The sequence below is a fragment of the Nocardia sp. NPDC050718 genome, assembly GCF_040654235.1.
Lineage (GTDB): Bacteria > Actinomycetota > Actinomycetes > Mycobacteriales > Mycobacteriaceae > Nocardia.
Genome location: NZ_JBFAHQ010000003.1, coordinates 761,191 through 818,861, shown reverse-complemented (window position 1 = coordinate 818,861; position 57,671 = coordinate 761,191). Strand labels below are relative to the sequence as shown.

At 68.1% G+C, this 57,671-nt stretch carries 51 protein-coding genes (2 of these 51 only partly in view); 27 read left to right on the top strand and 24 right to left on the bottom strand.

Annotation, left to right across the window (positions count from 1 at the left end; all coding sequences use genetic code 11):
* Positions 1–8,429, bottom strand: the start of a protein-coding gene (locus AB0H54_RS18125) for a hypothetical protein (protein WP_357346482.1). 14,659 nt of this gene lie to the left of the window's left edge; only the first 8,429 of its 23,088 coding nucleotides appear in the window; the start codon lies at positions 8,427–8,429; its stop codon lies beyond the left edge, outside the window.
* 386 nt (positions 8,430–8,815) lie between these two features.
* Between AB0H54_RS18125 and AB0H54_RS18120 the strand changes: the two genes are divergently transcribed.
* The 5 genes from AB0H54_RS18120 to AB0H54_RS18100 all read left to right on the top strand — a co-directional run bounded on the left by AB0H54_RS18120 (position 8,816) and on the right by AB0H54_RS18100 (position 11,815).
* Positions 8,816–9,199 (top strand): hypothetical protein, encoded by a 384-nt coding sequence (locus AB0H54_RS18120; protein WP_357346481.1) that lies wholly within the window; start codon positions 8,816–8,818, stop codon positions 9,197–9,199.
* A 26-nt stretch (positions 9,200–9,225) separates the two neighbouring features.
* Complete coding sequence (locus AB0H54_RS18115) at positions 9,226–10,365, top strand: hypothetical protein (protein WP_357346480.1); 1,140 nt, start codon at positions 9,226–9,228, stop codon at positions 10,363–10,365.
* Positions 10,362–10,847, top strand: coding sequence for a DUF6301 family protein (locus tag AB0H54_RS18110; RefSeq protein WP_357346479.1), 486 nt, complete (start codon positions 10,362–10,364; stop codon positions 10,845–10,847). Before AB0H54_RS18115 ends, AB0H54_RS18110 begins: the two co-directional genes overlap by 4 nt.
* Positions 10,844–11,287 carry a hypothetical protein gene (locus AB0H54_RS18105; protein ID WP_357346478.1) on the top strand — a complete coding sequence of 148 codons (444 nt, stop codon included), beginning with the start codon at positions 10,844–10,846 and terminating at the stop codon, positions 11,285–11,287. The genes AB0H54_RS18110 and AB0H54_RS18105 overlap by 4 nt, the downstream gene beginning before the upstream one ends.
* Before the next feature lie 114 nt (positions 11,288–11,401).
* Positions 11,402–11,815, top strand: a complete 414-nt coding sequence (locus AB0H54_RS18100) for a hypothetical protein (protein WP_357346477.1) — start codon at positions 11,402–11,404, stop codon at positions 11,813–11,815.
* A 4-nt stretch (positions 11,816–11,819) separates the two neighbouring features.
* Here the strand turns inward: AB0H54_RS18100 and AB0H54_RS18095 are convergent, their stop codons facing one another.
* From AB0H54_RS18095 to AB0H54_RS18085, 3 genes are all read right to left on the bottom strand, one after another.
* On the bottom strand, positions 11,820–12,140 hold the full coding sequence (locus AB0H54_RS18095; protein WP_357346476.1) for a hypothetical protein: 321 nt from the start codon (positions 12,138–12,140) through the stop codon (positions 11,820–11,822).
* A 123-nt stretch (positions 12,141–12,263) separates the two neighbouring features.
* Positions 12,264–13,061: an ESX secretion-associated protein EspG gene (locus tag AB0H54_RS18090; protein ID WP_357346475.1), complete on the bottom strand. Its 798-nt coding sequence runs from the start codon at positions 13,059–13,061 to the stop codon at positions 12,264–12,266.
* Positions 13,058–14,959 carry a hypothetical protein gene (locus AB0H54_RS18085; RefSeq protein WP_357346474.1) on the bottom strand — a complete coding sequence of 634 codons (1,902 nt, stop codon included), beginning with the start codon at positions 14,957–14,959 and terminating at the stop codon, positions 13,058–13,060. The genes AB0H54_RS18090 and AB0H54_RS18085 overlap by 4 nt, the downstream gene beginning before the upstream one ends.
* Positions 14,960–15,216: 257 nt before the next feature.
* Here AB0H54_RS18085 and AB0H54_RS18080 point away from each other — a divergent pair, with 257 nt between their 5' ends.
* Together AB0H54_RS18080 and dtd are read left to right on the top strand one after the other, a co-directional pair.
* Positions 15,217–16,716: a hypothetical protein gene (locus AB0H54_RS18080; RefSeq protein WP_357346473.1), complete on the top strand. Its 1,500-nt coding sequence runs from the start codon at positions 15,217–15,219 to the stop codon at positions 16,714–16,716.
* A gap of 30 nt (positions 16,717–16,746) precedes the next feature.
* A complete protein-coding gene (dtd, locus tag AB0H54_RS18075; RefSeq protein ID WP_357346472.1) occupies positions 16,747–17,190 on the top strand; it encodes a D-aminoacyl-tRNA deacylase in 444 nt (147 codons plus the stop codon).
* A gap of 33 nt (positions 17,191–17,223) precedes the next feature.
* On the opposite strand, the gene map is transcribed toward dtd, so the two are convergent.
* The 10 genes from map to AB0H54_RS18025 form a co-directional block, all read right to left on the bottom strand.
* Positions 17,224–18,021 (bottom strand): type I methionyl aminopeptidase, encoded by a 798-nt coding sequence (gene map, locus AB0H54_RS18070; protein ID WP_355271307.1) that lies wholly within the window; start codon positions 18,019–18,021, stop codon positions 17,224–17,226.
* Positions 18,022–18,046: 25 nt separating this feature from the next.
* Entirely contained in the window at positions 18,047–18,592 is a 546-nt protein-coding gene (locus AB0H54_RS18065; protein WP_355271306.1) for an adenylate kinase, read from the bottom strand.
* Positions 18,589–19,911 carry a preprotein translocase subunit SecY gene (gene secY, locus AB0H54_RS18060; protein ID WP_357346471.1) on the bottom strand — a complete coding sequence of 441 codons (1,323 nt, stop codon included), beginning with the start codon at positions 19,909–19,911 and terminating at the stop codon, positions 18,589–18,591. Before secY ends, AB0H54_RS18065 begins: the two co-directional genes overlap by 4 nt.
* A 155-nt stretch (positions 19,912–20,066) precedes the next feature.
* The gene (gene rplO / locus AB0H54_RS18055; protein ID WP_355271302.1) at positions 20,067–20,510 is read right to left on the bottom strand and encodes a 50S ribosomal protein L15; all 444 of its coding nucleotides are present in this window, start codon (positions 20,508–20,510) and stop codon (positions 20,067–20,069) included.
* Position 20,511: 1 nt separating this feature from the next.
* Positions 20,512–20,691, bottom strand: coding sequence for a 50S ribosomal protein L30 (gene rpmD, locus AB0H54_RS18050; protein ID WP_019045070.1), 180 nt, complete (start codon positions 20,689–20,691; stop codon positions 20,512–20,514).
* 2 nt (positions 20,692–20,693) lie between these two features.
* Positions 20,694–21,344, bottom strand: coding sequence for a 30S ribosomal protein S5 (gene rpsE / locus AB0H54_RS18045; protein WP_110037186.1), 651 nt, complete (start codon positions 21,342–21,344; stop codon positions 20,694–20,696).
* A 31-nt stretch (positions 21,345–21,375) separates the two neighbouring features.
* Entirely contained in the window at positions 21,376–21,783 is a 408-nt protein-coding gene (gene rplR, locus AB0H54_RS18040; protein ID WP_357346470.1) for a 50S ribosomal protein L18, read from the bottom strand.
* 2 nt (positions 21,784–21,785) lie between these two features.
* Complete coding sequence (gene rplF / locus AB0H54_RS18035) at positions 21,786–22,325, bottom strand: 50S ribosomal protein L6 (RefSeq protein WP_019045067.1); 540 nt, start codon at positions 22,323–22,325, stop codon at positions 21,786–21,788.
* 15 nt (positions 22,326–22,340) lie between these two features.
* Positions 22,341–22,739, bottom strand: a complete 399-nt coding sequence (gene rpsH / locus AB0H54_RS18030) for a 30S ribosomal protein S8 (RefSeq protein WP_014981717.1) — start codon at positions 22,737–22,739, stop codon at positions 22,341–22,343.
* 234 nt (positions 22,740–22,973) lie between these two features.
* The gene (locus AB0H54_RS18025; protein ID WP_355271299.1) at positions 22,974–23,702 is read right to left on the bottom strand and encodes a YoaK family protein; all 729 of its coding nucleotides are present in this window, start codon (positions 23,700–23,702) and stop codon (positions 22,974–22,976) included.
* Between the two features lie 337 nt (positions 23,703–24,039).
* Between AB0H54_RS18025 and AB0H54_RS18020 the strand changes: the two genes are divergently transcribed.
* Positions 24,040–25,614: an alpha/beta hydrolase gene (locus tag AB0H54_RS18020; protein ID WP_357346469.1), complete on the top strand. Its 1,575-nt coding sequence runs from the start codon at positions 24,040–24,042 to the stop codon at positions 25,612–25,614.
* Positions 25,615–25,632: 18 nt separating this feature from the next.
* Here the strand turns inward: AB0H54_RS18020 and AB0H54_RS18015 are convergent, their stop codons facing one another.
* Entirely contained in the window at positions 25,633–25,845 is a 213-nt protein-coding gene (locus tag AB0H54_RS18015; protein ID WP_355271295.1) for a hypothetical protein, read from the bottom strand.
* Positions 25,846–25,991: 146 nt separating this feature from the next.
* Entirely contained in the window at positions 25,992–26,300 is a 309-nt protein-coding gene (locus AB0H54_RS18010; protein WP_357346468.1) for a hypothetical protein, read from the bottom strand.
* A 208-nt stretch (positions 26,301–26,508) separates the two neighbouring features.
* On the opposite strand from AB0H54_RS18010, the gene AB0H54_RS18005 reads away from it, so the two are divergent.
* On the top strand, positions 26,509–28,341 hold the full coding sequence (locus AB0H54_RS18005) for an ATP-binding protein (protein WP_357346467.1): 1,833 nt from the start codon (positions 26,509–26,511) through the stop codon (positions 28,339–28,341).
* The gene (locus AB0H54_RS18000; RefSeq protein WP_357346466.1) at positions 28,338–29,876 is read left to right on the top strand and encodes a protein kinase; all 1,539 of its coding nucleotides are present in this window, start codon (positions 28,338–28,340) and stop codon (positions 29,874–29,876) included. The genes AB0H54_RS18005 and AB0H54_RS18000 overlap by 4 nt, the downstream gene beginning before the upstream one ends.
* Here AB0H54_RS18000 and AB0H54_RS17995 read toward each other — a convergent pair whose 3' ends face one another.
* Positions 29,877–30,131, bottom strand: coding sequence for a hypothetical protein (locus tag AB0H54_RS17995; RefSeq protein WP_357346465.1), 255 nt, complete (start codon positions 30,129–30,131; stop codon positions 29,877–29,879).
* A 144-nt stretch (positions 30,132–30,275) separates the two neighbouring features.
* Here AB0H54_RS17995 and AB0H54_RS17990 point away from each other — a divergent pair, with 144 nt between their 5' ends.
* From AB0H54_RS17990 to AB0H54_RS17975, 4 genes are all read left to right on the top strand, one after another.
* Positions 30,276–30,713, top strand: a complete 438-nt coding sequence (locus AB0H54_RS17990) for a hypothetical protein (RefSeq protein ID WP_357346464.1) — start codon at positions 30,276–30,278, stop codon at positions 30,711–30,713.
* Positions 30,714–30,886: 173 nt separating this feature from the next.
* Positions 30,887–31,342, top strand: a complete 456-nt coding sequence (locus AB0H54_RS17985) for a hypothetical protein (protein ID WP_357346463.1) — start codon at positions 30,887–30,889, stop codon at positions 31,340–31,342.
* 199 nt (positions 31,343–31,541) lie between these two features.
* On the top strand, positions 31,542–31,766 hold the full coding sequence (locus AB0H54_RS17980) for a type II toxin-antitoxin system VapB family antitoxin (RefSeq protein ID WP_357346462.1): 225 nt from the start codon (positions 31,542–31,544) through the stop codon (positions 31,764–31,766).
* Positions 31,763–32,164 (top strand): PIN domain nuclease, encoded by a 402-nt coding sequence (locus AB0H54_RS17975; RefSeq protein WP_357346461.1) that lies wholly within the window; start codon positions 31,763–31,765, stop codon positions 32,162–32,164. The genes AB0H54_RS17980 and AB0H54_RS17975 overlap by 4 nt, the downstream gene beginning before the upstream one ends.
* A gap of 97 nt (positions 32,165–32,261) precedes the next feature.
* Here AB0H54_RS17975 and AB0H54_RS17970 read toward each other — a convergent pair whose 3' ends face one another.
* From AB0H54_RS17970 to rplN, 4 genes are read right to left on the bottom strand one after another with little or no spacing between them, the layout of a single operon-like run.
* Positions 32,262–32,447 carry a type Z 30S ribosomal protein S14 gene (locus AB0H54_RS17970; RefSeq protein ID WP_014981705.1) on the bottom strand — a complete coding sequence of 62 codons (186 nt, stop codon included), beginning with the start codon at positions 32,445–32,447 and terminating at the stop codon, positions 32,262–32,264.
* 4 nt (positions 32,448–32,451) lie between these two features.
* Complete coding sequence (rplE, locus tag AB0H54_RS17965; protein WP_019045062.1) at positions 32,452–33,015, bottom strand: 50S ribosomal protein L5; 564 nt, start codon at positions 33,013–33,015, stop codon at positions 32,452–32,454.
* Position 33,016: 1 nt separating this feature from the next.
* On the bottom strand, positions 33,017–33,334 hold the full coding sequence (rplX, locus tag AB0H54_RS17960) for a 50S ribosomal protein L24 (protein ID WP_019045061.1): 318 nt from the start codon (positions 33,332–33,334) through the stop codon (positions 33,017–33,019).
* 2 nt (positions 33,335–33,336) lie between these two features.
* Positions 33,337–33,705, bottom strand: a complete 369-nt coding sequence (gene rplN / locus AB0H54_RS17955) for a 50S ribosomal protein L14 (RefSeq protein WP_043647623.1) — start codon at positions 33,703–33,705, stop codon at positions 33,337–33,339.
* 303 nt (positions 33,706–34,008) lie between these two features.
* On the opposite strand from rplN, the gene AB0H54_RS17950 reads away from it, so the two are divergent.
* From AB0H54_RS17950 to AB0H54_RS17890, 13 genes are all read left to right on the top strand, one after another.
* A complete protein-coding gene (locus tag AB0H54_RS17950; protein WP_355271284.1) occupies positions 34,009–34,455 on the top strand; it encodes a hypothetical protein in 447 nt (148 codons plus the stop codon).
* Between the two features lie 100 nt (positions 34,456–34,555).
* Positions 34,556–36,592, top strand: a complete 2,037-nt coding sequence (locus AB0H54_RS17945; protein WP_357346460.1) for a M13 family metallopeptidase — start codon at positions 34,556–34,558, stop codon at positions 36,590–36,592.
* 107 nt (positions 36,593–36,699) lie between these two features.
* Positions 36,700–37,677, top strand: a complete 978-nt coding sequence (locus tag AB0H54_RS17940; RefSeq protein ID WP_355271281.1) for an ABC transporter substrate-binding protein — start codon at positions 36,700–36,702, stop codon at positions 37,675–37,677.
* Between the two features lie 39 nt (positions 37,678–37,716).
* Positions 37,717–39,066: a SagB family peptide dehydrogenase gene (locus AB0H54_RS17935; RefSeq protein WP_355271279.1), complete on the top strand. Its 1,350-nt coding sequence runs from the start codon at positions 37,717–37,719 to the stop codon at positions 39,064–39,066.
* Between the two features lie 92 nt (positions 39,067–39,158).
* Positions 39,159–39,665, top strand: a complete 507-nt coding sequence (locus tag AB0H54_RS17930) for a YbaB/EbfC family nucleoid-associated protein (protein ID WP_357346459.1) — start codon at positions 39,159–39,161, stop codon at positions 39,663–39,665.
* Positions 39,662–39,979, top strand: a complete 318-nt coding sequence (locus AB0H54_RS17925) for a type VII secretion target (RefSeq protein WP_357346458.1) — start codon at positions 39,662–39,664, stop codon at positions 39,977–39,979. The genes AB0H54_RS17930 and AB0H54_RS17925 overlap by 4 nt, the downstream gene beginning before the upstream one ends.
* A complete protein-coding gene (locus AB0H54_RS17920; protein ID WP_357346457.1) occupies positions 39,980–46,672 on the top strand; it encodes a toxin glutamine deamidase domain-containing protein in 6,693 nt (2,230 codons plus the stop codon). It begins immediately after the preceding gene.
* 11 nt (positions 46,673–46,683) lie between these two features.
* Entirely contained in the window at positions 46,684–47,784 is a 1,101-nt protein-coding gene (locus tag AB0H54_RS17915; RefSeq protein WP_357346456.1) for a hypothetical protein, read from the top strand.
* A 33-nt stretch (positions 47,785–47,817) separates the two neighbouring features.
* On the top strand, positions 47,818–48,396 hold the full coding sequence (locus tag AB0H54_RS17910) for a hypothetical protein (RefSeq protein WP_357346455.1): 579 nt from the start codon (positions 47,818–47,820) through the stop codon (positions 48,394–48,396).
* 262 nt (positions 48,397–48,658) lie between these two features.
* Positions 48,659–49,210, top strand: coding sequence for a DUF3558 domain-containing protein (locus AB0H54_RS17905; RefSeq protein WP_357346454.1), 552 nt, complete (start codon positions 48,659–48,661; stop codon positions 49,208–49,210).
* A gap of 18 nt (positions 49,211–49,228) precedes the next feature.
* Complete coding sequence (locus AB0H54_RS17900) at positions 49,229–49,594, top strand: hypothetical protein (protein ID WP_357346453.1); 366 nt, start codon at positions 49,229–49,231, stop codon at positions 49,592–49,594.
* Positions 49,594–50,952 (top strand): hypothetical protein, encoded by a 1,359-nt coding sequence (locus tag AB0H54_RS17895; protein WP_357346452.1) that lies wholly within the window; start codon positions 49,594–49,596, stop codon positions 50,950–50,952. The genes AB0H54_RS17900 and AB0H54_RS17895 overlap by 1 nt, the downstream gene beginning before the upstream one ends.
* Positions 50,949–51,740 carry an ESX secretion-associated protein EspG gene (locus tag AB0H54_RS17890; protein WP_357346451.1) on the top strand — a complete coding sequence of 264 codons (792 nt, stop codon included), beginning with the start codon at positions 50,949–50,951 and terminating at the stop codon, positions 51,738–51,740. Before AB0H54_RS17895 ends, AB0H54_RS17890 begins: the two co-directional genes overlap by 4 nt.
* 54 nt (positions 51,741–51,794) lie before the next feature.
* On the opposite strand, the gene AB0H54_RS17885 is transcribed toward AB0H54_RS17890, so the two are convergent.
* The 3 genes from AB0H54_RS17885 to AB0H54_RS17875 all read right to left on the bottom strand — a co-directional run.
* A complete protein-coding gene (locus tag AB0H54_RS17885) occupies positions 51,795–52,127 on the bottom strand; it encodes a VOC family protein (RefSeq protein WP_355271262.1) in 333 nt (110 codons plus the stop codon).
* A gap of 115 nt (positions 52,128–52,242) precedes the next feature.
* Positions 52,243–56,766: an amino acid adenylation domain-containing protein gene (locus AB0H54_RS17880; RefSeq protein WP_357346450.1), complete on the bottom strand. Its 4,524-nt coding sequence runs from the start codon at positions 56,764–56,766 to the stop codon at positions 52,243–52,245.
* 28 nt (positions 56,767–56,794) lie between these two features.
* Positions 56,795–57,671, bottom strand: partial view of an amino acid adenylation domain-containing protein gene (locus AB0H54_RS17875; RefSeq protein ID WP_357346449.1) — the 3' end only. It continues 4,187 nt past the right edge of the window; only the last 877 of its 5,064 coding nucleotides appear in the window; the start codon falls outside the window, past its right edge; it ends in the stop codon at positions 56,795–56,797.

Sequence of the window (57,671 nt, the reverse complement as noted above, 5' to 3'; positions counted from 1 at the left end):
GGGATGCCGAGCCGCGTCGCCAGCTGATCGCGCGCGTCACCGATCAGGTAGAAGGTCTCGATGTCGGACATGGTGCGGGCGTAGTCGGCCAGTGCCTCGGTCTGGCCGGCGCGAACCGCGTTGTCCAGGTGCAGCGCGCGGATGGTGGCGTCGATGTTGTCCGGGTGCAGCGCGGCCGGGCCGAGGTTCAGTTGCCGTGCCAGGTCGACGATGTCGCGCACCATCTGGGCACGGTCGCGCGGGGCGGCCGGGGGTTCCGGCGTCGGCTGAACCGGGCGCCACTCGCCGTCCTCGCCGCGCATCATCGTCACCTGGAGTTCGGCGCCGTCCACCGTGCGCCGGATGTGCTGCACCTCCGGGGTGGCCACCGGGTCCAGGAACTGCCTGCCCGCGCCGTCGGCGTGCACCGCACGGAAATCGGGCCGCAGCACCCCGTTGTCGATATCGACCGCGAGCTCGGGGTTGTCGCGCAGCGCGCGAGCCAGCGCCTCTTCCCGGTCGAGCGGGCCGTCGATCACCAGCAGCCAGTCCGGGCCGCCGTCGGCATCGGGGACGCGCGCCACCTGGTCGCCGTAGGACCTGCCGACCGGTTCGGCACCGTCGCCCTGCAGGATCGGCTGCGCGGCGGCGATGAAATCGGCCAGGTTCTGGGCGCGCTGCCGCGCCGAGTCCCGCAGTTCGTTGAGCGTGGGCTCCATCCGATCGCCCGACAGGTCGCTCAGATCACGGCCGAACATCGCTGCCCAGCTGGACAATTCGTCACGCAACTGGTCGCGCCGCAGCGCGTGCTCGAAGAACTCGCGCGCTCGCGCCTCGTCGCGCCCCGGTTCGCGGTCGTCGGAGAAGCTGGCCCATTCGGGCAGCCGGTCCGCGCCGTTGCCGACCCGGTCGTAGTCGCGCAGCGCGGTGACGCCTTCGAACGCGACGATCAGGTCGCGCAGGAACCGGCCGAGCGGGTCCTTGTCGAGGAAGCTGACCTCGCGCGAGAACGGCACGGGGCGTGGGGCACTCGTGTCACCCCAGTGACTCCGCGGCTCGGCGGCGCCCACCTCGTCGTCGTAGTCGTAGTAGTCGTCATCGTCGCGCGGTTCGTCCGACTCGATCTCGCGCAGCCGGTCCGGACGGTTCAGCGTCCGATCGTCGGGTGCCGGCGCCGGGTCGGCGGGGTGGTCCGCGCGCCGGTACGGGCGGGTCTGTTCTTCGTCGGCACGACGGGCCGCGTCGGCCAGGCCCTCGATCGCGCCGATCTCGCGCAGCAGCCGATGGCTCTGCCGGTCGATCGCCCGGCGCAGATCCTGCGGCCCCTCGCCGTCGAGGTCGATGCCGAGCCGCTCGGCCATCTCGGTCAGCGTCTCGCCCTCGGGCGGCGGACCCTGCTGTTCCGGCTTCGTCTCGGGCGGCGGGATGGGCGCGTCCTCCATCGCCCGCGCCTCGTCGGTGTCGACGAGCCCGTTGAATTCCAGATCGTCGATCAGGTCCTGGCGCAGCTGGGGATCCCGCGCGTTGTCGAACAATTCCTTCAAGATGTCGCGGGCCTCGTCGGCGTCCATCCGGTTCGCCCGCAACTCGCTGACGACGTTCTCGCGCACGTCGTTCGGGTTCGCGTCGGTGATCCACGGCCGATACTCCGTACCGTCCGGGAAATACACCGGCTGGTAGTTCCCGGCCGAATCCGCCTGCCTGCCGAGCACCGGCCCGATGAACGGAATGTGCTCGCGGTTGTGATACCAGGTGAGCCCCTCGCGGCCGATCCGCGCCACATTCAGCACGGGATCACCCGGCCCCGGCGCGGGCGCGCCCATCACCGGACCGTCGACGGGCGGCGGCGCGGGCTGCGTCGGTGCCGGCGCCGGATCCGAGATCAGCTGCGCTCCACCGGTCACACCGTCGCGCACCGCGGTCTGCCCGCGATGATCGAAGCCGGACCCCGACGGGTACTTCAGATTCAGCCCCGCGTACCCGGCGTTGAGGTCATCGACCAGCTTGCGCAGGACATTCCGGTTGTCGACCTCGCGAATGTCGGCGTCACTGCGCGCGGGTACATTCCGCGTCGCCTCGTCACCATCGTTGCGCGCGACCACCCACTGCCCGTCGGCCAACTGGATGTGCAGCGCGACGACGTCCCCGTTCGGCCCGAGCTCGATCCGCACCTCGCGCTGCGGAGCCTCGGGTTCGGGGTCGGCGAAATCGGGTTGGCGACGCCGGTTCTCACCATCGTCATCGCCCATGTAGTCGATGGTGTCGTCGGCGCGCGGCGCACCTTGCCACGAGACCAACCGGGGCTTGCGCGGCGTGCCGTCGGGGTTTGTCCGGCCTTCGAGAGCCGCGCGCCGTTCGTGTACGCCGTCCTGCACCCCCGCGTTGTTCACGTGGTCGGTGTTGTAGCCCTCGGCGCTCTCGGTGCCGGCCACCATCCTCGTGCAGTTCGCGCAGCACGCCGCGCCCTTGCCCGTTTCGATGTTCTTCGGAGCGTGCACCAGGGAGGCCATTCCCGCGCGATCCGTGCGCTCACCCTGACTGTCCCGGTAATGCAGCGCGGCGTTCGTCGTGCGCACTTCGGCGTGCCGTAGCGGTTCATCGCCGTGCGGGAAAGCGCCCTCTTCGCGCTTACCCGCGCGGAGATCGTCGATGCTCTGACCCGTGGCTGTGAGATTCTCCTTCAGCCTGTCGTGCAGATCATCCACCGACAGCCCGGAATCCTTGGTGCCGTTCGCCGCTTCGTACACGTTGCCGTTGAGGCGGTCGATAGTGACGGCAATGACCGGACCGACCGGGTCCTTGCGCTGTTCGGCCCCGACGAACTCCGCTTTCGCCGTCTCCTGCCGCGCGTTCAATTCCTCGAGCTGCGACTGGATCGCTTCCAACCGGTTTCGCAGCGCCGACTCCGCTTCCGGCGTCGCCGATCTGAGCTGCCGCTTGATCTCCTTGCGTTCGTTCTGCAGCTCTGTCCTGAGATCCTTGATCTCCTTCAGCGCCGCACGGGCATCGGCGACCTCGGCGAGCTTCTTCTCCTTGAAGTTGTCGACGACTTCCTGGTAGGCGGGCATCCGCTCATGCGCGATTCTGGCCGCGAGATCGTCGACGTACTCGCCGTCGACCTTGACGATGTGCCCATCAGCGTCCCTGACGATGTCGCCGGTAAGCCTGCCGAGCAGATGCGCGTCCGCGCTCGGCCGGTCATCGGAACCACGAATCGCATCGACGTTGGACATCGCGGGGCGCGTCTCACCGACACCATCGTGTGGTGTCGGTGTCGGGGCGTCCGGCACATCTGCCTGGTCCGGCGATTCGGTGGGCGGTGGGTCACCGATGTCGTCATCGTCGCCCATGAAGTCCATCGCGTCGTCGTCCGCGCCCAGGACCAGCGAGTCCGGATCGGTGCCGAACGGCAACGGCACGTCGGCGAGCACATTCACACCATCGCGATGGAGCAGCAGCTCGGTCACCGTGACCGTGCCGTCGGCGGCGGTGTGCACCAGGCGGTACTCCACCTGCAGGGTGCCGTCCGCCATCGCCGAGCGCAGGTCTGCGACGGCGTCGGCGAGCGCCCGGCCCTCCGGGCTGTCGGGGTCGATGCCGCGCGCCGACATCTGCTCGGGCGTCTCGTTGAGGATCCGCGCGAGATTTCGATCCATGTCCAGGGTGCGCCGCAGGTATTCCGGCGAACCCTGTTCTGCCTGGGCGGTCTTCGAGCCGCCGAGGACCGATCCGACGCCCTTGGCCTCCACGACGACGAGCGTCGGCGCCGAGTCCGCATCGGGACGCGGGACGTACGCGGCGATATCGACGACGCCGGCGCCGTCGAAGGCACCTTCGAACGGCGTCAGCAGCACAGCGCGCGGCCTGGCGTCCGGATCGAGCGCGAAGTCGATCCCCGCCACTTCGCCAAGTTTCTTGGACACCTCGACCATCTCGCGACCGAGGTCGTTGTATTCGGTCGCGGTGTCTTCCAGGTCGCCGAGCAGCTCGAGTCGGTCGGTCAGTTCATCCGGGCTCAGCGAGGTATCGGCTTGGATTTCCTGGCGCAGCTGCTGAAGTTTCTCGAAAAGGCGTTTGGGCGCGAGCTCGTTCGTCTTCTCGATCTCGAACTCGGCCATGAGCGTCTTGAGTTCGTCGCGGACGCCATCGCGTTCGGTCTGCAGTTCGAGGCGCCGCTCGGACGCGGCTTCGATCTCAGCGGCCCGGTCCGGGTCCTTGATCTCATAGGGCTCCGAGTCGCCCTTCATCACGTCGTACAGGTAGTCGGCTTTGCTCAGATGGTCATCGACGAAAGCCCCGCCCGGTCCGTGCAGGCCGAACTTGACATCGCGTTTGGTACCCGCCGGGTCGTCGACGTGATGCCAGGACCCATCCGGATCCCGATAACTGTCCAGCCGGTCGCCCGGCCTGCGCAACAACCCGTCGTCGCCGCGCACCATCCCCGGCGGCACCGGCTCGTCGGACCCGCGATCCGGGCTCGCGACATCGTCGTCGTCGCCCATGAAGTCCATATTCGGGGGATACTCCGGCGACACCAGCCGCGGCTCGATGACATTGCCCTCGGCGGCGGCCCGTTCGATGTCGACGTGTCGGATCGGGTCGACGCGGCGAGCGCCCTCGTCGATGATGTGGCCCGCGGTGCTCTCGGTGCCCTGCACCACCCGTGTGCAGTTGGCGCAGCAGGGCGCCTCGGCGCCTCGGCTGGGCACGTAGGGCGAGTTGAGGATGGAGGCGAGGCCGTCGAAGTCGGTCGGCAGCTGGTCGTCCGGATCGCGCTGCTGGTTGAGCAGTTCCCGGTCGTGCAGGGCGGCGTTGGTGCCGCGGATCTCGGCGTGACCGAGGGGGTTGTCCGTGTGCGGGAAGTGCTGCCGGTCGCCGCCGTTGTGGTAGACGTCGGTGGGGTCCTGGTACTGGGAGACGTTGTCGTGCAACGTCGGATGCAAGTCGTTCGGGTGGATGCGCTGATCGGACGTGCCGTTGGCGGCCTCGTACACGCGACCGGTGAGGCGGTCGATGGTGATGGACGAGACGTGGCCACGCCGGGCGGCGGGCAGCCGGTCGGCTTCGGCTTTCTCCAGGCGCTTGGCCGGTGAATTGCCCGCTTCGGCTTCGGCTTTGTCGGCGGCGAGGAAGTTGTCCAGGGCCTCCTTGGCCGCCTTGGACTTGGCCAAGGCGTCGGCCACGCCCTGCTGCGCGGCGCGCACCAGGTCATCGCCGTTCGCGGCACCGTTGTCGCGCTCGTTCTGCGCCTCCCTGAGCTTGATGTTGGCATCGCGAACCCCACGGCCTGCAGCGGCCTTCTCGGCTTCCAGCCCCTTCTGCTGCGCCTTATGTTGCTCGAACTCGGCGACCAGGGCGGCGTCCGGCTTGGAGGCGTCGACGAACGCCCGGCCACGCTCCTCGCTGAGCCGGTGGGAGTATTCGTCGATCGGCTCCCCGTCGACATGGGTGATCCGCCGCGGATCGCCCGCGGTCTGCACCAGCGGATCGTTCGGATCGAGCACGCCGAGCAGGTGCGCGTCCACGCCGGGCGTCCGGCTGAACGGTGCGTTGGGGGTGCCGACCTCGGGTGTCAGGAACGACATCGCGGCCGGACGGGTGGGCGCGTCGTCGTCGTCGCTCATGAAGTCGACGAGATCGCGATCCGGGGGTGGTCTGTCCCCGTCGCGGGTGTCGAGGTCGCGCGGATCGACCGAATCGGAATCCGGCCGCAGGGACGAGAGGTCGTCGGGCACGGTGACCGATTCGGGGCTGAAGGTGCGCCACTTGCCGCCGCGATCGATCGACGGAACCGAGTCGGGCTCGTTCATCACACCGACCCGATCGGTCGGCGCGGTGACATCGACCCCCAGCTGGTCGGCGATGTACTGCGCCCAGCCATTGGCGTTGCCCGCATGGCAGGACAGCAGCCGGATAGGGGTGCCCGGCACGTAGTTCGGGTTGCTGCGGATCGCGTCGACGATGTCCTTCGGGTCGACCGCGTCGCCGTTGCTCGGCGTCACCGAGCCGTCGCGGCGGCCGTGCACGACCACGTCGTGGGAGCCGTCGTTGCGTGCGTTCTGGCTGACGCGATGCGTGCGTGCGTCCTCGCCGATCGCCGTCCCCGTGGGGTGGTGGACGACACCCTGACCGTTGGGCAGGCGGGTGTCGTAGACAGGCCCGCCGTCGTTGTCGTCGGGCTGCGGCTGCCTGCGGTCGTCGCCGTCGGCGCGATCACGCGGCGACGTGGTGTCGTCGGCGCCCGCGCGCCCGGGCCGGGCCGTCTCCGGACCCGACCGTGCCGGGCCCGCGCCGGGCTCCGCGCCGACAATCGGCACAATCGGCGCGACCTCGGCCAGCGGATCGACTTCGGAGGTGTCCCTGGCACGCACCGGCGGCGCTTCGCCGGGCGCGGCCTGCACCCCCTGCGGCGGGGTCTCGGCCAGACCTGCCCCGCGCTGTTCGCCCACACCGGCGCGGCTCTCATCTTCGGGGCGGCTCCTCGGCGCGCCGGATTCCTCGGCGGCGCCCTTCGGATCCGACACACCCGACTCATCGACGGTCGGGCTGTCGGTCCTGACTTCCGGTGCGCCGGAACGGATATCGGAACCGGCGTGCATCCCGTCCGGCACGCCGGCCCGAACCTCCGGGGAGCCGGGACGAGCCCCCGGCTGAGCACCCTGGTTCGGTGTCGTCGACTGCTGGCCCGGTGCCGACTGCTGAGCAGGCGTGGATTGCGTTGGTGTGGTGGGTGATTGGGTCGGGGTCGCCGCCGGCTGGCCCGTTGTCGGCGTGGCGCCCTGCGCGGTGACCGGCGCCTGTCCGGTCGCGGCGGGCGTCGGCCCTGCGGTCGCGGCCGGTCCGGCGCCCGTCATCCCCGCGCCGATCGGCGCGCCGCCCGCCTGCGTGGCCGTGTCACGGTTCGTCGTCTGGGTGCCGTCGACCTGCGTGACCGGCTGACCACTCGACTGCGCGTCGGTGCGCGTGCCCTCGCCGACGCTCGCGCCGTCGGTCTGCTCGGCCTCGCCCGCCCGCGACTTGTCCTGCGCCGAATCCGACTGTGCCGCAGGACTTTCGCCTTCAGCACGAGAACCGCCGTCTTGCCGTCCGCCGTCCCCGCCCTGCGACTCGCCGGTCTGCACCTCGGGCTTGGCGTCCTGGCGCCCCGCGCCGCTGCCGCCGGCTTCGGCGGTGGACTGCCCATCGTCGCCGGACTGCTGATTCGCCCGTCCCTCATCGGTATTCGTCGGCGCGGGCGCTTCGCCTTCCGGAGCCTGGGTGGCGCCGGCGGGACGCATCGACTGACCGTCGTCACCGGCGCCTGCCCGCGACTCACCCGAGCCCTCGCCGCCCATGGTGTCCTCGCCCGCGCCCGCGCGCACGCCGTCGTCACCACCGACGCCCGTCGCGCCGTCATCGTCGGCGCCTGCCCGGTTCTCCCCCTCGCCGCCGGGGCGGTTGGACGAGCCGTCCCCGCCCGCGCCATCGCTCTGCCCGAACGTGCCGAGGTCGTACCCGGGGCCCATGGCATCGCGGATCTGCGAGCTGAAGCTGGGCCGTTCGAACAGACCGGGTTTCATCGCCGACCAGGCCGAGTTGGCTCCGGCCTTGTTCAACCCGGAGAGCCCACCGTTTGTGGCGCCCGCACTCCACATGAGCGGGTCCGACGCCGCGGTCTGCAAGTTCTCCCACGCCTTGTCCCAGCCCTGGGTGAAGCCCTCGTAGCCGAACTGGCCGAGCATGCCGCCGCCCGCGCCGACCAGACCGGCGCCGGTGCCGGTGATCGCGCCCTTGAGCCACGGCGCCATGCCGTCGCCGAGCTTCTTACCGAGGAAGTTGCCGAAAGGACCCGCCGCCAGGCCACCGGCGGCGGAACTGACCGCGGCCGCCTTGACCTGGTTCCAGTCGACCTCCTTGCGGTGGCCCTGATCCACCTGCCACTGCTGGACACCGAGTTCCTGGAGGGTGCCCAGCGCGGTATCGATCGCCACGTGCTGACCGATGAACTTCAGGACGCGGGTGATCACCGCCTTCGCACCGTGGCGCAGGATCGCCGCGAGCACGCGGCCGAAAATCGTCCGTGCCACGATGCGGGTCGCGGCGACCGCCGCCGCCTGCACGGCGGGCGCTGTCGGCGGAAATACCCACGCCGCAGCGATTTCCAGCGCCAGCAAACCCAGCGAGGACAGGAACATGATCTTCGTGTACTCGATCTCGGTGCCGGTCTGATACACCGAATCACCGAGCGTGTCGAACAGTTCGGCCAGCTTCATCACCGACTGGTCGCCGCGGGCCATCCCCTCGAAGGCCTTGAGCATGTCGTCGACACCCTCGCCCTGCGGATATGCCTTGAACGCAGCGTCTTTGGCGGCATCGATGTCATCGACGAGACCGCGCAGGCTGTCGGCGGCCGTGCGCCAGTCCTCGGCCATGGCCCACATCTCGTCTTCGTTGCCCTCTGGCCATTCCATGCCAGCGAGAATCGAGAGCCAGTGCAGCCCGGACGGCAGATCGATCATGGAGGGCTACGTCACCAGCTCGAGTCCGTGAACGTAGCCATCGCCCCTCATCCCTCCGCAGTGGTGCCCGATCGAGCACACCACAACTCGTTCGCCTGCGCAACAGAGTCGCAGGCACCGGCGAACCGGGAGTGACGGCAGAATGAACGCCAAGCGGCTGAAACGAACCCCTCGGCGCCATCGGCGACCTGTCTGTACGGGTGAACTTGACGACCCGGCGGTCCACGCGAAGGATCGGGGTCGGCGGCTCGCCGCGGCGCGGGCGCGACCGGCCGACCCGTGCCGAGCGGTACGGCGGCCGGTACAGACTCCATGAGATCGAGAACGGGACGCACGCAATGGAATTGAAGCCGGTGGTGATGTACCGCGAGATGTACGAGGGCACGCACGACGAGCTGCCCTCGGTACACGACGCGCCCACCGGTGCCGTCGAGGGCGACCGCGACCAGATCCTGAACTACATGCGCAAGGTCCGCGCGATCTTCGACGTCATGGGCGAAGCGCCCGACCTGTTCACCTCCGGCGCCGACATCGAGGGCGGCCCCTCCCTCTACTCCGACGGCGTCTGGATCTGGCGCGAGGACTCCCTGAAATACCTCGCCGAACAGCCCCTCACCCTCCCCACCGAGTTCATCGAGCGGGTGCGCTCCTTCGACTACGTCCCCCAGCAGTTCGACACCCGCGACCCCGATTTCGACGCGGCGTTCCTGTCGTACTTCTGACCGCGTTCCACCGGAAGGACAGTCCCGTGCTCTTCATCGACAGTAGTGATCCAGACCTGGTCGTGGATGGCGGGCGCGCATACTACAAAGAGGTCCCGTTCAGCGGGCAGGTGTCGACGCTGACGCCCGATCAGACCGAGATCGAATCCCTCACCTACCTCGACGGATACCTCCACGGGCAAGCTGACGGCTGGTACCCGGACGACGCCAGGAGGTACTCGGGGAGCTACGACCACGGCAGGCGGATTCTCGACTGGGAGTATTGGGACGAGCACGGTCGGCTCGTTCGATTCGACACGTTCGACTTCTCGGGAAACCTTCGTCATCGGAAACGGTGGGACGAAGGGGGCACCTTGACCGAAGACTTCGACGCTGCCGCGATCGCGAAGCCACTGGTGGACAGCGCCGTGGAGCGGACGAGTTCCGCCCTGTCGGAGAATCCGGTCGACGGCCGCCTGTTGTTCGACGGCCAACCGTTCACCGGCCAAACTGTCCGATACTTCTACGAGGGCGGACCGGTCGTCGCCCTGGAATGGTTCGCCGACGGTTACTCCGACGGCCCAGAACTGGGCTGGCACGGTGACGGGGCACGCCAATATGCCGGCACCACCGCCCGCAACCGGCCGATCGGGCTGTGGCTGCACTGGCACCACAACGGAACCCTCGCACAGCAGAACGTGTTCTCCGGCAGTGGTCGTCAGATCCTGAAGAGCTCCTGGACAGATTCCGGTGAACCGATCGTTGCTGTCGGTACGCCCCCACGGCCCACCGCCCACGTCCGCTTCGACGGCACCCTGGACCAGGCCACGCCCTTCCTACACGAGGGCGAGCCTTTTACGGGCGTGCTCGAACACCATGCGGGCGAGACACTTCTCCACGTCCAGGACTATCGCGACGGCTACCCCGACGGTCTCTGCATCGAGTACCGGGACAGACACGAGTTCCGCAAGGGCGTCAATAATCGGACCGGCCCGGTCGGATGCTGGTACGAGTTCAGTCCGGACGGCCGAATCAGCCGGGAAGACTGCTACGACGCGGGGAGCAATCTCCTCCTACGCCGTCGCTGGGACTCCGATGGCGCGTTGGCGGCACCGATGGAAGGGCTTGCGATCCGCGACCGCCACACCAGCACACCGAATCACGACGCAGGAAAGGCGACCGAATGAGCACCTGGCGGACCATGCCGACCGACCAAGCGGCCGACCTCGCAAGGAGGCTGTACAGCCTCGACTGGACGTGGACCTTGGACGACGCGCCCACCATCGTCGAGCAGTTCGGCTGGCACACCGTCTCCAGCCGGCCACGCCGGATCATGCTCGATATCGGGTTCGGACCTGGCAGTGGCACCATCCAGGCCAAGAACGGTGAAGTCACCCGCATCGAACTGCAACTCACCGGCTATGCCGAAGCCGATGAAAAGTCCGAAGTGAAAGCCACTTTCACCGAGTTCGCGCGCGCGATCGGCGAGACTCTCGGCGAGCCGACCGCGCGGGTCAACGCACCGACCCCGCAATACCGTTGGGCCGGACCAGACTCCACTGTCGTCCTCATCCTCTCCGCGGCCTCGATCTGGCTGCACCTGGACACCAACGCCCGCCTCGCCGCCGACGACCGCAACCTCGAACTCGATAACCAGGGCTTGCTATGACCGACTGGGCAGACTTCGCCCGCATCCTGGCCGACGAGCTCGACGCGGCGCCCGACACCACCGTCCTGGTGATCGGCGAGGTAGCGCCGACTGGATCTCGTCGCTTCGCGCAGTTCCGCAAGACCGGCGAATCGGTCCTGGCCGAACTGACCGGCGACGAATGGCTCGAACCCGCATCGCGACCCGGCGACGTGGGCTGGCGAGCCATCACCCGAGCAGGATGGCACCGGCCGGACCAAGACCACTGCGACAACTGGTGGGCCGAATTCGCGTCACCCGTCCGCACCGACCAGTATCGGCGAATCGCGGCGATCACGGTCACCGGACTTCGCGACGGCTTCGGCATCACCGCACCGACCGAGTTGTCCTATCGGGGCTGGGTCGAGAAGACCGGCAGCCGCCTGCATCTGCCCAGCCTCGGCATCCGCGACGAGACCTGAACGCAGCGAATCGTTGACGGACTTCCGAACCCGGACCCCCGACGAGGTCGCCGAGCTGGGCGGTCGACTGCGCGCACTCGACCGATACCAGCGAGCTCTCCCGGCGGGACAGCTGTGACCGGCTGGACCACGTTCGCCGAACACCTGGCGGCCGAGCTCGAGAAGCTTCCGCTCGGCGCACGGGTGATCGTCTTCGAGCCCGAACCCGCTCGCGTCCGCCGATTCGTACAGTTCGCCCGCGACGAAGACGTGCTGTCGGCACAGCTGATCGGTGACCGGTACCTCGACGAGAACCGACGACCCGACACGGCCGGATACCAGGCGATCACCGCCGGCGGCTGGAACCAGCCCGACGTGGACAACGGCCATCTGTGGTGGTTCGACTTCGACGCACCGGTCACCGCCGAAGACTGCCACCACGCCACCGAACTCGCCGTCACCGGGCTCCGCGCCGGCTACGCCATCACCAGCCCCACCGAACTCGTCTACGACGCCTGGACAGACCGAGAAGGATGGCACGTGCGGTGAGCGGCTAGGTCAGGCCGTCGCGGTTGCCCTTCTCCATCTTGTCGATGTAGTCGGCGCTCTCGGTCTGGCCGTCGGCGAAGTCCCCCATGGACGTGGCCATGGTCTTCACATTTTCGCTGATGTTGGTCCAGGAGGCGTCGTAGCCGTCGTTGCCACCGGGGCCGTTGTTGAACGACTTACCGAGTTTGTCGTTGCCCCAGACGTTTCCGCGGCCGGTCAGCGAACTGTTCAACGTGTTGATGATGCCGGTGAGCTGGTTGCTGACGTTTTGCGACTTGCCCGCCGCGGTCCGGAAGTTGTCGGCGTCGTATTCGAAAGTGCCCATCGCCCTCATCCCTCCACGAGTGGTGCTTTCGAGCACACCACAACTCTTTCGCGTGCGCAACAGCCTCGCACGGGGGAACGAACCCCGGATGACACCGCTGTGAACGACGTGTGCCGGGGACTCCTAAACGTTGGCTTCCCAGTGCGATTCCACGCGCGACATCATGCGCTCGATCGATCTGTCGACCTTGTCGGCCAGATCAGCCCGCGACATCGGTGTGGCCATGGGGTTCTCGTTGGGCAGCTCGATGACGTAACGACCGTCGTCCGGCAGGTCACGCCAGACCAGAATGTCGCGATGCATGCCGCGCGAGCCGAACATGGACTGGTTCTGCAGGATATTGATGGTGCCGGTGCGGTCGGCAGGAACCTCGAAGAATTCCGCGCTGCGGCGCGCGATGCCGGTGTCGGCCTCCTCGAAAACCATCGAAGCGCGCGGCGCGTAGGCGTCCGGTTCGGGTTCCTGGTCCGTGACGAGCGGAATCACGCCGTCCCTGCCCGGCCCGACCTGCGGCATCAGGTCGAGGATCGCGTCGGTGAGACCGTATGGGCCGCAATCGGTCAGAACGAATCCGCCGCTGTGCGCCGGGGTGGCGCCGGGCAGCTGGTGGATCACGTAGCCGTTGGCGCCTGCCCGCGCGGCGCGTGCCTTCAGCCATCGCTGCGCGTCGTCGCGCTCCCGGTCGTTCCACCCCCGCAGCCGCAGATAGACATCGGGGCGAGCCAGCACATCCACCGCCGTACGCAGCGCGGGATCGATCACCGACTGCAGCCGCTGCCAGGTGTCGTACTTCTCCTGATCGAAGTCGTGCATCAGCATGGTGGTGGACAGGAAGCTCAACGGCCGCGGCATGTGGCCGCCGACCAACCTGTCCCACAGCACCTTGAACTCGACATCGGTGAACTCCCAGGTGCGGCTCATGCGTCAGCCGCCGGACGCGCATAGGCGGCACTGGCGCCCTCGGTGGCGCTCTCGCCGCCCTGGACGACCTCGGTCGCCACCGTCATCGGCTCCGCGGGCACCCCGACGCTGGCCGCGATCACCGGCTCCACGAGATCACCGAGCGAGCTGAAATCGGGCAGGCTCGGAAGCGACGCCCGCGGGAAGGCCAGGCCCGCTGCGGAATCGACCGCTTCCCCCGGCGCGGGTCCGGCCATCGCGACCTCCTCCGCGGGTTCCTCGACCGTGAGGCCGAGCTGTTCCGCGACGGACTGCAACTCGGGATTGGTTTCCAGCAATTGCGCGAACTCGGGCGATTCCGAGATCGCGGTCGCCAGATCCGGGTACTGCTCGAGCAGCGAGGTGAGCTGGGACAGGTCCGGGGTGGCGGACGACAGGTCGGTCGAGGCGATCTGCTGCAACGCCTGGGTGACGCTCGGCAGCGCCTGGGTGAGCGAGGAGACCACCCCGGAGATGGTCGACATCAGCGAGGACATGGCGTCCGAGCCCGAACTGCCGGACGAACTTCCCGTTCCGCCGGTGCTGCCCGAACCGGACCCCGATCCCGATCCCGATCCCGAGCCCGAGCCCGACCCGGAGCCGCCCCCGGTGGAACCCGTGCCCTTCCCCTGGTTGGCCAATGCCTGCTGCGCCGCCATGAACTCGGCCGACGGCTGGGTGCTCCCCTGCTGCTGGCTGCTCGCCTGCTGTCCACCGCTGGACTGCTGTCCACCGCTGGACTGCTGCCCACCGCTGGACTGCTGCCCACCATTGTTCTGTTGACCGTTGTTCTGCTGGCCGTTGTTCTGTTGACCGTTGTTCTGCTGGCCGCCGGTCTCCTCTTTCTTCGGCGGCGGCCCGATGGCTCCCTTCGGCGCCTCCGGCAGCACCTCGGCCGGGAACATCTTCTGGGTCTGTTTGAGCCCGTCGATGTAGTGCTTGCGGTAGAGCTCCTGGACCTCACCGACATCGTCACCGCAGCCCTCGTCGGGCGAGACCGGCATACAGGAGTTGGTCGCGTACAACCAGTCCGCGGTGTACTGCAGGTTGGCCTGCATCAATTTGAACGACCCGGCGAGATCGGACACCGACTTGGAGAATCCCTGCACCGCGGCCAGCGCGGTCTCGCCGCCCTGGCTCTCCCATGTGGTGGAGGTGATCGTCTGCATCGCCTGGCTCAGGTCGTAGGCGGCGCCGTTGAGCTGGCTGGACATCAGGCCCCAGATCGGCGCGTCCTCGGTGATCTCGGTCCAGCCGATGCGGTAGCCCAGGTCGTACAGATCCCGCCAGCCCATGCTCGACGGTTCCCGGTACGGCATTTCACCCTCGGCCGGCTCCGGCTTGGCCGTGACATCCTTGGGGACCTTGGCCGTGTCGATGTCGTCGTTGTGCTGGACGTAGATCTTGCCGTCGCGGGTCTCGATGTCCTGGTTGGTGGGGTTGTAGGTGCCCGCGTTCTTGACCGCGCCCGACATGTCCTTGGCGCCGGGTTTCGCCGAGACGTTGCCGAGGTCGGTCTTCTTCCCTTTCAGCGCCGCCAGTTCCGAGGCCGAGAGTTCATCGGTGCCGGTGTATTTCTCCCCCGCGGCCTTGAACATGTCGACCATGTCCTCCAGCGAGTCGACGAACTTGCCGAGGGTGTCCTTGCACTCGGTGGCCTCGGTGACGAACCGGGGCTGCAACTTCTCCGGGGCGTAGACCTCGGCCCCGCCGAGCTTGGACATCGTGAAGACGTTGAGCTGTCGGCTCTCGATCAACCCCTGACAGCCCTTGACCACCTCGATCGCGGTACTGCACGCCTTGGCTGCCTGGAGCGCGGCACCCGTCTCGACCTTGATCTTCGCCTTGTCCGCAGCACCCTCGAAGGGAGAATCGCCCACGCCAACCGCTCCTCGCAGCACCCCACCGACGACCCTCGCGCAGTCGGCTCCATCGCATCGCATTCTAGTAAGCAATGCGAAATATGCACAGCCACAGGGAAACACCGGCTCGCTCGTGGATGAACATCCTGGTTCGCCGGACGGACCGGCAACCATCGCCGATCTGTGCCAAACTCGAACGACACACTGAACGGCCGCCCAACGGCCGTGCTCGAACGATGGATGAGGCCAGGATTGACGTCGCGATGGAACTGCTCATGACCGACCTGAGCGGCCTCGAACGGCGCGTCGCGGCCGACCGCACTGCCACCAGGAGCCAGGCCCCCGCCGACTACCTGCGCCTGGCCGGATCCCTCGCCGAGCTGGCCCAGGGCCTGCTCACCACCCGCGACGACCCGTCCGGCCGCGACCGCACCGCCGAGGCGCTGGAACCGGCGCAGGAAGCGGTCGCCATCCGCCTGCACTGGCTGGTCGGCGGGTATGTCAGCTACGAGTACGCCGGCGCGCTGCAGGATTCGCTGCGGCTGTTCGAGCAGGCGACCCGGCTGGTCGGGCATCGGCAGCTGGCCACCAACACCATTCGCAGCGCGTGTCAGGCGTACCGGCAGGTCGCCCAGGACTATCCGGATGTGCAGCCGATGTGCGCCGACGGGCTGTCCAAGTGCGGCGTGTGGCTGATGCGGCTCGATCACGACGCGGCGGTCGCGGCGACCGAGGACGCGGTGCGGATCAGGGCGGCGATGTACGCGCGCACCTCCGAGCAGCCGGGCAAATATCTGGCCAGCCTGAGCACGCTGCTGCGCACCATGATGGTCGGCCGGTCGCGCAAGCAGGCCATCGCGAGCTATCGCACGTTGTATTCGGAGGTCACCTCCGCGGCGAGTACCGCGCGGTTGCGCGAGACCCGCGTCGAGGAACTCGATCTCACCCTCAAGACGACGCAGGCGCTGATCAAGCTGGGCGCGCCGACGCTGGAACGGGCCGGGCGGCTCACCCAGCAGCAGATCCTCTATCAGTCGGGCGGCGACCTGGCCACCATCGACGAGATCAACTGGCGGCTGGCGCTGGTCGGGCTCAAGCCGCTGGCGGCGGGCGCGATGCCGGAACCGCCGTCACGGCCGGTGGAGATCTCGGCGACCTACGGCGCGCTCGCGGTGCGCTGTTCGGCGCCGGACGCGCTCGAGCAGGTGCGGGCGGCCATCGTCGCGGCCTTCGCGCGTGACGGGGTCGAGCCGGTCGACGCCGGCCGGTTCGCCGGGGTGCACGAAAAGCACTGGGGAGTGAAGGAACCCGTCACGAACCCGGCGGTCGAGCTGTCCGCCGATGTGGTGCTGGTCGAGAAGTCCTCCGGTAGCTGGATTTCGGTGAAAAGCCTGAACTGGGAGATCGGCGCGCTCGGCAAGCATCCACTCGCCGTTCGGCTCTCGGAGAAGTGGCCGGTCCTCACCGTCGCCACCATCGAGAAGATCTCCTACGAGCTGTGCCTCTACGACAACGGCGTCGCCACCCAGTACGCCGCGCTCGGCAGGCCGGCCGGACAGGCGCCGCTCGACGCGCCCCTGGCGCCCCTGGATTTCGCGACCCTGGCCGACTACGGCGCCGACTACGCCTCCGAGACGCAGGTCCGTGCGGCCTTCGGCAACGCGCCGATGTTCGCCAAGGTCACCGAGCTACCCGGCAGCGGCATCCGCCAGGCCGCCGAACAGCGCCCGCTCACCGAGTACGGGCCGGACATCCTGTTCTTCGGCAAACCCTGACCCGTTCGGCACCTGGCATGATCGGTGCCTGTGCGAGTACTGCTGCAGCGGGTGACCAGTGCCAAGGTGAGCGTCGACGACGAGGTGGTCGGCCGGATCGATCCGGCCGCGGCGGGGGTCCCGCACGGGCTGCTCGCCCTGGTCGGCGCCACCCACAGCGACACCGAGGCGACCGCGAAAGCCCTGGCGGACAAGGCGTGGCGGCTGCGGATCCTCGATGGTGAGCGCTCCGCCGCGGATCTGCACGCGCCGATCCTGGTGGTCAGCCAGTTCACCCTCTACGCCAACACCGCCAAGGGCAGGCGACCGTCCTGGAACGCGGCCGCGCCGGGCGACCATGCCGAACCGCTCGTCGACGCCTTCGCCGACACCCTGCGCGCCCTCGGCGCGACCGTGGCCACCGGGCACTTCGGGGCGCACATGCGGATCGAGCTGACGAACGACGGCCCGGTCACCATCCTGTTGGAAGGCTGACCGGGCCGTCGTCCGAAATCCTTTGTGCGCGAACTACTCCGGGCGCAGGGTGAGGATGCGGGGGCCGTCCTCGGTGACGGCGACGCTGTGCTCCCAGTGCGCGGCGCGGGTGCCGTCGGTGGTGACCACGGTCCACTCGTCGTCGAGGGTCTTGGTCTCGGTGGTGCCGAGGGTGAGCATCGGCTCGATCGCCAGCACCGAACCGACGACCAGGCGCGGGCCCTTGCCGGGGGCGCCTTCGTTGGGCAGGAACGGGTCCATGTGCATCTCGCGGCCGATGGCGTGCCCGCCGTAGCCGTCGACGATGCCGTACGCGCGACCGTGCTCGCGCTCGGCCGCGCGGGTGCCGAGCTCGATGGCGTGCGAGACGTCGGTGAGGCGGTTGTCGGGCACCATGGCGGCGATGCCCGCCTCCATCGACAGCCTGGTCGCCTCGCTCAGCAACGCGTCGGCCTCGATGATGGTGCCGACGCCGAACGTCCACGCCGAGTCGCCGTGCCAGCCGTCGAGGATGGCACCGCAGTCGATGGAGACGAGATCGCCCTCGGTGAGGATGTCCTTCGCCGAGGGGATCCCGTGGACCACACGGTCGTTGACCGAAGAACAGATCGAGCCGGGGAAGCCGTGGTAGCCCTTGAACGACGGGACGGCGCCCGCGTCACGGATGACCTGCTCGGCGACCTCGTCCAGCTCCAGCGTCGAGACGCCGGGCTTGGCCGCGGCGCGCACGGCCACGAGCGCCTGCCCGACGATCGCGCCCGCTGCCGCCATGGCGTCCAGCTCGCCCGCCGAGCGAAACGGCACGACCTTCTTCTTACGGTTGAAGACCATCCGGCCTCAGTACTCCGATCGGTGGTTACTGACCGAGCGCCTTCAGCGCCCGCGTGTTGACTTCGTCGACCTCGCCGATTCCGTCGACGGTCACGACCAGACCGTCGTAGTACTCGAGCAGCGGCTCGGTCTCCTCACGGTAGACCCGCAGCCGGTTGCGGATGACGTCCTCGGTGTCGTCGGCGCGTCCACGGGCGAGCATGCGCTCGACCACGGTGTCCTCGGCGACCACGAAGCACAGCACCGCGTCGAGCGGGGTGCCGTTGTGCTCGAGGATCTTCTTCAGCGCGTCGGCCTGGTCGGTCGTGCGCGGGTACCCGTCGAGAACGAAGCCGTTCGACGCGTCCGGCTCACCGACGCGGGCCTCGACCATGCGGTTGGTGACGTCGCTGGGGACGAGGTCGCCCGCGTCCATGTACTTCTGCGCTTCGCGACCGAGGGCGGTCTGCTGGCTGATATTCGCGCGGAAGAGGTCTCCGGTGGAGATGTGCGGAACGCCCAGCTTCTCCGACAGCAGGACGGCCTGAGTACCTTTGCCGGCACCCGGCGGACCGAGCAGAACAACTCTCACTTGAGGAACCCTTCGTAATTTCGATTCATCAGCTGGCTCTCGATCTGTTTGACCGTGTCGAGACCCACGCTGACCATGATGAGGACCGCAGTACCGCCGAACGGCAGGTTCGCCGCTCCGCCGGTCGCGCCCATGTCCAGGAACAGGTTCGGGAGGACGGCGACCAGACCGAGGTAGATCGAGCCAGGCAGGGTGATGCGGCTCAGAACGTAGTTGAGATAGTCGGCGGTCGGCTTGCCCGGACGGTAACCGGGAATGAAGCCGCCGAACTTCTTCATCTCATCCGCGCGCTCCTCCGGGTTGAAGGTGATCGCGACGTAGAAGTAGGTGAAGAACACGATCAGACCGAAGTAGATCGCGATGTAGACCGGGTTGCCCGGGTTCACCAGGTATTTCTGGATGATCTCCTGCCACCAGCTCGGGTCGGTCGCCGTGTTCGAGCCGGTCAGCTGAGCGACCAGGTTCGGCAGGTAGAGCAGCGAGGACGCGAAGATCACCGGGATGACACCGGCCTGGTTGACCTTCAACGGCAGGTAGGTCGAGGAACCGCCGTACATCTTGCGACCGACGACGCGCTTGGCGTACTGCACCGGGATCCGGCGCTGACCCTGCTCGACGAAGATCACGGCCACCAGGATCACCAGCACGGCGACACACACCAGGCCGAAGATCAGGCCACCGTCGGAGTCGAGGATGTTCTTGCCGTCGACCGGCAGGCGGGCGGCGATACCGGCGAAGATCAGCAGCGACATACCGTTGCCGACGCCGCGTTCGGTGATCTGCTCACCGAACCACATGACCAGCGCGGCACCGGCGGTCATCACCAGGACGATGATGATCATGCCGAAGATGCTGGTGTCGGCGAGGATCGGCTCGTTGCAGCCCTGCAGCAGCTGACCGCGCGCGGCCAGCGCGACGAGGCCGGTGGCCTGCAGGATCGCCAGGGCGATCGACAGGTACCGGGTGTACTGCGTCATCTTGGTCTGGCCTGCTTGGCCTTCCTTGCGCAGTTCCTCGAACCGCGGGATGACGACGGTCAGCAGCTGGATGATGATGCTCGCGGTGATATACGGCATGATGCCGATCGCGAACACGGACAGCTGCAGCAGCGCGCCACCGGAGAACAGGTTGATGAGCTGGTAGATACCGGCGGAATCACCGCCGGAGACCAGCTTCACGCACTCCTGGACGTTCTGGTAGTCGACGCCGGGGGACGGCAGCGCGGCACCCAACCGGTACAGCGCGATCAACCCCAGCGTGAAGAGAATCTTCCGCCGTAAGTCCGGAGTCCGGAAGGCCGATACGAAGGCGGAAAGCACAGATCCTCCTGGCGAACGACATGGTCATGCCATGCGACTTCGGTTCTACGGAAACGTCAGCCGATGACGAGCTTGGCAGACAACACTTGAACTCTAACAGTGACACCGGACGAGCTCGCGACTCGTCCGGTGTCCACTGCTGACTAACAGTACCGTCAGGCCAGTTCGGTGACAGTGCCACCGGCCGAGGTGATCTTCTCCTTGGCGGAGCCGGTCACCTTGTCGGCGGTCACCTGGACCGCCACGCCGATCTCACCGTCGCCGAGAACCTTGACCAGCTCGTTCTTGCGAACGGCGCCGGCCGCGACGAGCTCGGCCTTACCGACCGTGCCGCCCTCGGGGAACAGCTCCGCGATGCGGCCCACGTTCACAACCTGGTACTCCACGCGGAAGCGGTTGGTGAAGCCCTTCAGCTTCGGCAGGCGCATGTGCAGCGGCATCTGGCCACCCTCGAACGCCGGGGAGACGTTCTTGCGGGCCTTCGTGCCCTTGGTACCGCGACCGGCGGTCTTGCCCTTGGAGCCCTCACCGCGACCCACACGGGTCTTCTCGGTCTTGGAACCCGGCGCAGGACGCAGGTGGTGCAATTTGATGGTCATGTCAGACCTCCTCAACAGTTACGAGGTGGCGCACGACGTTGATCAGACCGCGGTTCTGAGCGTTGTCCTCACGGACAACACTCTGACGGATCTTGCGAAGGCCCAGCGTACGCAGGGAGTCCTTCTGATTCGCCTTGGCGCCGATGGTGCTCTTGATCTGGGTCACCTTGAGATCAGCCATGGTCAGGCTCCCTGTCCCGCACGCGCACGCAGCATGCCCGCCGGAGCGACATCCTCGATCGGCAGACCGCGACGCGCGGCAACCTCTTCGGGACGCTGGAGCATCTTGAGCGCGGCAACCGTCGCGTGAACGACGTTGATCGCATTGTCGCTACCGAGCGACTTGGCCAGAATGTCGTGAATGCCGGCGCATTCGAGCACGGCACGCGCCGCGCCACCGGCGATCACACCGGTACCGGGCGAAGCCGGACGCAGCATGACGACACCGGCCGCCGCCTCACCCTGAACCGGGTGGGTGATGGTCGAGCCGATCATCGGGACGCGGAAGAAGCCCTTGCGAGCCTCCTCGACACCCTTCTGGATGGCCGCGGGAACTTCCTTGGCCTTGCCGTAGCCGACGCCGACCAGACCGTTGCCGTCACCGACGATCACGAGGGCGGTGAAGCTGAAGCGACGACCACCCTTCACGACCTTGGAGACGCGGTTGATCGCGACCACGCGCTCGAGCTGGTTCTTCTCGGCAGCGTTGTCCCGACGGTCGCCGCCACCGCGACGATCGCCACCACCGCGGCGGTCGCCACGGTTGCCCTCGGGGCCATTGCTGTTCTGTCCGGCGGGTCCGTTGCCGCCGTCACGCCGCTGACGTCCCGGCATCAGACGTTCCTTCCGTTCGAAATAACAGTCATCAGAACTTCAACCCGCCTTCACGAGCGGCATCGGCCAGCGCCGCGATGCGGCCGTGGTAGTCGTGACCACCACGGTCGAACACGACCGACTCGATACCGGCAGCCTTGGCACGCTCGGCGATCAGCTGACCGACCTTGGCGCCCTTGGCGGACTTGTCGCCCTCCAGCGCGCGCACGTCGGCCTCGATCGAGGACGCGGCGGCGATGGTCTTGCCCACCGAGTCGTCGACGAGCTGGGCGTGCAGGTGCCGCGAGGAGCGGTTGACCACCAGGCGCGGACGCTCGGTGGTGCCGACGACCTTCTTGCGCAGACGGAAGTGACGGCGGGTCTTGGACAGACGACGCTTGGTCGAGGAGTCCTTGCCCAGCGGAATCCGCTTGGCCTTCTGGTTAGCAGTTTGCGCCATGATCACTTACCCGTCTTTCCGACCTTGCGGCGAACGACCTCGCCGGCGTAGCGGATGCCCTTGCCCTTGTACGGGTCGGGCTTACGCAGTCCGTGGATGACAGCGGAGATCTGGCCGACCTTCTGCTTGTCGATGCCGGACACAGAGAACTTGGTGGGCGATTCCACCGCGAAGGTGATGCCCTCCGGGGCCTCGATCGGCACCGGGTGGCTGTAGCCCAGGGCGAACTCGAGGTTCGAGCCCTTGGCGGCCACACGGTAACCGACACCGAAGATTTCCATCTTCTTCTCGTAGCCCTTGGTGACACCCTCGATCATGTTGGCGATCAGGGTGCGGGAAAGGCCGTGCAGCGAACGGTTGGCGCGCTCGTCGTTGGGACGGGCGACCTCGAGCTCGTTACCTTCACCCTTGGTGACGGTGATCGGCTCGGCCACGGTGTGCGACAGGGTGCCCTTGGGCCCCTTCACCGTGACGACCTGGCCGTCGATGGTGACGTCGACGCCGGCCGGAATCTCGATGGGCTTCTTACCAATACGCGACATTAGTCCTGACCTCCCTTACCAGACGTAGGCGAGGACTTCGCCGCCCACGCCCTGCTTGGCCGCCTGACGGTCGGTGAGCAGACCGGTCGACGTGGAAATGATCGCCACGCCGAGGCCGCCGAGGACCTTGGGCAGGTTGGTGGACTTCGCGTACACACGCAGACCCGGCTTCGAGACGCGACGCAGGCCCTGCAGGCTGCGCTCACGGCTGGGGCCGTACTTCAGATCGACGACGAGGGACTTGCCCACGGTCGCGTCTTCGGTGCGGTAATCGGCGATGTAGCCCTCGCGCTTCAAGATCTCGGCGATGTTCGCCTTGAGCTTGGAGTGGGGCGCCTTCACCTGATCGTGGTACGCCGAGTTGGCGTTGCGCAGACGCGTCAAGAAGTCTGCGATCGGATCAGTCATGGTCATGGTTAGACCTCGACACCTTTCTCGCTGCGGTTCCCATGCAGCATCGGCGCGCTCTCGCACGCCGACCGTGGGCCTACAACAATTCGGCTGGTCCGGACGGCACTTACCGACCGGATGAGTTCTCTTTACGAGCTCTCGGCGCCTGGACCGTCCGCCCGCCTCACCCACAGTCGGCGAGGCGCCAGCGGACACAGAGGTGCCCAGGCAACCGCTCTAGTGTAGGCAATGCCGTGGTCAGGACAAAATCTGGGGCCGGGTCGCGGCCTTGGCTGTGAGCAGGATCGCCGCGCCGGAGACCGCGGTGGCCACGATCAGCATCATCTCGCCGCCGACCAGCATGCTCATGATGCCGCCGAGGAAGGCGCCGACGGCGAAGGCGCCGTACTGCGTCGCGTAGCCGAGCCAATCGCGGGCGCTACCGCCGCTGACATGGCTCTCGATGCCCTGACTCAGCTTCACCACCGTCCCGGTGGCGTAGCTGAGCGGCACGCTGGTCTCGCCGTCCTTGACGAAGGCGGTGTTGAGCGCGCCGACCGCGAACGCGACGAAGGCGATGGGAATGAACCCCACCTCCTGCCCGCCCGTGCGGTCGAGCACCCAGTCGACGACGGCCGCCACGGCCAGCGCCGTCGTGGTCACCACGGCCGCGCCGTGCCTGCTGTCGCGCCACACCCGCCGTCGCAGCATCGAGGCGACGAACACGCCGAGGCCGAACGAGAACAGCAGGGTGATCGCGCCGGTGGCCAGCACCGCGTCATTGTCGAACCAGCCGAGAACAGCCCGCTCGGTATTTCCGGTCATGAATGTCACGAAATATCCGGCGGAATGCGTATAGGCGGCCGCGCCGATAAATCCGGCCAATATCGAAAGAAAGGCGACCATCGGCATCGCACCCGCGGGCATCCCTCGCAGCGGCCGCCGGTGGCCCAGGTCACGCCCGGTTTTCTCTGTGGTTGCCGTCACAATCCCACATCCTCCGCTTGTCCTGGAATCAGGGATCGTCTTTGACACCCGTCGCGCCGAATTTCCGCGCGATCATCCCGAGCGTAGCGACGGCACCGGGACCCGGCCAGTGCGATTTCGCGATTATCGGGAAAAACACAGAATTGGCCGCGAGATATTTAACCTCACGTTCACTGAACAATTCGAAACATATTCCGGAGCGGCCGACACCGAGCAGCCGGGCGCCCCAGCCACACGAGACCGGTACGGCGAATTCTGTTCGCCGCCAACTAGTTTCCTGAAGTAAGCATGTGATAGCTTCGCGAGGTTCGTCCGATCTGTGCAGGAGGCTCGGCAGTTGTATTCGCGCTCTGGGCGCCGTGGAACTCGCCGTAGCTGGACTCGCGTACTCGCTGTTCTGCTCGGTCTCGGCGCCCTCACCGTCCCGGCTCCCGCGCACGCGGCCGACCCGTACGTCGACCCGCTGGCCGAGGCCGCCGGCACCCCCGGCCTGCAGTGGTCGGACTGCGAGGACGGCTTCTCCTGCGCCTGGGCGCAGGTGCCGCTGGACTATCACAGTCCGCGGGGTGAGCAGATCGAGCTGGCGGTGATCAAGCTGCCGGCGACCGACCCCGGTCGGCGCATCGGGACGCTGTTCGTGAACTTCGGCGGGCCGGGACCGTCGGGTGTCGACCGGCTCCGCGAGCGGGCGCGGTGGCCGTGGCTGTTCTCCGAGGAACTGCGAGCCCGCTTCGATCTGGTGTCGTGGGACCCGCGTTCGGTCGCACGCAGCGCTCCGACCAGCTGTTTTCCCTCGTACGACGAGCAACAGGCCTACTTCGCGACATTCCCCGGCACGCCGGAGAGCCCGGCCGAGGAGGCGGAGTTCTTCGATCGCTCCGCCGATATCGCGAGCCGCTGCGGCGCGTCCGCGGGCCCGATCCTGGCACACGCCTCGACCGCGAACACCGTCCGTGACCTGGAGTTGCTGCGTCGCGCGGTCGGCGACGCGGCGCTGACCTATCACGGCATCTCCTACGGGACGCAGGTCGGCGCGGTCTACGCCAACATGTTCCCCGGCCGGGTGCGGGCGATGGCGCTGGACGGATCGCTGGACTTCGAGGGCAACGCGAACGGGCACGGCGGCGACGGCGCGAACCTCCCGCTGGACACCAGGCAGGGCGTGGCCGATGCCGTCGCCGAGACCTTCGACGCGTTCCTGCGCGCCTGCTCGGCCGCCGGCCCGGACTGCGCGTTCGCGGCGGGCGAGCCGAAACTCAAGTGGATCGCGCTCGCCGAACGCGCGCGTCTGGCGCCCATCGTCGTCGACGGCACCGCGTGGACCTACGGTCAGATCGTGGCCGCCGCGGGCGGCCTCGCGCGCCCGGAGACCTACCCCGACCTGGCGAGCCTGCTACAGCAGCTCTTCGACGCCGGTACCGCGCTGCTCCCGGCGGTGACGCACGACGCGATCTTCGCGAAGGAGCAGCCCGGCAATCGCGTCGAGGCGTTCTATTCGATCCAGTGCGCCGACAGCGCCGTCCCGGCTGACCCCGCCGTGTACAGCCGGGTCGGCGCCATCGAAGACCTGCGGGTCCCGTATTTCGGCCGCACCGCCGTCTTCAACGCCACGCCGTGCGCCTTCTGGCCCGCGCGCGACGCCGACCGCTACACCGGTCCGTGGAATCGCGAAACCGCCGCGCCGATCCTGGTCCTGAACAGCAGATACGACCCGGCGACGCCGCTGCGTGGCGCCGTCGCGGGCGCCGCGCAGCTCGCCGACGCCCGGGTGGTCGTGGTGGAAGGTGCCGGGCACAGCAGCATGTACGTGCCCAGCACCTGCGCCGAACATGTCAAGCGCGACTATCTGTTCACCGGTCAGCTGCCCCCGGCCGACCTCCGCTGCGGGATCGACCGGTCCCCCTTCCGCTGACCCGAGGAAACCCGCCGATCAGCGGGACACACACACCGCGGTGAGCAGCGGGCCGTAGGGATTCTCCGCGCTGCCCGCGAGGACGAGCAGTCCACCGATCGGGCTGCACAGCACATCCAGGCTCGACGAGCCGGTGCCCGCGACCGGCGCTTCGGCGTGCGCGGTGGCCGCGGTGACGGCGGGGGCGAGGAGGGACAGTGCGAGGGCGGAGGACACGGCAAACTTCTTCATGGCTCTACCGTGCCGTCCGCCCCGGCCGTGCGCACGCCCCGAGTTGCCGGGGCATTGCCTCCGAGGGCACGACTTCCCTACCTTCGGAGCGACGATTCCGTCAGCCCGCCGCACCGATGACGTTCGACGGCGCCGACAGGAATCCGTCAGCCGACTGACCCGAGTACGACGCCTCCGTTGCTGCACAGCCCCAGCGCTGGGCTGGGCGCGAGGAAGAGGCCGGACGCGTATCCCGGGGTCGCCCAACTGCCGTTTCCGGCGCCTACCCCGGCAAACGACAGCACCGTGCAGTCGTAGGTGTTGAGGTCGAGGAAGGTCCCGGTGATCTTCGCCTGGACCCCCGGAGCGGGATCGGACGTGATCACCGGACCCGCGGACGCGACGCCGGAGCCGAGGGCGAGAGCAGCTGCCAGCGTGCCGAGTGCGACGGCCATTCGGCCGGTGTGGTTTCTCATCGGAATCTCCTTGATGTGGCCGCCGGACAACGGCGGGGTCGGGGTCGGCCACCGGTCGGCGGCACACCCCAAAAGTACGGTTTGACCTGCGCCTTTCACTTCCGTGAGAGCACGGAATCGGCTCCGTGGCAGCACGGATTCCGCTGGCGGTTGTGCCCCTGTTTCCGGCGGAGGATCCTGAGTAGATCGGGTAGTCGGAGGCTGTTCGATGACACCTCGCACGATCGCGCTCATCAGTGGCGTGACGGCCTGCGCCGCCGCGTTGAGCGTCGCCGTGGTGCTGTCGGTCGACTGGTCGGAGGCGGCGCTCTACGACCCGGCCCGGATTCTGCTGCTCGGTCCGCGCGAGGCGTTCGCGGCGGCGCAGCATTCGCCGAAGTTCGGCAGGCTGGAGCTCACGCTGTTCCTGCTGACCGGGGCATCGTTCGTGGCGTCGGGGCTGTTCACCTGGACGAACCGGCCGCACGATCTCGCCGGGCCGCTGTTCGTGCTCGCCGGTCTGGTCTGGCTGGCCTGCGGTGTCCGCCGGTCCAGCGACCCCGCGCTGTTCACCGCGGGCGCGGTACTGACGAATATCTATCTGCCGGTGATGATTCCGGTGCTGCTCGGCTTCCCGTCGGGGCGGCTGCGGCAATCCTGGGAACGCTGGTATGTGGCGGTGTGCTGGGTGCTGGCCGTGATCGGGGTATCGGCCGAGTGGCTGTTCTTCGATCCGCGGGAGGTGCCCGCGCCGCACCCGTCGACCTCGGTCAATCTGTTGCTGATCCGCCATGACGCGGCGCTGGCCGATCGGATCCAGCTCACCGTCGGCGCGATCGCCTTCGTCGTCGCCGTGACCGCGATCGTCGTCGTGATCCGGCGCTGGCGGTCCGGCACCGCGGCGTATCGGTCGGGCTTCGCGCCCATCATGATGCTGGCGACGGTCGCCGGGGTGGCCATCCTGTGGATGATGCTGACTGCCATCCGGTTCCCCGGCTCGCTGCACGGCTGGACCCTGAATCTGCGCTACATCCCGATGGTGCTGCTGCCGATGGCCATCGCGTTCGGACAGGTGCGGTACCGGATGGCGCGCGCCGCCGTCGGTGCAGCGATGGTCGAGATCGGCGCGGCCCCGATCAGTTCCGGCTTCGCCGAGGCACTGCGCCGCGCACTGCACGATCCCACCCTCGCCCTGTGGACGTTCGACGCCGAGCGCGGCAGTTACGTCGACGACCAGGGCAAACTCCGTGAACTGCCGCGCGGCCCCGGCCACCGGGTGGCGACCGTCCTCGAACGCGACGGCGCCGCGGCGGCCGCCCTCGTCTACGACCGGCAATTGCAGAACGAACCCGAACTGCTGGCCGCCGTGCGCGGCGCGACCGAACTCGCGCTCGACCACGAACGCCTGCGCAACGATCTGCAGACCCAGCTCGCCGAGGTCCGCCGCTCCAGGGAGCGCATCGTGGCCGCGGGCGACGCCGAACGCCGCCGCGTCGAACGCGATCTGCACGACGGCGCCCAGCAACGGCTGGTCGCCGCGGCACTGCTGCTGCGCCGGGCCCAGCGCGCCCCCGATACCGCGACCCGAGGCGACCTGGTCACCCGCGGTGCCGCCGAGCTCGATACCGCGCTCGGCGAACTGCGCGAGCTGGCCAGGGGCGTGTTCCCGCCGATCCTGGCCGAACGCGGTCTCACGGCCGCGCTGACCTCACTCGCCGAACGCTCCCCCATCCCCGTGCGTATCCGCGGCACGTTGACCCCGAGGCCGCCGCCCGGGGTGGAGCTGGCCGCGTATTTCATCGCCGCCGAGGCGGTCACCAACGCGGCCAAGCATTCCGGCGGAACGCATGTCGATATCGACGTGGAGGTCGTCGACGACGCCGTGCGGCTGGTGATCGCCGACGACGGCCGGGGCGGCGCCTGCCTCGGTCCCGGGGGCGGGCTCAGCGGTCTCGATGATCGCGCGGCGGCGCTCGGCGGCAGTCTGCTGGTCGACAGCCCGCCCGGCGCGGGCACGGTCCTCACCGCGACGCTGCCGCTGCACCCGGAGGACACGACATGAGCGACCTCGAACCCGGGACGGTCTTCGCCGGCTACACGATCGAGCGGACGCTCGGGTCGGGTGGCATGGGCACGGTCTACGCGGCCCGGCACCCGACCCTGCCCCGCACCGTCGCACTCAAGGTGCTGCATCCCGCGCTCACCGGCGACGACTACGTCCGCACCCGCTTCGAATTCGAAGCCGACCACGCCGCCCGCCTCGACCATCCCGCCATCGTGGCGGTCTACGACCGTGGCCGCGAGGGCGATCGGCTCTGGATCGCGATGCAGCTGGTGGCGGGCACCGATGCGGCGCGGCTGCTGCGCGACGGGCCGGTCGCGCCGGAGCGGGCGGTGCACATCGTCGAAACGGTCGCGGCGGGACTCGACTACGCGCATCGGGCCGGGGTGTTCCACCGCGACGTCAACCCGGCGAACATCCTGCTGGCCGCGGCCACCGAGCCGAACGCGGCCGAACGGGTGCTGCTGACGGACTTCGGCATCGCCAAGGCGCTCGACGACACCGTGAATCTGACCGCCGCCGGGATGCTGGTGGCCACCCTCCGCTACGCGGCGCCCGAGCAGATCGAGGGCCGGACCATCGATCACCGCGCCGACGAATACTCGCTGGGCTGCACGCTGTTCCACCTGCTCACCGGCAGTCCGCCCTATCCGGGACCGAGCCAGGCCGCCATCATGAACGGTCATCTCAACGGACCGATTCCGCAGCCGAGCGCCCTGCTGCCCGCCCTGCCGAAGGCCTTCGACGCGGTGCTCACCAGGGCGATGGCGAAGAGCCCGGCCGACCGGTATCCGACCTGCGGCGAGTTCGCCGCCGCGGCTGGAGCGGTGCTGACCGCGGCCGCCGACACCACCACCGAACACCCGGCCGCCGAGCCGCGCCTGCGGGTCGTGCTCGCCGACGACTCCGCACTGCTGCGCCAGGGCATCGCTCGGCTGCTCGAGGACGAGGGCATGGAGGTGGCGGGCCAGGCGGCCGACGCGGTGGCTCTGCTGCGGCTGGTCCGGGCGCACCGGCCCGATGTCGCCGTGGTCGACATCAGGATGCCGCCGACCTGCACCACCGAGGGCATCGACGCCGCGGTCGCCATCCGCCGCGACTATCCCGAGACGGCGGTGCTGCTGCTCTCGCAGTACATCGAGACCGAGAACGTGCTCGATCTGCTGTCCGGCGGCGCCCGCAGCCTCGGCTACCTGCTCAAGGACCGGGTCTCCGATATCGACGAGTTCGTGACGGCGCTGGAGCGGGTCGCCGCGGGCGGCTCGGCGATCGACCCCGACCTGGTCGGCCGCCTGGTCTCGCGACCGCACCACGGCGCCCTGCCGCTGGACGAACTCTCACCGCGCGAGCGAGAAGTGCTGCGGCTGATGGCCGAAGGACGGTCCAACCGGGCGATCGGCGCCGCCCTGTTCCTGGGCGAACGCACGATCGAAACCCATGTCCGCAGCATCTTCGCCAAGCTCGGCCTCCAGCCCGAACCCGACGACCACCGCCGCGTCCTCGCGGTCCTGACCCATCTCCGGGTCGAGACCTGACTAGCCGACGATCATGCACATCAGGTCGTAGAGCGGCGGCTTCTCGACGCTGCCGGTGGCGAACAGCACCTGCGCGATCGGCGAGCAGATCAGCGCGGTCTCCGACGATCCCGACCCGCCCTGCGCCGACCCCGTACCGCCCTGCGACGACCCGGACTCGGCGACCGGCGCGGGCGCGACGGGAGCGGCGGAGGCGACAGCGGGCGCGGACAGCAGCGCGCAGGACAGGACGGCGGCGGTAGCGATCTTCTTCATGCGCCAAGGGAACACGACACCGCCGCCCCACAAGAGTGAAATCCACATATTTCACCCATCTTTCGGCGACCGCACGCGCCCACCGGCCGAATTGTCGGTGCGGCCTGCGATCCTGGGGATCCATCGACCACGGGGGACGAATCAATGACCTACGACGACTGCGGCTGGCACTCGGACACCACCTCGGAACTCGGCCTGGACAGCGAGGCGGGCGCGACCCATATCGGGATGTTCTACGCGTGGGCGGTCGCCAACGACCTGCATTCGCCGACCGTGCTCGTCTGGGGCGAACCGGAACCCCGGCCACGGCCGGAGCTGGCGGCGCTGCGCGAGCGCACGAAGACACCCGGCCGCTACCTACTCGACCACTGCTGCGGCGAACTGAACGAGGGCGACCTCAACGACCGCGGCCAGGCCTTCACCGCGGCCGCCTACCGCCAGTACCTGCGCGCCTACGACTTCATCCCCGAGGTCGCGCGGTACGAGACCACCTACCACGTCCCCGACACCTGGGAAACCTACGACGCCGTCGCGGCCCTGCTCGACGAAGCCTGGGCGGAATGGCAGGCACACACCGGCTGACCCGAGCCACAAACGCGCGAAGGCACGGACTTCCGGCACTGACAGCCTCGTGACCCACGAGTGATCGAGCACGAAAAATCGAGCGATTCCTGACATCACGCCGTGACCAGCCGTGGCGTCCGCCGGTACCACGCTGGTCTACCAGTTCGGAATCATCGATGTTTGGAGGGATCGTGAGAAGGCTTGCCGCTGTGATTCTCGGAGTTGCCCTCGGCGCATGCGCCATTCTCGGTTCGACCGCGTCCGCTGCGCCCGGCGACAGCTACCAGATGGGCGAAACCGCCGCCATCCCCGTCGTGAACTACAACGGTGCCGCGACAACGGTCACTGAAATCACCGTCGCGGACTGGTACTGCGACGGTCGTCGAGAAGTCTGCACCGTGTCGGTGCGCTTCGCACACCGCGGAACGCAGTCGACCGACCCAGCAACTATCAGCTACAGCCTCTCCTTCGCCGACGGCAGGTCGGTTCCTGCCACAACCGAACCGAACGCCGGCTACCTCTATGACGGAACCATCCTGGCCGGGGTCGCGTCCTTCCCGCTCATCACCGAGCCATCGCCGCCGACAGCCGTCGTCCTGCGCGGCGAGGTTTCCGGCGACGTACTCGGCAGTTGGGTAGTGCCCTAGGGCCCACCACAATCGAATGGGGAGCCCGCCACAATCCACCGCCTCGGGCCCTATGGCGCCACATCGCCCGCCGCGCGTAATGCGGTGCCAGCGCACTCGCCGAAGGGGCCCTGCCTTCGTTCGTTGCCGCCACAGCATCGACCGAGCGACCGGCGCGCAGATATACTATTTGAAAAATAGATATCAATCGGAGGTGCAGATGGCACGGACAGTGGTCGACCTCGATGACGCCGCGCTGGCCGAGGCGGCTCGGTACCTGGGAACGACGACCAAGAAGGACACGGTCAACGCCGCACTGCGCGAGATCATCGATCGCCGTCGCCGCGCTGAGGCGATCGCTCGGATGCGGGACCTGGCAGCCACCGGCGAGATCGAGCTACCCGAAGCCGAATCGGCACATCCAGGTCGTGAGTCGGCCGCGTGACCGAAAGGTTTCTCGCCGATACCAGCGCTCTGGTGCGCTTCTTTCGCGGGCAAACCGGAGCGCAATGGGATCAGTTGGCGAGTTCCGGCCTGCTGGGGATCTGCGAGCCAGTTCGCCTGGAATTTCTGCGTGCCGCGGGTGGACGTCCCGCCTACTACGAGGCAGCTAGTCTGCTCCACGAGATCTTTCCCTACTTCGCGATGCCCGATTCCTGCTGGGAGAGTTCCGCCCGGCTGCAGGAGCGGCTCACCGAGAAGGGCTGGCAGCAGTGCGCGGGCCCGGTCGATCTACTGGTCGCAGTTGCCGCCGCACACCACAAATTGACCGTGCTGCACGCGGATTCGGATTACGAGACCATCGCGCGCATCACCGGGCAGCCTGTTCAACGCATCGACTGAAACCCCCGAAAACGCAGCAAAGCACGAGCTCTCCTTCGAGAGCCCGTGCTTTGCTTCGTTATTCGCCTAGGTGGCTGCGCTCACGAGGAGCGCGGGCTCACCAGGAGCTCTTGTGCACGCCCGGGAGCTCGCCACGGTGGGCCATCTCGCGCAGGCACACGCGGCACAGGCCGAACTTGCGGTACACCGCGTGGGGGCGGCCGCAACGCTGGCAGCGGGTGTAGGCGCGGACCGCGAACTTCGGCTTGGCGTTGGCCTTGTTGACCAGTGCTTTCTTGGCCATGTGCTCAGTTCTCCTTGAACGGGAAGCCGAGGTGCTTGAGCAGCGCACGGCCTTCTTCGTTGTTGGTCGCAGTGGTCACCACGGTGATGTCCATACCGCGCGGGCGGTCGATGGAATCCACGTCGATCTCGTGGAACATCGACTGCTCGCTGAGGCCGAACGTGTAGTTGCCGTTGCCGTCGAACTGCTTCGGCGACAGACCGCGGAAGTCGCGGATACGCGGCAGCGCGATGGAGACCAGGCGATCCAGGAACTCCCACATGCGGTCGCCACGGAGGGTGACCTTGGCGCCGATCGGCATGCCCTCACGGAGCTTGAACTGCGCGATCGACTTGGTGGCCTTGCGGACCTCCGGCTTCTGACCGGTGATCAGCTCGAGGTCCTTGATGGCACCGTTGATCAGCTTCGCGTCACGGGCGGCGTCACCGACACCCATGTTCACGACGACCTTGACGACGCCCGGGATCTGCATCACGTTGGCGTACTCGAACTCGCTGTTCAGCGCGTCCTTGATCTCGGCGCGGTAGCGCGCCTTCAGCCGGGGCTGAGTCTGCTCAGAGGTGGTCATGTCAGATGTCCTTCCCGTTCTTACGGGAGATCCGAACCCGCTTGCCGGTCTCTTCGTCGGTGCGGTAGCCGACGCGGGTCGGGTTACCGTCGGAGTCGACGACCATCACGTTGGAAACCTGGATGGGGGCTTCCTGGGTCACGATGCCACCCGAGGAGGCGCCACGCTGGTTCGCGGAATCCGCGACGTGCTTCTTGATGCGGTTCACGCCTTCGACGAGAACCTTGCCGGTCGCCGGGTAGGCCTGGATGACCTTGCCCTTGGCGCCCTTGTCCTTGCCCGAGATGACGAGGACGGTGTCACCCTTGTGCACCTTCATGGTCAGAGCACCTCCGGGGCCAGCGAAACGATCTTCATGAAGCGCTTGTCACGCAGCTCACGGCCGACCGGGCCGAAGATGCGGGTGCCGCGAGGATCGTTGTCCGGCTTGATCAGCACGGCAGCGTTCTCGTCGAACTTGATGTAGGAACCGTCCGGACGGCGGCGCTCCTTGACGGTGCGCACGACGACAGCCTTGACGACGTCGCCCTTCTTGACGTTCGCGCCGGGGATGGCGTCCTTGACGGTGGCGACGATGATGTCACCGATACCGGCATAGCGACGCGACGAGCCACCGAGCACGCGGATGCAAAGGATTTCCTTCGCCCCGGTGTTGTCGGCGACGCGCAGTCGCGACTCCTGCTGAATCACTTCAGCACCTCCTGGACCTGGATGTATACGTACGCCGGATTGCCGACCCGACGCACATGGTCAGTCGCCCTCCGGACGCGCGCCTGCCAGCGGAAATACCTACCACTGGGGGTTCACTGCCGGATTGCGGGCGCAGAGCTCCCGCAGGCAACCGGTCTAGTGTAGGTGAATCCCCAGGTCGACCCAAATCGGGGGTCGTTCCCACGAATCTGAAGCAGATATGTTTCAAACTCCTGTGGGCGCGGTCACGCCGTTGCTACGGTCGCCCTGCTCGTCGAGGTACGAGCGGATGAGGAGTCGCACATGCACATCACCCTGCCGACCACCCGCCGGATCGCGACCACCGCGAGCGCCTTCGCCGCCGTGCTCGCCCTGGCCACGCCGCACGCCGCCGCGGGCCCGATCATCGACATGCTCACCGACACCCTCACCGTCGGCTGCACCTCCAAGATCGATGTCGTCGGCCTCGACGACTACGTCGGCGCGCAGGTCGACTTCGTCGCCAACGGCAAGTTCTTCGCCAGCGACACCGTCGACCTGGAGGTGACCGTCGGCGGCGCCACCGTGGCCAAGGCTACCGCCTACTACCACGTCGAGACCGAGGTCGAGGTGCAGCTCTCGCTGCTGCTGCACGCCACCGGCGCGCCGCTGGTCACCAAGCGGGTGCCCACCGTCGCGAAGATCCTGAACGCGGGCAGCGGCCTGGCCTGCGACCTGGCCACCGGCAGCGCCGGCCTCTCCTCGGACTAGCCCGCACCACCGCTACCTCCCCCGATCGGCCCGGCCGCCGGTAGCCTGGGCGGATCGCAACGAGCAGGGGTGCGGCTGCCGCATCGGGGAAGGAAAACCAGTGACATCGTCCGGTCGTCCGTCGGTCGTGGATCGGCGCGCATTCCTGATCGCCATGGGCCTGGTGCCCGTGGCCGCCGCGCTGGCCTCCTGCACGTCGGATTCCCCCGAAGTGCAGCTCACCGGCGTGGACATGGGCGGCGGCGATCCGGCGATCCGCCCGCAGGACGACCTGTACCGCCACGTCAACGGCGCCTGGCTGCGCGACTACCAGCTGCCCCCGGACAAGGCCTCGGTCGGCGCGATCACCGACGCCAACGACCGCACCCTCGCCCAGTTGCGCGAGATCATCGAGGGCATCGAGAACCCGAAGCCGGGGACCGAGGCCCAGCAGATCAAGGACCTCTACGACGCCCGCCTCGACCTCGACGAGATCGAGCGCCTCGGCATCACGCCGCTCAACGGCCTGTTCACCGCGCTCGACCAGGCCGCGGGCAAGCCCGAGCTGGCCAGGATCATGGCCGAGGCGCCGATCTCCGGGCTGATCGGCATGGGCATCGGCATCGACCGCAAGAACTCCAGGGCCTACATCCCCAGCGTCAGCCAGGCGGGGCTCACCCTGGGCGAGCAGTACTACCGCAAGCCCGAGTTCGCGACCCAGCTGGCGGGCTACCAGACCTACCTCGAGCAGCTGGCCAAGGGCCTGGGCATGGCCGACCCGGCCGGGGTCGCGCAGCGCACCGTCGACCTGGAGAAGCGGATCGCCGCCAACCACTGGGACAGCGTGCGCCTGCGCAACACCGACGCCACCTACAACCTGATGAGCTGGCAGGAGCTGACCGCGCTCGGCCCGCAGTTCGACTGGGATCCGTGGCTGGCGGGCATGACCGACCGGCCCAAGTCGCAGTTCGACAAGATGGTCGTCGGCCAGCCGTCGTTCGTCACCGCGGCGGCGCAGCTGTGGAGCGAGGTCGACGTCGCCCAGTGGCGCGACTACCTCAAGCTGCAGATCGCCAACACCTACGCCCGCTTCCTTCCCAAGGCGATCGCCGACGCGCGCTTCGACTTCGTCGGCCGGGTGCTCAGCGGCCTGGAGGAGAAGCCGGAGATGTGGCGCTCCGCGGTGGGCGTCGTCGACGACAATCTCGGCGAACCGCTGGGCAAGCTGTACGTGGACAAGCACTTCCCGCCTGCGGCCAAGGAACGCGCCATGGTGATGGTCGACGACCTGCGCGCCGCCTACCGTGACAACTTCACCAACTCGACGTGGATGTCGCAGCCAACCCGCGAGGCCTCGATCGCCAAGCTGGACAAGATCGTCGCCCAGATCGGCTACCCCGACAAGTGGGTCGACTACTCCTCGGTGCGGGTGACCCGCGGCAAGCTGATCGAGTCCCTCATCGCCATCAACGCGTTCGAGTCCAAGCGCGCGTTCGCCCGGCTCGGCACCGAGGTGGACAAGTCGGAGTGGAGCATGTCGCCGCAGACGGTGAACGCCTACTACAGCCCGACCACCAACCAGATCGTCTTCCCCGCCGCCTACCTGCAGCCGCCGTTCTTCGACAAGGACGCCCAGGACGCGGTCAACTACGGCGCCGTCGGCTCGACGATCGGGCACGAGATCGGGCACGGCTTCGACGACCAGGGCTCCAAATACGACGGCGACGGCAACCGCCGCGACTGGTGGACGCCGGAGGATCGCGCCGCCTTCGACGCCAAGACCCAGCAGCTCATCGAGCAGTACGACGTCCTGGTCCCCGAGGGCGCGCCCGAAGGACAGCACGTCAACGGCGCCCTCACCGTCGGCGAGAACCTGGCCGACCTGCGCGGCCTGCAGATCGCGCTGGCGGCGTATCAGAAGGTCGCCCAGCGCACCGGCGCGCAGCCCGATTTCCGCACCATGTTCTTCTCCTGGGCGCGGCAGTGGCGCGACAAGCAGACCGAGGAGGCGACCCTGCAGTCGCTGCAGGACACCCACTCGCCCAACGAGTTCCGCTGCAATCAGGTCGTCCGCAATATCGGCGAGTTCTACACCACCTTCGAGGTGAAGGACGGCGACAAGCTGTTCATGCCGCAGGATCAGCGAGTGACACTCTAGGGACGATTCCCCTCCGAAACCGACGTAGGTTAGCCTAGGCTGACCTACGCTGGAACCGGCTCGTGCGAGCCGATCGAGGACCTTCCTCGATGAAGGAGGATGCAACGATGACGTCTGTTCGGACTTCGCGCGGCTGGCGGCGCGTGGCCGTGGCCGCACTCGCCGGTGCGCTCGCCTTCGGCGTCGCCGCCTGCGGTTCCAGCGACGATGCCGCGGGCTCGGGCGAGCCGGTCACCGTGACCCATGCCAGGGGCGAGACCACCGTCACCGGGACGCCGACGAAGATCGTCGCCCTGGGCAACCAGTGGCTCGACACCACGCTGGCGCTCGGCGTCGTCCCCGTCGGCTACATCGACAACGTCTCCGCGGTCTCCAAGAGCACCCCGCCGTGGGAGCCGGAGAGCCTGAAGTCGGCCAAGGCCCTCAACACCACGGGCAGCATCGCCGAGCAGGTCGCCGCGCTGGAGCCGGACCTGATCCTGGCCGATCCGTTCATCGCCGACCAGAAGACCTACGACGAGCTGTCCAAGATCGCGCCGACGCTGCCCGCGCTGACCAAGGACGCCGTCAGCCCGTGGCAGGACCAGGTCACCGCGCTGGGCAAGGTGCTGCACAAGGAATCCGACGCGACCGCGGTGATCAAGAAGGTCGACGACAAACTCGCCGCGATCAGCGCCGCCAACCCGGGCCTGAAGGGCAAGACCTTCGCCAGCACCTGGCTGGCCAGCCCCGCGCAGCTGATGGTGCTGACCGACCCCAACGACGGCTCGGCCAAGGTCTTCACCCAGCTGGGCATGGGTATCCCGGCCAATCTCACCGCGCAGCCGTCCAACCAGGGCCGCCTGGCGCTCTCGCCGGAGCGCGTCGACGAGCTGTCCGCCGACCTGCTGCTGGCCGGCTACTCCCCCGGCCTGGACGAGAAGTACCGCCAGCTGCCCGGCTACAACGAGCTGCCGTCGGTGCAGAAGGGCTCGGTGGTCTTCCTGACCACGCAGGAGATCAGCGCCATCAACCAGCCGTCCGCGCTGTCGGTGCCCTACATCCTCGACAAGCTGGGCCCCGCCTTCGCCGCCGCGGCGAAGTAGCACCTCCCCCACCACGTTCGACCCAGCAAGGACTGCGCTGTGCTCGCCTCCACGTATCCCGCCCAGACCCGATTCTCGCTGCGCGCCGGAGTCACCTGCCTCACCACCCCGGCCGGGGCGGTGCTGCTGAATCCGCCGCGCAATGTGAAGCTGACCGGGCTGGGCGCGGGTGCGCTGCAGGCGTTGAAGACGCTGAACCAGGGCCCGGCGACGGCGGCCGAGATGTCGACCGCCGCCGCCGGTGACGACATCACCGGGCTCATGCGCAAGCTCACCGACGGCGGCTGGCTGGCCGTCACGGTGCGCGACGGCGGCCGCGACCTCTACAGCATCCGCCCGTTCGCCGAGCCGGCGCCGCGTCCCGAGGTGGCCCTGCCGAGCTGGTCGGCGACGCTGTCGAAGTTCGCCGTACTGCACCGCGACGCCCAGGGTTTCGTGCTCGAGCACCCGCGGGCGTGGTGCGATCTGCGCATCCACGATCCGCGGCTGCTCGCGCTGCTCGACGGCCCGATGGCGGCCGACTCGCCGGTGCCCGCCGCGGTGAAGTCGCAGTTCATGGCCGATCTGCAGTGGTGCGGTTTCCTCGTCGACGGCGACGAGGAGGAGCACGAGTTCAGCACCCGCTCCTGGAGCGCCCCCGACCTGTGGTTCCACCGCCGCAGCACCCTCGGCGCCCGCACGGTCACCTGGGACGACTTCGGCCCGACCCGCTGGGCCGACGGCCGCTTCCCCGAATTGCCCGCCCGCCGCGCGCCGTTCGCCGGCGAGCCGATCGCCCTGGCCCGCCCCGACCTCGACGGCCTGCGCGCCGCCGACCCCAGCCTGACCGCCACGCTCGAGGATCGCGTGTCCACCCGCGCCTTCGACGACGCGGCCCCGATCACCGCCGACCAGCTGGGCGAACTGCTGTTCCGCAGCGCCCGCACCCGCGCCGACGGCTCCCGCCCCTACCCCTCCGGCGGCGGCGCCTACGAGCTCGAGATCTACCCGGTGATCCGCAATGTCGCCGGCCTGGCCACCGGGATGTACCACTACGACTCGGCCGACCACGTCCTGCGTCCGGTCGCCCCCGCCGACTCCCCCGCGGTTCAGAAGCTGCTGAAGGCCACCTCGGCCACCCTGGCCGGCGGCGCCGAACCCCAGGTCCTGCTGCTGGTCTCGGCCCGCGCGGGCCGGGTCATGTGGAGCTACGAGCAGGTCGCCTACGCCAATATCCTCAAGCACGTCGGCGTCCTCATGCAGACCTTCTACCTCACCGCCACCGCCATGAACCTCGGCGTCGTCGCCCAGGGCTTCAGCGACACCACCGCCTTCGCCACCGCCACCGGCCTCGACGAACTCGAGGAATGCAATGTCGGCAGCATCATCGTGGGCTCCCGGAGCGTCTGAAACCCGCACGAGATCAACATCACCTCGCGGAACCATCGGCGGGTTTCGCGCGTCCAACCTTTCGACGTGCTTCCTATCGGATCGAGGGGTTCATGAACGAGGACTGGTCGGCGCCGACCCGTGCGGCCAACGACGCGTTGCGCGCGCAGGTCGATGCGATGCTCGACTCGTTCACCGCCGACAAGTCCGCCCTGCTCGACGCGCAGCGGCGCGCGACCGAACCGGTCAGCGTCTGGTCGGAGGACAACCTGGTCCGGGTCACCGGCACCATCGCCGGTGTCAGCGAGGTGCACATCGAGCCCGACGCCTTCAAACGGTCGAGCCCGGACTCCCTCGGCCGCTCGGTCACCGAGGCCATCACCGCCATGCGGATCGCGGTGACACAGCTCCAGGAGCAGGCGATGGCGCCCATCGCGAATCTGACCGGCCAGCTCCCCGACCTGCCCGATCTGGTCCCCGGCGCCGTCAGCGTGAAAGACCTGATCGCCCAGCTGACTTCGCCGCCCGCCGAGACGGAGCCCGAGGCCCCGCGCCGTCTGGTCGAGGACTCCGACGACGACGAGGGTGACTACTTCCGCAACCGGAGCTACCTGCGATGACACTGGAAGTCGACCCGCAGGCCCTGCGCGCCACCCAACCGTCGTTCACCTCCGTCGCCGACACCATCACCACCGCGGCCGCCGCGCTGGCGAGCGTGATCACCGGCGAAGGCGAATGCTGGGGCACCGACGAGATCGGCCAGGCCTTCGCCAAGAACTACACCCCCGGCGTCGATTCCGGCCAGAAGGCCGTCACCGGATTGGCCAGGGTGATGACTCAGCTCGGCGCGAACCTGGTCACCATCGCCACCGCGTTCGAGACCCAGGACACCGCCAACGCGGGCGCGCTCGGTACGACCCCCGGGTCCGCGTAAATGGGCATCGAGATCCCCGATGAGCTGCAATGGGTAGCGAAATGGATTCTCGGCGCGGGTGATTGGCCCGAGGGCGACGAGACCGCCATGCGCCGCGTCGCCGACGCCTGGACGTCCATGGCGCAGACCCTCAACACCGTCGACGACAATGCCGCCGTCGCGCTCAACGCGGCGCTGACCGCCCTGGCCGAAGGCGAGACCCACACCACCGTCGCCGCCTTCCGCGACAAACTGCTCAACGGTGACGAGGCGACTTTCACCGCCGTCCGGAAATGGTGCGAGAAGCAGGCCGAACTGCTCAACGACGGCGCCAACGACATCGAGCACACCAAGCTGGTGATCATCGGCACCATGATCATCACCGCGGCCGAACTGGTCGTGGCCGGATTCACCGCGTGGACCGGGGTCGGCGCGGTCGCGGGCGCCGCGGCCAGGGTCGCCGGACAGATCGCCGTCCGGGTGGCGATCCGGCAGTTGATCGCCCGCATGCTGACCCGCGGCGCCGCCAAGGCCGCCGCCCGGCTCGCCTTGCGCGGCGCCGCCTTCGAAGCCCTGGAGGAGGGCGGCACCGACCTGTCCGCCCGCCTCATCCAGGTCTACAACGGCGACCGCTCGCTGGCGAAGTTCGGCCTGACCGACCTGGGCCTCGCCACCTTCGGCGGTGCCGTCGGCGGCGCGGTCGGCGGCCTCCTCGGCGGCGGCACCGGCGCCCTGGGCGACCTCACCTCCTCCACCACCGGCAAGCTCGCGGGCAAACTGGTCGGCGGCACCGTCACCGAACTCGGCGCCGACGTCTCCGCCCAGGTCGCCGCCGCAGGCGTCGGCGCCGCTCTCCTCGGCCAGGAATTCAAACTCGACATCGGCCTGGAAACCTTCACCAGCGCGGGCGCCGGCGGCGTACAGAGCACCATCGAATCCGGCGGCCACGGCGACCCCGCCTCCGCCCCCACCGTCCCCGAACTCGACACCGAAGCCCCCGACACCACCACACCCGGCGACGACGCGGCACCGAGTGATCCCGGTGCGACCACCCCCGCCGGCACCGACACCGAACCCGGCGCCACCACCCCCGCTGGCACCGACACTGAACCCGGATCCACTACTCCTGCGGGCACCGACACCGAGCCCGGCGCCACTACTCCCGCAGGCACCGACACCGAGCCCGCAGGCATCACACCGGCCGAAACCGATGACGGCGGAGCGGATTCGCCCAACGACGACACAGACGGCGCGACGGCCCCCGCGTCCACCGACGACCCCGACTCACCGACCGACGATGCGCCCGCCCCACAGAACAACACACCCGACACCGAACTCTCCTCCTCCGATCCGAACAACGACGCTCCGGCTCCCGGCGACTCCGCGCCCACCGCCCCGGACAACGCTGCCCCCGCCACGGAAGACCCAGCGCCGTCCACGCTCGACGACAACGGCCCCACAGCCCCGAACCCCGCGGAAACCGCACCGTCGACGAACCCCGACAACGTCGCCCCTACCACCGACGACGCCCCACCATCGAACCCGAACAACGTCCCCGCCGAGGCCCTGACCACCGACGACGCCGCACCGTCCGATCCGAACGACGACGGCCCCGTCCAGGCCCCCGCCTCCGTAGAAACGACCACCGACCCCGCACCGGACCTGCCACCACAGTCCCTCCCGACCGACGCGGACCCAGCGAACAACCCACCCGTACAACAGGTTCCGACAACACTGTCCCCGGATGACCTGACCCGACCGGACACGACGACAACGGCTAACCCACAAACCCAGCCGACCACCACCGATACATCGACCGCCGCCACCACGACCACTCCGGCCCCACCAACCGGAACCCCCACGACCGCACCGACTGCGACGGCATCGACTACGACGACGCCGCCGTCGACTGCGACGACACCCGCATTCACGCAGAGTCCTACCTCCACCACTCCGACCCCTTCTCCCAGGTCGAGCACGCCGCCCCCGGCGTCGACAACGACCGGAACTACCCAGCCTGGACCAACGGCGACTCCGCCCACGCCTCCGACCAGGACCACCCCACCGTCCGCTGCCGATGTCCCGGCGACAGCCGACTCGGGCACGAACACCTCGACGCCCCCGACGTCGTCCATCGCGCGGCCGCCCGCGAACACTCCGCCTACGAGCTCGTCGACCACCGACACACAAGCCGCCGAGAACGGCACAGGCGAAACAGCCTCCGGCCATGAGCAATCCGGTGGTGCGATCCGCCCGCGCGATATCTACGACAGCGCGGCACAGGATGCCTGGGCGGAAGCCGCCTACGAGCAGTTCCGGGCGACCGACAACGATATCGACGGCATGGTCGACAATCTCGCCGACACTGTCCGCCCGGACGGATCCCGCGGGTATTCGCGCGATGACATAGCGCGGGTGAAAGACCATCTGTTTCGCAGCGAACACCCACTCGCCATATACGACGACGACGGCAATACCGTCGGGACCGAGATCCGGCGATACGATGCGAGCGCGGCGATCGCCGAAGCGTGGATGCGGCTGTCCAACGGCACGCCGCTGCCCGAAGACATCGTCCTCCTCGAACACGAATTGACCGAGGCAGGCTATTACGAGTCCCGCCCCGGGGCGTCGTACCACGAGGCACACGACTACGCCAACACACAATTCGATTGGGAATCGAATATCCCGGCACGCACCGGGGAGAACATCGACGAATGGACGGCGAAGTATGGCGATAAATCTACTGTTCCGCCTCAAGACGGAGACCGAGCAGGACGTGACCTACCAGTTCGGGAGCCCCGGTCGACTGAACCGGGAACTGACGATTCGCAAGTCGGACTACACAGTGACAGTGGCGGACGGGAAGACCGACCAACTGGCAGTGATCACAGCGGGCAAGGCGATGACCCGGCACAAGCAGGACGGAACCTGGATGAAGTCGGGCAGCGTGCAGGCCTAGAACCGCCAAGGCAAACCGGTGGCCGGCGCGAGGTGCCCCCCAGCGACCCCGAATCCACGCCGCCGGAAAGCACGGCACCCGCCGACCCCCAGTCGAGCGAGCCGACCTCGACCGATACGCCGCCAACCGATGAGGCTGCGGCGGGCCCGACGACGGCGCAGAACGTGCCACCGACACCCACCCCGTCGCCGACCTCGCCGGATCAGCAGGTCGAACCCGGCCACAGCCCAGACGCTCGGCAGCTCCGAGATTCGTTGCGAAACCTGCCGTCGCAGGACGGCCGAACTACCACCGTCGACACCAACCGGGACGCGTCCCAGTCACGACCACCCGCCTACCGAATCCGACGCTTCCACGTGGGAGGTCGATGGGTGACAGTGGCTACCATCCGGGCCTACATTCCCAACGCGCATCTGATGACCCCGGCGGAACTACACCAGGAAATGGAGTACGCACACGCCGCGGTCGACGCCACGTTCAACCACAACCGGAAACTCCCCGGCGGTGACCGACTCCTCGTCGACGTCGAATTCTCGACGAATCCCCACGCCGACGACTTTCGCCTGAACACCCAGCAGCACCGATTCGACCTCGCCAACGACCTGCGTGCCCACATGGGTCTGCCACCCGGTAAACCCGACCAGCCACCCACCGACGACGACCTCTGCGCGATCAACAATGACATCGCCAGAGCGAATACGGCTGTGCCGTTCTCGAACCCGTCCGACCTCCGCGCCTTCGGTCCGCGCGAACTCGCTCCGGTTGAGCAAGCGCAGTTCCAAACCGACGTCGAGAACGCTCTTCTCAGCGGCAACGAATTCAGGATCGGAGCCGATCCCCGAACAAATCAATACGGGTCAGCCATCAACGACGGTGGGCCGACAGTCCGGGGACGCCGCAACAACTGCCTGGACTGTTCACTGTCCGCGCTGTCGTCGTTCTACGGCCGACCGCAGGTGGCGGCGCCCCGCAACGACGACAAGAACCCGGACGGGACGCCGGATACCCGAACTGGCGAAGCGTCAGGTTTGGCACGGGCAGCGCAATGGCTCGGCGGGGGTTTGCTTCACTTCAAAGGACTGTCGATCGCCCAGCAATATCAGGCACTTCACGATCATGTCGCGGCGCTCGGTCCCGGTTCATCCGCGTTGGTTGTCAACAGGTGGCATGCGCAGGACGGTGCGGGCAACTTCCTCTACAACAACGACGGATCGCCGAAGATGGGCGGATCCCACGCGACCGTGATCGTCTATCCACCTGGTGCAACCGGCCCGGTGTGGTGGGATCCTCAGTCCGGCCTGACCTCTGACACACCGCCATCGTGGATGGTGGATGCGTCGTTGACTCTCGACTTCACCCCCATCGACCCCAATGGAGGAAACACCCATGGCGGAACCAATTCTCACGGAGGATCAGGCCAGACAGTCGCTGGCCCGATGGTTCGGACCGAACCGGGAATTCACGATGATGGAAACCCGGCACGGCTGGGTCAGCCAAGCGACTCTGACGGATCAGGAACTCGAGCAGGGCTTGGGGCTGGGCTTGGTGAACTACGTTCTGAACAAGCAGACCGGAGTGATCACCGAACACCGCAGCCTGCCACCGAGGATGATCGGCGAGGAGTTCGACCAGGCGATCGAGACGGGACGCCCGATCCAGGGCGGCCAGGTGTACCCCCCACTTCACCGGATCAGCCTCCTACAGACCTCGGAGGATCAGAGCACGGTCCAGTACGAGATGCAGGTGACTTCACTCGACCGGACCGACACCCCGACAACCACTCAGATCCTGACAATCACCAAGAGCCCGTACAACTTCCACCCGACCGACAGTCTGGCGGCCTCGGCGGCGTCATGGGCGGAGGCCCGCTCCCGAGCGACGGGAGCATGGCCGACGGAGGGCAGCTTCGAGGAGTAGACGCTTCATCGGACGAAACTCCCGACACCACAACCACTCCCACAAACACACCGACCTCACCGCCACAACCCGTTCCGTCCACCGGGTTGCCGAACGCACCCGGGGCCACGCCGCATTCGGCCGACAGCAACGCGTCCCCTCCCCCGCCCGCTTTCTCAGCGCCAACACCTCAGCAGGTACAGAACGCCAATCGGTCACGGGCCGCGCGTGACAACCTCCGCGCCCGCCGGCCGGACGGCGGTGTACAGCCGGTCACCGATCCCAGCGGTCGCCGACGCTTCACCTGGGGCCGGTACACCACCGCCCTCGGCGCCCCCGTCTCGGTCATGCGGATCGGCATCCACCTCACCGGCGCGTCGAACCTCGACCCCGCCGTGGCCGCCGCCCTGCTGCAACGGGCCCAATTCGCCGTCGACCTGCACTTCAATGGCGGTTTCCGGCTCCCCAACGGCGATTGGATGATGGTCGACCTCGTCCCGGTGACCAACCCTGCCGACGCCGACATGCATATGCCGATCGACAGCTCCGGCTTGCCCGGTACCACCCATCCGAACGTCGACTTGGCGGGACTGACCGCCCAGTTGCGCGACCAACTCGGCTTGGACCCGAACCGCGATCACGTCACCCGCACCGATCTCGACCAGCTCAGCGCTGCGGTAGACCGCGCCAGATTCACCCCGCCACCGCCGCCTTGGCTCAGCAATCCAACCACCGGCAACACCGCTTCCGAGCCGCCCCGACCGACCGCGCCGACTTCGTCGCCGAACCCCCGGAACCAGGCTCCGCACGCGGTGCCCGACAACCGTCGACAGGTCCCGCCGCCGCCCCGCCGAGATTTCCGCGCACCCGAATCCAATCCGCCACCGCGGCAAACACTCCCGACGCCGGCACCGATGAGGAACACCCCGAGGACGGCCGACAACACTGCGCCCCGCTCTGTACCGCAACCACCACACAACCCGCGGTCGTGGGGTGCCCAGAATCCGAACCGCCTGCCGGTGTCTCCTGCGGGATTCGGCTCCCCCGGTCCGCGGTCGGACGGTCATCGCCCGTTCGATCCGCGAGATTTCCGTGCACCGGAATCCCTGCCGCCACCTGCGCCACCACAGCAGGGATTGCCCAACGACAACGGCCCGTCGACAACGCCGCGAACACCTCAACCATCTGGCGGCACTCTTCGACGGATACTTCGCAGGCTCTTCGGGATGCAGCCGCGTCGAGATTTCGTGCCTCCGCAGGCAGCCACCACACCAGATCAACAGGCACCTTCGGCGCCACCGAGAGCTACTGAAGCGGATGCCGTTCAGCAACCATCGCCTCCGCAGGAATTCTCGGACCAGCCGTACAGCGCCGGCCCACCCTATGCGACACAGGAAATGGGTGCGACATATCGGGGTGAGCACGAAGAAAGGAACTCCGTTTGGGAATATCCGCTCCGTGTCACGTACCTGAATGAGATCGAGCGTCTACGACTGAGACTCTTCGTCAAAGACGGAAAACTGTACACCGCTGACGGTAAACCGTTCGATACCAGTTCTGGCGTCAGCGCATGGGGTGGTCCCGGGCGCGCTGTGTTCGCTATGGATGAGCACGGAAATCTCTACGCCTCGAACTACCATGCCCGTGGACTTTTCCACCATTCCAGTTTTCTGGCCGGTGGAAATGTCGCCGCCGCAGGTGAGCTCGAAGTCATCGACGGAGTACTCCAGTTGCTGACCGACAGGAGCGGACACTACCGACCCGCCCGCGGGCATACGATGCAAGCCATCAATCAGCTCAGAAGCTTGGGCATCCCGATTACGCCCGGGCAGGTCGATTTCGAGGCACCACCACAATGAAAGGGAACGATGTGAGCTACTGGCGACCTGTCGTGAACGCGATCCTGTACTCGGTGCAGTTCGAGAAGAAACTCGACGAGCCTGTCGTAGACAGGATCGCGTATGCGCTGCTGACAGAGCCGCTCGCCACACTGACCCCAGAGGAGGAGTATCAGTCGCTTTCCAATGGCCTCGCGACGGGGGCACCCCTTCCAACACTGGTGCAGATGCCCCAGGGGACAGCAGAACTGCAGGAATTCTTGAGTCGAGTAGTTGCACGCATGGACGAGATGCGCCCGTGGCCGACGCTACCGTATGTCCTCTTGCCCGAAGACAGCGTGTCGTCTTTCAAGGACGCCACTCCGATCGCGCGTATATCATCCAGCGTAGACGACATCCAGGCCCGGATATCGCGCGGATTCTACTGGGGAACAGAGTATGGAATCTTCCTTCCTCTGAAGATGCGGTCGGGGAGAATTATCGGCATGTTCACCCCGTTCTGGGACGACAGCGACGACATCGTTCTCGTCGACGCGACACACGATCCTGAACCGAATGCCGTCATCGATGAACTACTGTCCGTCACGCGAATTGATCCCCAACAAGTTACCCGCCTGAGCGCCGATGACCTGGAGCAGTTCACCGAGGACTACGCGACGACGCCGATTCAAGAAACCTTTCGCGGTGAGCACCTACCCGGAAACTCCGTATGGGGCGACAAGCGCGTCGCGTACTTGACACCGAGCGAACGGGAATCGTATCGGATCATCGTTCACGATGGATTTCTCTACGATGCTCGCGGGCAACTGCTCGATACGAGCGATTCCCATACGCTGTGGTCTCCCGAGGGCGGACGGGCAATTTTCGTGATGGACGGTAGCGGCGATATCTACTCCTCGCCGCACCACGTGCTCGGCGAATTTCATCACTCGAGTTTCCTCGCGGGTGAACCGGCGGCCGGCGCCGGCGAGATCGATGTCAGGCAGGGGCGCGTTCGACTGATCAGCGATCAGAGCAGCCACTACCGCCCGGCGCGACGCTACACCGAACAAGTCGTAGACAGCCTTGCCCGACAGGGTGTTCAAGTCGATGACCTTCAGGTCGAATATCACTCGCCACCGGACCAACCGTAGCAACAGTGTCAGCCCGATACCGAAGGACGCGATATGCCTCATGACGGCCGCTTGGCTACCGGGGAACAGGTCATCGCCTATCTCCGATGGGTGCTGAACACACCTGGAGACTTCCTCGTCTGGGAAACTCCGACCCACTGGATTTGCCAGGATAAGCCGCATCCCCCGGATGAGCGAACTGTGTGGCAAGGCGACGGAACAACGCCACCGGACCCTGGCGGCGGGTACAAGGTGTACGGGATCGAGAAGAAGAACGCGCACGTTCATCTCATCGGCCAGAACCCACCGGATCACCCCGTCCACCTTCTCGATCGCGCGAACTGGGAAAATACCTTCTTTCGCGTGGGACAGATCCATCCGAAGCCGTGGCAGGTGGGAATCAATCTAGTCAGGGACACCGGGCGAATACTGACGATCCGGACTCGATGCATTTCCCGGACCGACCCGCCTCAGCCACCGATCGATCAGCGGGTCACCATCGACAAGGTGACCGGGAAGATCGACTACGGCATTGTCCCCGCGCCACGTGTCCTGATCCAAGCAGTGACGAAGGTCCGGCACTCGCTCTCCGATGGCGAGCCATGGCCGGTGGCAACAACATTCGAAATCTGAGCGTATGTCGCAGGTGAATGGATTCGGCGAGGCGCGACAAGGAGACGGATTGTTCGATGGTTGCCGGAGACGGGAAGAGGGACGGTATGGCTAGCGGTGCGGGCTGGGGTGGCGATAGGAGGTTGTGTTCGGGGCGGGTGGGTATCCGTATGGTCGTCGGGGATGGCGGACAGCTGCGGTCGGGGATGGAACCGGTCGGGGGTTGGGTGCGTCTAAGGATGTAGTGGCGGGGAACTGTCGCGTCTGACCAGGTAGGAGAGCTGTGCGAGGCGTTGTGGTGGTGCGGGCGGTGGCCTGTGGGCTGGCTGGTGTGGCTGTGCTTGCTGGGTGTGGGGATGGCGAGCAGGGAGCTGGCGGGCCTACGAAGGCGGCGGTCGAGGTGTTCAACCCGTGTCGGGGGGACCTGTCGGATGAGGTGTTGCGGAACGCCGGTCTCGATCCTGCGACCAAGCGGGTGACTACTGATCCGCCGACCGGTGCTTCGGCTTGGCGAATCTGCAACTGGGCGCCGCTGGATGATCGGGCTGAGATCGGTAAGCGCCGGGTGGCGGTTATATCGACCAGCAACACGCTGGCCCAGGCGCGCACCAAGGACAGCCTCGTCAACGTCCGGGACACGTCGGTGAATGCTCGTCCAGGTCTGGTCTCGCAAGAGAAGAACGACCCCAACAGCTGCTACGTGTCGTTCGAAGCCGAGCAGGGCATGTTCGAAATCAAGGTGGGCTGGCTGAGCACGGAGGGACCCCGTGTCGGGGACACCTGCGAGATGGCCGCGACATTCGCGGCGGCGCTCGAGCCGAAGCTACCGAAGTAGACCCGGGGGAACCAGTCGATGACACAGGACCACGCCGATTACTGGCGGAATATGAAGGCCCAGGCGATCAGCGGCGAATTCAAGATCGAGGAAGACCTCGGTCAAGCCATCGCCACTGTGGTCAGCCAGTACATCACCGACCTCGAGCAGCAGAAGTTCGAGGCGACGACGTTGGAGCACTTGAACGGATGGGGCGACCTGCCATCCGCAGTAGCCATCCGGGAAAAGCTCGAGGGCAAAGCCTCGGCCGACAACTCGGCAGTCAAGCGCCTGGACGAGCACATCGCCATCGCCCGCGACCAGCGCGACACTTTCCTCGCCGCCATCGGCAAACTGCAGGCCGTCGACCAGCAGACCGCGGGCGCGCTGGGGGCTGGTCTCTGATGGGGTTCTGGAGTGGCCTCGGCAATGGGGTCGGCGCGTTCGGTGAGTTCCTGGGCCACGTCGGCACGGTCGGCATTTTCAAGGTCATGGACAACTATGACCGGGCCGACGAGTCCAGTCGGCTCGATCAGGACGGCCGGGAAGCGTGGGAGGGTGACCGGGCCATCATCACCGATGAGTGGTCGCGGCTGAGTGCCAATTCCGGGCTGACGATGGACAAGGCGGCGATCACCTCGCCCGAACCGTTCAGCACCTGGACGCATCAGCAGATCTGGCAGGCGCTCAACGGCAAGGACGGTAGTTCCGGTGTCGACGCGACGGCGGTGAACGCCGGCGCGGATGGCTGGCGGCGACTCACGACGGGGACCGAGACCGCGGTGACGAACTACCGCAACAGTTTCGAGCGGGTGCTGTCCGAGAAGTGGTCAGGCCAATCGGGTAACGCGGCGATCGATGCGGTGAAGAGCTACACCACCGACGCGACGAAGCTGCCCACCGCATTTCAGATGGTGGCCAACGGAATCGACCACATGCAGGGGCTGCTCGGGCAGTCGAAGATCGCGATTCCGAAGCCGAACGAGGTGTCCGGCTTCGACGAGTTCATCAGCCATATCCCCGGCAACGGCGTGGTCAAAGCGGCGAAGCATCGGGCGACCGAGGCGGAGGAAGACGCGCGGCTCTTCATGATCGGCACGTATCAGCCCGGTTCGGTGATCGTCGACGGCAAGACTCCGGTGCTGCCACTGCCGCAGAACAACACCGAGAATCCCGGCGACGGCGATCCCAAGACCCGTAACGGCAACGACGGCACCACCAACGGGACCACCGACGACAACGGCACCACGCCGGGGACCGATCCCGCTGGGACGCAGGAGAATCCGGGGACGACGTCGCCGCAGACGACCGACACCGGCGACGATCAGACCGACGACGATGGCACCGAGGACGACTCCACCTCGCCGAGCGGTACCGATCCGTCGGCGACCACTCCCGCCACCACTACGCCGGGGACCGGCCAGCCGACGACTCCCGGTGACACCAAGGGCGGTGGGTCGCCGGGCGGCGGCTCGCCGGGGTCCGGTGTGCCCACCGGGGCGGGTGTGCCCGGTGCGGGGCGCAGTGTGTCGGGCACGCCCGGTGGCGCGGGCACCGGTGTTCGCGCGGCGACGGCGGGTGCCGCGGGCGCGCGGGGCATGAGCGGGATGCCCGGCATGATGGGCGGTGGCGGGCGTGGTGGCAACGGCAAGGACGACGAGAACGAGCACACCAGCCCCGACTACCTCATCCAGGATCGGGAGAGCGAGCTCATCGGGCAGTTGCCGCCGACCCTGCCGCCGGGTGGAGTGATCGGCGCGTGAGCTGGGATCACGCCGTGGAGGAGCGCGAGCAGGTGCAGCTCGGCCGCTGGCGACTCGACCCGCACGCGTTCGCCATCGGCGTCGAGGGGCACGGGCGGGACCGGCTGCCGTATCCGCTGACCTTCCGGCCGGAGTTCGCGGAGACGCTCGAGATCCATGCCGAGCGGCGCAGGGCGGCGGGGCTGCGCTTGCAGCAGGTCTATGACCAGCGGCTGCACCGGGCGTTCCGGGCGCTGCTCGAACCGGAGGTCAGGGTCGAGATCGAGGGGCTGTCCGGTCCCGGTCAGACCGACGTCGTGCGGGTGTACGCGGGGATCGTCGAGGATCACGCGGCCCTGGCGGTCCAGGCACATGGGCCGACCAGGGAAGAAGGCGGCGATCTCACCCTGAGCATCGTGCCGCTGCCCGAACTGGCGGCCGAGATCGTCGCGGCGCTCCCCCGGGTGCCGGGTGGGACCACGCCACGCTTCCAGGGGCACCGCGGTGACCTCGACGCCGCCACCTACGCCCGGCATCCCACGCGCCTGTCCCCGGCCGAGCAGACGCAGCGGTTCTTCCGCCGCGCCCGCGTCGGCACGGGTGAGATCACCGTCTACCCGGGCTTCCAGCTGGACGCGCGCCCGACCTCGGACGGCAAGGCGTTCCTCTGGCTCGACTACCCCGACGACGGCCGCTACCTGCTGCAACACCACGACGCCGACGAGTTCACCGTCATCCCCGGCCCCGCGCCCGAGCTCCAGCACCGGATCGCCAAACACCTGGCGATATTCACCGAGCGCCGTCGTTGACCTGTCGCCGCGCGAGCGGCGATCCCGGATTCGACCGAGCCGAGCCGCGTGACGCTACTTCCCGCGCAGGCCGAAGGGGTTGCCGTCGGGGTCGGCGAGGACACAGATCCGCAGGCCGGGGGCCACTTCGCGGGGGGCGGAGCGGTCGGTGGCGCCGTTGGCGAGCAGGGCGGTGCGGGTGGCGTCGAGGTCTTCGACGTCGGTCATGGCGACCGGGCCTTCCGCCACGTCGCCCTGGGGGTTGAGGCTCACCTCGAAGCCTTCGACGTTGTAGCCGACGTAGTAGGGCTCGTCGGTGTGTGGGGTGCCGTAGAGGGCGGTGTAGACCTTCTTGGCGGATTCCAGATTGGCGACGGGGATGACGACGGCGCCGATGGCTGGGCTCATCTTGGCTTCCTTCCGAAGGGTGTCGGTGAAGATCGTGATGCTCCGTCAGCCAGCCTAACCACCGGAAACGACGAAAGCGGGCAGCGTGGGCTGCCCGCTTTCGTCGGTGTCTCGGTCAGATGGCGTCGGCCAGGGCGGCCAGCGCGGCGGTCCAGTGTGCGGCGAAGCGTGCTGCCTCGGCTTCGGAGAACAGGGCCGTGCTCCAGCGGAAGTTGGTCGTCAGGGCCGGGCCGTCGGGGGTGGTGCCGATGCCGGCGATGACGTCGACCGCGTAGCGCAGCGGCAGATCGGGCTCGGGGTCGAGCGGCAGGGCCGTGTCGTGCGCGCCGACCAGCAGGGACCAGGGGTTGCCCTCGGTGCCGGACAGGTCGATGCGGCCCAGGTAGTTGAACTCGACCTGGGGTTCGGCCGCGGCGTGGAGTTCGGGGACCCGGTCGACGTAGCGGAGCAGGCCGTAATCGAGGCCCTGGTTGGGGATTTCGCGCAGGTGGGTCGTGACGCCGTCCAGCAGGGTGCGGGCGGCGGCCGGATCCGCTTGCGCGCGAGCGACATCCACCGCGTCGTCGCCGACGCCGAGGCGGACGGGGAAGACGCTGGTGAACCAGCCGAGGGTGTTGGCGGTGTCGGTGCCGAGTTCGGCGTCGGCGCGGCCGTGGCCCTCCAGCGCGATCAACGCGCCTGCGGCAGGGTCGTTTCCGTTGTCGGCGTGGACCGAGGCCATGGTCATGGTGAGGGCGGTGAGCAGCAATTCGCGCACACCCTCGTCCTTGCCGACATGGGCCAGCAGGCGTTCGGTCAGGGCGACCGGTGTCGCGACCGTGCTGACGCGCAGGGTGGACCAGGTATCGGTGGCCGGGGCGGGCAGCCGCGCGCCGAGCGCGGCGTCGGGCGCGCTCACCTGGGCGGCCCAATAGTCGCGCTGGGCGAGCACTTCCGGTTCGGTGGCGCGCTGCCACATCGCTTCGGACCACTGCCGGTAGGAGGTGAACTCGGGCAGCATCTTCGGTGTCACGCCGGACTGGACCTGCTGCCAGGCGGCGGCCAGACCGTCGATCATGATGTGCCAGGACACGACATCGACGGCGAGGTGGTGGATCGCCAGCAGCAGGACACCTTCGGCGTCGGCGGGGAACCACACCGCGCGCACCAGTTCGCCGGCGCGCGGGTCGATCGCGTCGTTGGCGGTGCGCGCGAATTCGGTGATGGCCGAGTCGAGTTCGGCTCCGGCGAGGCCACGCGGCGCCTCGATGACGACATCGGCGGCCCGCACCGCGCCGGGCGCCCTGGTGACCAGGCGCGGTCCGTCGGGGGTGTCGGTGAGGACGGCGCGCAGGGTGTCGTGCGCGTCGAGCAGGGCTTGCAGCGTGGCGTCCAGTCCGGCGCGGTCGATGCCCGCGGGCAGGCGGAGCAGAGCGGTCTGGGTGAAGCGGCGGTAGTTGCCGTACTCGTACATCCACGACACCACCGGCAGCGGCGGCACCACGCCGTAGGCGTCGGCACCGGACTGGGCGGCGACGGCCGGGCCGTCGTCGGCAGCGGCGGCGAGTTCGCGAATCGTCGGGCAGGCCAGCACCATGCGCGGGTTGAGCGCGATGCCGCGCCGCCTGGCCTTGTTGACCAGCGAGATCGCGACGATGCTGTCGACGCCGAGTTCGTAGAAGTCGGCGTCGACGCCGGGGGCGCGGCCGTCGAACAGTTCGGCGAAGACCTCGCTGAGCGCGATCTCGGTGGGGGTCTCGGCGGCGGCGCTGCCGTCGACGGCCGCGAGGGTCTGTTCGGCGAGTTCGTGCAGGGCGTGACCGTCGAGCTTGCCGTTGACGTTCACCGGCAGCTGTTCGAGGACGACGATCCGCGCGGGAATCATGTACGCGGGCAGGCGCTGCGCCAGATCCGCGCGCACCCGGCTCACGACCACCGCGCGCCCCGCCTTGCCGACCACGAAACCGACCAGCGACGCACCACCGGCGCGCCGCACCACGGTGACCGCGGCGGTGTCGATATCGGCCGAGCGGCGCAGCGCGGTCTCGATCTCGCCGACCTCGATGCGGTAGCCGCGCACCTTGACCTGCGCATCGGCGCGGCCCAGGTAGCCGAAGCGGCCGCCGGGCAGCCTGCGCACGAGGTCGCCGGTGCGGTACATGCGCTGACCGGGGCGATGCGGGTCGGCGCAGAAGCGGTCGGCGGTGATGGCGGGCTTGCCGAGGTAGCCGCGGGCCAGCTGCGTGCCGGACAGGTAGAGCTCGCCGACGATGCCGGGCGGCACCGGGCGCAGCCGCGAGTCCAGGACATAGCCGGCCATGCCGCCGTTGGCGGTGCCGATGGTCGGGATCGCCGAGGTGGCGACCGGGGCGACGACCGCCTCGACGGTGGTCTCGGTGGGGCCGTAGCAGTTGTAGACGGCGGTGCCGGACAGGGCGCGCAGGCGGGCCCAGAGGGCGGTGTCGATGGCCTCGCCGCCGAGCGCGAGCACCGGCAGGTCCCGATCGAGCAGGCCCGCCGCCGCCAGCTGCGCCAGCATGGACGGGGTGGTGTCGATCATGTCGATGCCGAATTCGGCCATGCCTGCGACGATCCGGTGCGCGTCGCGCATCTCCTCGGCGTCGAACAGGTGCAGGGCCTGACCGGCGAAGAAGCCGACCATCGGCTGCCAGGACGCGTCGAACCCGAGCGACCACGCGTGCGCGACCCGCAGCGGGCGGCCGAGCTTCGCCATCGCGGGGCGGTAGAAGCGTTCCAGATGGTCGGCGAAGTACCCGGCCAGGGCGGCGTTCGTGCCGACGACGCCCTTGGGCTCGCCGGTCGAGCCGGAGGTGAAGATGATGTAGGCGCTGTGCTCGAGCTCGCGGCGCACGGCGGGGGCCTGGGCGGGGCGCGCGGCGACGCGGTCGACGACGGCGGGGTCGTCGAGCAGCAGGACCGCCATCGATCGCCGATCGAGCAGCGCGCGGTCCTGGCCGAGGACGATGGCGAGCGCCGGGTTCGACTGGCGCAGAATCGATGCGATGCGACTCGCGGGCAGGGTGATGTCGACCGGCACGTACGCGGCCCCAGCGGCGAAGGTCGCCAGGATGGCGACGATGGACGCGGTGCCACGCGGGAGCATCAGCGCGACAACGGTTTCCGGCCCGACGCCGTTGTCGGCGAACTCCCCCGCCAATCGGCAGGCCTGATCGCGCAGCTCGCGATAGGTGAAGACCTCACCAGCGGTGGTGGTCAGCGCGGTCGCGTCCGGCGTCTCGGCGGCCTGGCGCTCGAACAACTCCCACGGCGTCGACGTCGGCGCTGGCACGAGATCGGTTGCCGCCGCGCGCAGTTCGGCGTGTTCGTCGGCGGTGAGCAGGTCGATCGCGTCGAGCGTGGCCGTGGCGTCGAGTTCCGGCAGCGCGCGCAGCACCGCGACCAGGCGGGCGCCGAGATCGGCGGGGTCGAGGTGGCCGAGCAGGGCCGGGATCGCCTCGACGAGGACGAGCAGATCGCCCTCGCTCAGGTGCGAGACGACGGTGAGCGGGTAGTGCGCCAGGCTCTCCATCTCGATCGGCCGGAACCGCGCGCCGTCGGGGGCGGTGACGGTCTGGATGGCGTCGTCGATGGGGGCGTTCTCGAAGACGAACAGGGTGTCGAACAGCGAGCCGTGCCCGGCCGCGCGCTGCAATGCCGACAGGCTGAGGTAGCCGATGTCGCGCATGGCGGCCGAATCCCGTTGCAGGCGTGCGCACTGCGCGACGACCGGCTCGGCCGGGTCGAGCCGGTGCACGACCGGGACGGTGTTGATGAACAGCCCGACCATGCCCTCCACGCCCGCGAGCTTCTCGGGGCGGCCGGAGATGGTGGTGCCGTAGACGACGTCGCGCCGATCGGTGATCCGGCCGAGCAGCAGCGTCCAGGCGAACTGGACGGCGGTATTGAGCGTCATGCCGTTGGCGCGCGCCCACTGCTGCAACCGCGCGGTCTCGGTGGCGGACAGGCGAAGTCGCGTGGTCTGCGGCACGGCGGAGCCGCGCTCGCCGGTGCCGTCGGCCAGGACCAGCGGCGCGCTGACCTGCCCCAGGTACTCGGCCCATCGGCGGGCGGCGGCGTCGTGGTCCTGGGCGCCGAGCCAGCCGATGTAGTCGCGGTACGGGCGCGGGGCGGGCAGCCCGGCGAGGCTGCCGCCCGCCTGGTAGACGGCGAGCAGTTCGGTGAAGAACACCGCCACCGCCCAGCCGTCCATCAGGATGTGGTGCGCGGTGAGGATCATCCGCCTGCGCGGCTCGGGCGCGTCGGTGACGTTCAGCAGCAGCACCCGCAGGGCCGGGCCGCGACTCAGCGCGAACGGCACCCGGCGCTCGGATTCGGCGATCGCGTCGAAATCCGCTGTCCGCGCGTCACGCTCGGCCCAGGGCAGCTCGGCGCGCGACGGGATGATCTGCACCGGCTTGGGCACATCGGTGTCCCAGAACGCGGCGCGCAGGTTCGGATGCCGGTCGAGCATCGCCTGCGCGCTGCGGCGCAGCAGGTCGGGATCGAGCGGGCCATCGATGTCGACCACGAATTGCATCGTGTACAGGTCGATCTCGGTGCCCGCCAGACGCGACAGCGAGAAGAGCCCCTCCTGCAGCGGGCTCAGCGCCAGCACGTCCTCGATCTGCGGGGCACTCATGCGATGTCCTTCCGTACCTGCGTGTTCACTAGCCCTGCGCCTGCCAGGCCGCTGTCAGCGCCGACAGCGCGTCGGCTTCCAGACCCGAGGCGCTCATCGGCGCGTGCGAGACCTGTTCGGGTTCCTCGGCATTCGGCTGCTCCGCGGCGGCGGCCGCGTCGACGGCGGCGGCCAGTTCGGTGATCGTGAAGTACTCGAACACCATCTGCGGGGTCAGCGGCAGGCCGAGGGCGGCGGCGCGGGCCGACCACTGGATCGAGATGACGCTGTCGCCGCCGAGGGCGAAGAAGCCGTCCTCACCGGTGACGTCGTCGATCTCGAGCAGTTCCTCGATCAGCGCGATGAGCTGACGCTCGGTCTCGGAGTCGGCCGCGCCCGCACCCGCGGTGGTGGCCGCGGCGATCGGGGCCGGTGCGGCGAGCAGCCGGTCCAGGTCGGCCTGCGGCAGCACCCGCAGCTCGGCGACCGGCAGGTCCGGCGTCTCGGCGAAGGCGCGCAGGGTGGCGGCCAGCGCGTCCGCGATCAGGGCGGCGGTGGCCGGGTCGTAGAGGTCGGCGTTGACGACGACGCGCACGTCCATGCCGCCGTCGGCGGTCACGTTCAGGCTCAGGTTCAGGTCGAGGAACGAGACGTCGAAGTCGGCGGGCAGCACGGTCACCGTCGAGGCGCCCGAGGACGCGAACGGCAGCGTGGCCGGTGCCCAGTCCGCGCCACGGAAGTGGATCATGCTCTGGAACAACGGGTTCCGCGAGCGCGAGCGGCGCGGGTTGAGCGCCTCCACGAGCCGCTCGATCGGCAGCTCCTGGTGCGCGTTGGCGTCGAGGACGACATCGCGGGCCGCGCGCACGGTGTCACCCAGGGTGGGCGCGCCCGACAGGTCGTTGCGCAGCACCACCATGTTGGCG

Bases quoted from the DNA above. Each gene is read 5' to 3' on its own strand.
- AB0H54_RS18120 (WP_357346481.1), top strand. From the start codon at position 8,816: ATGGAATTGAAGCCGGTGGTGATGTACCGCGAGATGTACGAGGGCACG.
- AB0H54_RS18110 (WP_357346479.1), top strand. From the start codon at position 10,362: ATGAGCACCTGGCGGACCATGCCGACCGACCAAGCGGCCGACCTCGCA.
- AB0H54_RS18105 (WP_357346478.1), top strand. From the start codon at position 10,844: ATGACCGACTGGGCAGACTTCGCCCGCATCCTGGCCGACGAGCTCGAC.
- AB0H54_RS18095 (WP_357346476.1), bottom strand. From the start codon at position 12,140: ATGGGCACTTTCGAATACGACGCCGACAACTTCCGGACCGCGGCGGGC.
- AB0H54_RS18090 (WP_357346475.1), bottom strand. From the start codon at position 13,061: ATGAGCCGCACCTGGGAGTTCACCGATGTCGAGTTCAAGGTGCTGTGG.
- AB0H54_RS18080 (WP_357346473.1), top strand. From the start codon at position 15,217: ATGACCGACCTGAGCGGCCTCGAACGGCGCGTCGCGGCCGACCGCACT.
- map (WP_355271307.1), bottom strand. From the start codon at position 18,021: ATGGTCTTCAACCGTAAGAAGAAGGTCGTGCCGTTTCGCTCGGCGGGC.
- rplO (WP_355271302.1), bottom strand. From the start codon at position 20,510: ATGACCATCAAATTGCACCACCTGCGTCCTGCGCCGGGTTCCAAGACC.
- rpmD (WP_019045070.1), bottom strand. From the start codon at position 20,691: ATGGCTGATCTCAAGGTGACCCAGATCAAGAGCACCATCGGCGCCAAG.
- rpsE (WP_110037186.1), bottom strand. From the start codon at position 21,344: ATGCCGGGACGTCAGCGGCGTGACGGCGGCAACGGACCCGCCGGACAG.
- rplR (WP_357346470.1), bottom strand. From the start codon at position 21,783: ATGGCGCAAACTGCTAACCAGAAGGCCAAGCGGATTCCGCTGGGCAAG.
- rplF (WP_019045067.1), bottom strand. From the start codon at position 22,325: ATGTCGCGTATTGGTAAGAAGCCCATCGAGATTCCGGCCGGCGTCGAC.
- rpsH (WP_014981717.1), bottom strand. From the start codon at position 22,739: ATGACCATGACTGATCCGATCGCAGACTTCTTGACGCGTCTGCGCAAC.
- AB0H54_RS18015 (WP_355271295.1), bottom strand. From the start codon at position 25,845: ATGAAGAAGTTTGCCGTGTCCTCCGCCCTCGCACTGTCCCTCCTCGCC.
- AB0H54_RS18010 (WP_357346468.1), bottom strand. From the start codon at position 26,300: ATGAGAAACCACACCGGCCGAATGGCCGTCGCACTCGGCACGCTGGCA.
- AB0H54_RS18005 (WP_357346467.1), top strand. From the start codon at position 26,509: ATGACACCTCGCACGATCGCGCTCATCAGTGGCGTGACGGCCTGCGCC.
- AB0H54_RS18000 (WP_357346466.1), top strand. From the start codon at position 28,338: ATGAGCGACCTCGAACCCGGGACGGTCTTCGCCGGCTACACGATCGAG.
- AB0H54_RS17995 (WP_357346465.1), bottom strand. From the start codon at position 30,131: ATGAAGAAGATCGCTACCGCCGCCGTCCTGTCCTGCGCGCTGCTGTCC.
- AB0H54_RS17990 (WP_357346464.1), top strand. From the start codon at position 30,276: ATGACCTACGACGACTGCGGCTGGCACTCGGACACCACCTCGGAACTC.
- AB0H54_RS17980 (WP_357346462.1), top strand. From the start codon at position 31,542: ATGGCACGGACAGTGGTCGACCTCGATGACGCCGCGCTGGCCGAGGCG.
- AB0H54_RS17970 (WP_014981705.1), bottom strand. From the start codon at position 32,447: ATGGCCAAGAAAGCACTGGTCAACAAGGCCAACGCCAAGCCGAAGTTC.
- rplE (WP_019045062.1), bottom strand. From the start codon at position 33,015: ATGACCACCTCTGAGCAGACTCAGCCCCGGCTGAAGGCGCGCTACCGC.
- rplX (WP_019045061.1), bottom strand. From the start codon at position 33,334: ATGAAGGTGCACAAGGGTGACACCGTCCTCGTCATCTCGGGCAAGGAC.
- AB0H54_RS17950 (WP_355271284.1), top strand. From the start codon at position 34,009: ATGCACATCACCCTGCCGACCACCCGCCGGATCGCGACCACCGCGAGC.
- AB0H54_RS17940 (WP_355271281.1), top strand. From the start codon at position 36,700: ATGACGTCTGTTCGGACTTCGCGCGGCTGGCGGCGCGTGGCCGTGGCC.
- AB0H54_RS17930 (WP_357346459.1), top strand. From the start codon at position 39,159: ATGAACGAGGACTGGTCGGCGCCGACCCGTGCGGCCAACGACGCGTTG.
- AB0H54_RS17925 (WP_357346458.1), top strand. From the start codon at position 39,662: ATGACACTGGAAGTCGACCCGCAGGCCCTGCGCGCCACCCAACCGTCG.
- AB0H54_RS17920 (WP_357346457.1), top strand. From the start codon at position 39,980: ATGGGCATCGAGATCCCCGATGAGCTGCAATGGGTAGCGAAATGGATT.
- AB0H54_RS17910 (WP_357346455.1), top strand. From the start codon at position 47,818: ATGCCTCATGACGGCCGCTTGGCTACCGGGGAACAGGTCATCGCCTAT.
- AB0H54_RS17900 (WP_357346453.1), top strand. From the start codon at position 49,229: ATGACACAGGACCACGCCGATTACTGGCGGAATATGAAGGCCCAGGCG.
- AB0H54_RS17895 (WP_357346452.1), top strand. From the start codon at position 49,594: ATGGGGTTCTGGAGTGGCCTCGGCAATGGGGTCGGCGCGTTCGGTGAG.
- AB0H54_RS17885 (WP_355271262.1), bottom strand. From the start codon at position 52,127: ATGAGCCCAGCCATCGGCGCCGTCGTCATCCCCGTCGCCAATCTGGAA.
- AB0H54_RS17880 (WP_357346450.1), bottom strand. From the start codon at position 56,766: ATGAGTGCCCCGCAGATCGAGGACGTGCTGGCGCTGAGCCCGCTGCAG.